Below are 57671 nucleotides of genomic sequence, written 5' to 3'. Positions count from 1 at the left end.
TGCTCGCTCGTCGTGTTCTGCGCCTCGTCGAGGATGATGAAGGCGTCGTTGAGGGTGCGGCCGCGCATGTAGGCCAGCGGGGCCACCTCGATGACCCCGGCGGCCATCAGCTTCGGGATCGCCTCGGGATCCATCATGTCGTGCAGGGCGTCGTACAGCGGGCGCAGATACGGGTCGATCTTCTCGCTCAGCGTGCCCGGCAGGAAGCCCAGGCGTTCGCCGGCCTCGACGGCCGGGCGGGTGAGGATGATGCGGTTGACCGACTTCGACTGCAGGGCCTGCACGGCCTTGGCCATCGCGAGATAGGTCTTGCCGGTGCCGGCCGGACCCAGCCCGAACACGATGGTGTTGTCGTCGATGGCGTCGACGTAGTGCTTCTGGTTCAGCGTCTTGGGCCGGATCGTCTTGCCGCGGCGCGAGAGGATGTCCAGCGACAGCACCTCGGCGGGCGATTCCTGGCCACCGTCGGAGAGCATCGACACGCTGTGCCGGACGAGGTCCGGGGTCAGCGGGGTGCCACGCCCGACGAGGTCGGTGAGTTCGGCGATGACGCGTTCGGAGGCGGCGACATCGGCGGGCTCGCCGGTCAACGTCACCTGGTTGCCGCGCACATGGATGTCGGCGGGAAGCAGCTGCTCGAGCGTCCGAAGGTTGACGTCACTGGCACCGAGCAGCCCGAACACCACTCCGGGAGAGACTTCGACGGTGGATGTGACCCCAGACCGGCGCGGCTGCGTTCGGCTGGATTGCCCGCTCGGGTCGGGGTTGTCGTCACTCACGTATGAAATCACTCCTGGTGGTCTGCGGTTGTGGCCTGCGCGTGTCCGCTGATTCGCAGTGAGGATTCACTGAAGGAAACGCACAGTTGTATGGCCAGTGTATCGCTATGCAACGGCCGATCAGCAGGCAATATTTCCTGACCGTCAACCGTCGAGTGTCGGTTGGCCCATCGCAGCCAACCGGCGCAGTGCTCGACCATCGGCCAACTCGGCGCGATCCTCCGGACTGAATGCGTAGTAGTCGAGGAAGTCGAGAAGTGGCGCGGCACCGACGGCGAAGAGATCGGCGGTGATCCGGACCGATCCCTGAGCCTGCATGTACCCCGGGGCGAAGGGCCCCCGGTAGAAGATCTCCACGCCGGCTCGTGCCCGATCTCTCAGGACGATGCCGATCTCCGGATTCTTGCCGTCGGCGAGCGGAACGATGTCTGCGATGTCGTCCCACTCGACCGTTTGCTTCAGCCGAAACCCGGTGACGTCCACACCGGCAGTCGAAACCTCGATGCTCGGGTATCGCAGGAGTCCCGTCGCGAACCAGGCGAGGGCGATGGCGGAGTATGCGGCGATCGCGGCTGTGATCCAGGGGAAGACCGAAGCCTGTCCCGGACTCATCGGAAAATCGAACTGCCCCAACCACATCCCGATGGCGAACAAACCGGAGGAGACCGCGATCAGCGTCAGAGACACTCGATACGCCATCCGCAGTCGACGCGAGGTCGCGAACCGAATCCCGCCCGGTACCGTCTCGGCCGCCCCCGGAGCCGCGGTGGACCGCGCCCGGTTCCTCAGCACGAGCCCAGACGCCCAGAGGACCGCTGCGCAAGCTGCGGACGCGCACACATAGAAGGCTGCATCCATGAAACGGCCGTCAGACAGCGCTCGCCCCAGCCGCCACAGCCAGAAGAGTGCGAGGGCTCCGAAGAGGGCCAACGCCACATATGTCCAGCGGGTCCGGACGCGGAGCCTCGCCCATTCGGGCACCGGTGTGGACTGGTCAGTCATGGCTGACGACCCTGCCCCTGGTCACGAGGCCGAGTCACGAAGGGCCGAGTCACGAGGGCCGAGACCCTAGATCCCCAGCACCCGGATCGTCTGCCGCGCACAGCCCGTGCGCGGGTCGACGAACGCCTGATGTCCTTCGCCCCGCACGACGATCAGTTCGGCAGACTGTCCGCGGGCGATGGCGTCGTCGACGTAGCGACGGCTGACGATGTCGGGCACCAGGTCGTCCTCGTCACCGGTGATCGCGACGACGTGCGCGTCGAAGACCGGCGCCAGCATGGGCGACGCCTCTTCGTAGCGGCGCGGCGACTCGCTGTACGGCCGGCCCATCAGATCGCGCAGAGACTCCTTGTCCGCCGCGGAGACGGTGTCGAGGACCGCCGCCTGCGCGACGACGGTGGTGATGGTGGTCGATGCGGTGCGCGCGCCGAGTTTGCCGACCGCCCACACCGCGAGCTGCCCACCGGCCGAGTGTCCGACGACGCCGACCGAGGAGAAGTCGATCGCACGGAGGTCGACGTCCTGCTCCTGCAGCGCATCGCGCACCGGACCGTCGAGGGCGCGGATCGCGTCGACGACGTCGCGGCCGGTGTTCGGCCACCCGCCGCCCGGCTCTCCGACGCGGCGGTACTCGATGTTCCACACAACGGCACCGCGTTCGGCCATCGTGCGCGCGACCGCGGTCTGGATCGTCGAGCCGTACTCCACCGACCACGAGCCGCCGTGGACGAGGACGACGACCCGGGCCGGCGTCGCGGGATCGAGGCCGTCGCGAGGCAGGTAGAGGTGGCCGAATTGTGAAGGCTCGGTGCCGTATTCGATCTTGGTGCGTCGTACGGCGCAGCGTCGGACCCCACTCATCTCGACCACCGTCCGGTCAGCACGCCGATCGCACCCAGTGCCACCGCGGCCGCGGTCGAGGTACGCAGCACCTCGGGACCGAGCACCACCGAATGCGCACCGAGCGCGGTGAGGTCGGCGACCTCGGCGTCGTCGAGTCCGCCTTCGGGGCCGACGACGAGCACGATCTCGCTCGCATCGGCGAGCGGAAGTTCGGCGAGGGGCCGCGCGGCCTCCTCGTGCAGCACCGCGACCACACCACCGGCGGCGACCGCATCGGCGCACCGCGCGCGGACGTCGATGGTGGTGGCGAGGTCGGTGACCTCGGGAATCCAGGGTCGCCGGCTTTGCTTCGCGGCCGCCGACGCGGCTGCCCGCCACTTGGCAACGCCCTTCTCCGCCTTGCCCGTCCACCGTGCGACACAGCGCATCGCCTGCCACGGCACGATCACGTCGATACCCGCCTCGGTCGCGAGATCGACGGCCAGTTCGGATCGTTCGGACTTCGGCAACGCCTGCACGAGGGTCACCTGCGGGGTGCGCCGCGCCTCGAAGGAGAACTCACGCACCGACGCGACGAGCGTGTCTTTCCCGGTGATCTCCCGGATCTCACATCCGGCCACCGATCCGGCGCCGTCGCCGACGAGGATGCGCTCCCCCACCCCGAGGCGCGCGACCGTCACCGCATGCCGGCCTTCCGGCCCGCTGAGGATGAGGTCGGCACCCGGGGCGGGGACGGAGTCCGCCCAGAAAAGCGGTGGGCTCACTTGCCTGCGAACGCGTTGCGCAGTCTCGAGAAGAGTCCGCCCGGAGCGGCCGCGGCCGAGGTGTTGACCACCTCGATCTCGTCCTGCGCCACCTTCTTGAGTTTCTTGAGGGCGTCGGTCTGGGCATGGTCGAGCTTGGTCGGGACGACCACGTCGAGGTGCACGTGCAGGTTGCCCCGGACACCCGAGCTGACGTGCGGCATGCCCTGGCCGCGAAGCTTGACCACCTGGCCGGGCTGCGTACCCGGGTCGATCTTGACGGTGACCGGGTCGCCGAGGATGGTCTCGACCTCGAACTCGGCGCCGAGCGCGGCGTCGACCATCGGGACCTTCAGGGTGCAGTGCAGGTCGTCCTTGTCGCGCAGGAAGACCTCGTGCGGACGTTCGGTGACCTCGACGTACAGGTCGCCGGCCGGACCGCCGCCGGGGCCGACCTCGCCCTGGCCGCTGAGCCGGACCCGCATGCCGCTCTCGATGCCGGCCGGGATGCGGACAGTCATGGTGCGACGCGAGCGCACTCGACCGTCGCCGCCGCACTTGTGGCAGGGATCGGGGATGACCTCGCCGACGCCGTGACAGGTCGGGCACTCGCGGACGGTCATGACCTGACCGAGGAACGAGCGCTGCACCGACTGGATCTCGCCGGCACCGTGGCAGGTGTCGCAGGCGACCGGCTTGCTGTCGCCGTTGGTTCCCGAGCCGGTGCACACGTCACACAGGATCGCGGTGTCGACGGTGATCTCCTTGTTGACGCCCTTGGCGCACTCGGCGAGATCGAGCTTGAGGTTGACGAGTGCGGGCTCACCCGGCTGGACGCGCGAGCGGGGACCACGCCCCGACCCGAAACCACCGCCACCTCCGAAGGCGCCGCCGTTGCCGAAGAAGGCCTCGAAGACGTCGCCGAAACCGCCGCCGCCACCGCCGAAGCCGCCGAAACCGCCGGCGCCCGCACCCGCGAGGGGGTCGCCACCGGCGTCGACGATGCGTCGCTTCTCCGGATCGGTCAGCACCTCGTAGGCGGTGCTGACCTCTTTGAATTCGTCTTCCTTGCCCGGGTTGACATCGGGATGCAGTTCGCGTGCCTTCTTGCGGTAGGCGCGCTTGAGTTCCTGGTCACTGGCACCCTTCGCCACACCCAGGATTGCGTAATAGTCACGTGCCACGGTTGTTGTGATCCTCAAATCTCAATCGGTACCCAAGCGGTCTCAGTTGGTGCCCACGCGGTGCACGCCATCGGTGTGGACGCACGCCCGCGCGGTGCGCAGTGGAACCACTCGATTCTGCCGTCGACCGGTCGGGGCCCTCACCCGAAGTCCGTCGCCGGGGGCGGCGGTCATCGTTCGGCGAGCACCTCACCGATGTATTTGGCAACGGCTGCGACCGAGGCGATGGTTCCCGGATAGTCCATCCGTGTGGGGCCGAGCACACCGACGCCGCCGAACACGGTTCCCGATGCACCGTACCCTGTGGACACCACCGAGGTCCCACGCAGGTTCTCGGTCTGCGTCTCCTCTCCGATCTGCACTGTGACCTGGCCCATGTCCTGTGTCGTGGCGAGGATCTTGAGCACGACGACCTGCTCCTCGAGGGCTTCGAGGACGGTGTCCATACCGCCGACAACCGGCGTGAAGTCGGCCGCCGACCGTGCCAGGTTCGAGGTGCCGCCGAGCACCAGGCGGTCGTCGCCGCGTTCGACGAGGGTCTCGACGAGAACCGTCGCGATGTTGAGGACCGCGCCCCGGATGTCGTCGGGTGCGGAGTTGGCGAGTTCGGCGACCGCCGCCGACGCCTCGGCGAGCCGTTTGCCGTGCAGCGCCGCGGAGAACATGTCGCGCAGACGAGTGATGTCCTCCTCGTCGTGATCCTCGTTCAGCGCGACCATGCGCTGTTCGACGCGACCGTTGTCGACGATCACCACCAGCAACAGCCGCGACGGCGAGAGCGACACGACCTCGAGGTGGCGGACCCGCGCGGCCGACAGCACCGGGTACTGGATGACGGCCACCTGACGGGTCAGCTGGGCCAGCAGTTTCACCGACCGTCGCAGCACGTCGTCGAGGTCGACGCCGGAGTCGAGCACAGACAGGATGGCGCGTCGCTCCGCCGAGGACAGCGGCTTGATCTCGCTGATGCGGTCCACGAACATCCGGTAGCCCTTGTCCGTGGGGACACGACCCGAGCTGGTGTGCGGCTGGGTGATGTATCCCTCGGCCTCGAGTACCGCCATGTCGTTGCGGACGGTTGCGCTCGACACCCCGAGCTGATGCCGTTCGACGAGTGCCTTCGATCCGATGGGCTCCTGCGATTCGACGTAGTCGGTCACGATCGCGCGGAGGATCTCGAATCGACGGTCATCCGTTGTGGACACGCGGTACACCTCCTGATCCGAGTCCCGGTCCATGGGGTTGGGCCATAGAGTTGGGGTACGTCCCATACTGGGTACGTTCCATACTACGAAATCGGCGCGGGGTTCCATGATCTTCAAGGGGGTGCGGGAGGGCAGGCCCTATCCCGACCACAAGCTGTCGACGCGCGGCTGGGCCAAGATCCCACCGCGACAGCTGCGACTCGACCAGCTGATCACGCTCACCAAGGTGCTGGCCTTGGACAAGCTGCTCAGCGAGGACTCGACGTTCTACGGCGACCTCTTCGCGCACGTCGTCCGCTGGGAGGGCGATCTCTACCTCGAGGACGGACTCCACCGCGCGGTGCGCTCGGCGCTGCGTAACCGCAACATCATCCACGCACGCACCCTCGACCTCGACGCCCTCGATCTCTCCGAGGGGGCCCGCCCTCTCGAGGAGCAGCTCGACGACACCGCCGAGATCCCGGCGCGTCCCCGGGTCATCGACGTCCCGCCCGAACCGGCCCGGCCGGCGCGGGGTGCGCCCGAATCCCCCGGGAGCGGTGGTGCACACCGTCGGGGACGCCAATCGACCGGCTGGACGAGCCCGCCGCGCCCCGAACGACCCTGGTAGTCCCGGGTTCAACCCCAGAGCACGCGGCGGATGACGCCGTCGGCAAGCAGCCGGCCGGCGTCGGTGAGGACGTAGGCGTCGCCCGTCGCGGCGAGCAGGCCGTCGGCACAGAGCTTTTCGGCGTTTGCGCGTTCGGCGTCGTCGAGCAGCCGTCCCGGCAGCCCGCTGCGGAGTCGCGTGGTGAGCATGACCGCCTCCATGTGGCGGTCCGCGGCGGTGAGTTGCTCCGACGACGCCGCGGGCAGCACGCCCTCACCGAGCGTCTGCGCGTAGCGCGCCGGATGCTTCACGTTCCACCAGCGCACCCCGTTGACATGCGAGTGCGCGCCCGGGCCGATCCCCCACCAGTCCGAACTGTTCCAGTAGGCGAGGTTGTGGCGACACGCACCGGCGTCGTCGAGCGCCCAGTTCGACACCTCGTACCAATTGAAACCGTTGGCGCCCAACCGATCATCGAGGATCTTGTAGCGGTCGGCGAGCACGTCGTCGTCGGGCGCGGGCATCTCGCCGCGCCGGATCCGACGCGCCAACGCGGTGCCGTCCTCGACGATCAGCGCGTAGGCCGACACGTGGTCGACGTCCGCGGACAGCACCGCGTCGAGGGTGGCGTGCAGGTCGGCGTCGGTCTCCCCGGGGGTCCCGTAGATCAGGTCGAGGTTGACGTGGTCGAAGCCGGCCGCCCGCGCCTCACGCGCCGCGGCGACCGCGCGCCCCGGGGTGTGCACCCGGTCGAGCACCTTGAGCACGTGCTGGGCGGCGGACTGCATGCCGAGCGAGATGCGGGTGAACCCGGCCGATCGCAGCTGTTCGAAGAATGCCGGCGACGTCGACTCCGGGTTCGATTCGGTGGTGACCTCCGCGCCGGGGGCGAGGTCGAAATTGGCGCGCACCGAGTCGAGCAGGCGGGTGAGTCCGTCGGCGCCGAGCAGCGATGGAGTTCCGCCGCCGACGAAGATCGTCGACACCTTCCGTGTCGGCGCCAGCAGCCGCGCCGCCGACTCCAGTTCCGCGGCCACCGCCTCCTGCCAGGACTCCGGCGACGACGTCGAGCCGAGCTCCCCCGCGGTGTAGGTGTTGAAGTCGCAGTAGCCGCAACGCGTCGCGCAGAACGGGACATGCAGGTAGAGACCGAACGGCACGTGCGGGTCGACGTCTCGGCACGCCCCGTCGATGAGCTGCGTGGTGAGCTCGGGGGTGGGTGCTTCGATGTCGACCTTCACCGTTCCATCATGACGACCTCGACGTCAGCACCGAAATCGCCGCATCGACCAGGTCGGACGACACCGCGGCCCGGGCCCGGGAATAAGCACGCGCCTGGTGTCCTTGACCGACTCGAGGTGAGACCTGCGGCCCCGCCGGCCCAGGCGTGTTTCCATCATCGTGATGGAAAATAACCCCAAGTAGACGAGGCGATGATGGTCGTGGCACTATGGACCTCGTGATTTTCCCAGGGGTGTGGCTCGCAGCGCGTCGCCACATTGATCTCAAGCGCGTCAACAGCGCTTTCTGTCGCGTCTAGCGACGTTTCGGCCCCGATTGGTCCCTGCTTCCAGGGATGCCGGCACGTTTCAGCCCACTTTTTCGTGCAATGAACGCCGGCCCTGTGCGCCGGCACAGGAGATTTCATGACGTCCACAACCGACGCCCCTGCTGCTGTCTCCAGCACGGGCTCCCAGCCTGATGTCGTCACGCCCGCTGCTGCTGCAGGCGAGGCCGGCACCGAGAAGCGCGCTCGTCCCGCACGCAAGGCCCGCCCGGCCAAGCGCCGCGCCGAAGGTCAGTGGAAGCTCGGCTACCGCGAGCCGCTGAACCCCAACGAGCAGGTCAAGAAGGACGACAACCCTCTCAACGTCCGCGCCCGCATCGAGAACATCTACTCCAAGCAGGGATTCGACTCGATCGACAAGCAGGACCTGCGCGGCCGGATGCGCTGGTGGGGCCTCTACACCCAGCGTGCGGAGGGTTACGACGGCACCTGGACCGGCGACGAGAACATCGACATCCTCGAAGACAAGCACTTCATGATGCGCGTGCGCTGCGACGCCGGCGCGCTCAATGTCGCGCAGCTGCGCACCCTCGGCGAGCTGTCCACCGAGTTCGCCCGTGACACCGCCGACCTCTCCGACCGCGAGAACGTCCAGTACCACTGGATCCGGATCGAAGACGTCCCGACGATCTGGGACCGTCTCGAGGCCGTCGGTCTCAAGACCACCGAGGCCTGCGGCGACTGCCCCCGCGTCGTGCTGGGTTCGCCGCTCGCCGGTGAGTCCTTCGACGAGGTCCTCGACCCGACCCCGGCCATCGACGAGATCGTCCGCCGCTACATCGGCGATCCGAAGTACTCGAACCTGCCACGCAAGTTCAAGACCGCGATCTCCGGCCAGCAGGACGTGGTCCACGAGATCAACGACGTCGCCTTCGTCGGCGTCGTCCACCCCGAACACGGTCCCGGCCTCGACCTCTGGGTCGGCGGCGGCCTGTCCACCAACCCGATGCTCGCCCAGCGCGTCGGTGCATGGGTCCCGCTCGACGAGGTGCCCGACGTGTGGGAGGCCGTGGTCTCGATCTTCCGCGACTACGGATACCGCCGCCTCCGCGCCAAGGCGCGGCTGAAGTTCCTCATCAAGGACTGGGGGATCGAGAAGTTCCGTCAGGTGCTCGAGGACGAGTACCTCGGCCGCAAGCTGATTGACGGCCCGGCGCCGGAGCAGCCTGAACGCCCGATCGACCACATCGGCGTGCAGAAGCTACGCAACGGCCTCAACGCGATCGGCTTCTCCCCCATCGCCGGTCGCGTGTCGGGCACGATCCTCACCAAGACCGCCGAGGCCGTCGCCGCCGTCGGTTCCGACCGCGTGCGCTTCACCCCGTACCAGAAGCTGATCGTCCTCGACGTCCCCGACGACAAGGTCGAGTGGCTCATCGACGAGCTCAAGCCGCTCGGCCTGCACGGCCGGCCGACGCAGTGGCGCCGGAACCTACTGGCGTGCAGCGGTATCGAGTTCTGCAAGCTCTCGTTCACCGAGACCCGCAAGCGTTCACAGGTTCTCGCGCCGGAGCTCGACGAGCGCCTTGCCGACATCAACTCCGAGCTCGACGTGCCGATCACGGTGAACATCAACGGTTGCCCCAACTCCTGCGGACGGTCGCAGATCGCCGACATCGGTTTCAAGGGACAGCTCGTCGAGGACGCCGACGGCAACCAGACCGACGGCTTCCAGGTCCACCTGGGCGGCAGCCTCGGCCTGGACTCCGGTTTCGGTCGCAAGCTGCGCCAGCACAAGGTGCTCGGCACCGAGCTCGGCGACTACATCGAACGTGTGGTCCGCAACTTCGTGGATCAGCGCGAAGAGGGTGAACGGTTCGCGCAGTGGGCCGTTCGCGCCGACGAGGAGGCACTCCGATGACCATCAGCACCACGGCGCCGGCCACCGGCCGCCGCCACAGCGAGGACGAACTCCGCGCGATCGCGGCGAAGGGCGCGGCCGACCTCGGTCCCGAGGCCACCCCGGAGGAACTGATCCGCTGGACCGCGGAGACCTTCGGCACGAACTTCGTCGTCGCGTCGAACATGCAGGACGCCGCCCTCGTCGACCTCGCGGTGAAGAACATCGACCGCGAGCTCCTCGGCGGCGAACCGGTCAAGGTCCTGTTCCTCGACACCGGTTACCACTTCGCCGAGACCATCGGCACGCGCGACGCCGTTGAGCAGGTGTACGGCGTGGAGATGGTCAACCTCAACCCCGAGCACAGCGTCGCCGAGCAGGACGAACTCCTGGGCCGCAACCTGTTCGCGCGCGATCCCGGCGAGTGCTGCCGGCTGCGCAAGGTCGTCCCGCTCAAGGCGGGTCTGGCCGGTTACGACGCCTGGATCACCGGCATCCGCCGGGTGGAGGCGCCCACTCGCGCCAACGCTCCGCTCATCTCGTTCGACGAGGGCTTCGGGCTGGTCAAGATCAATCCCATCGCCCCGTGGACCGACGAGCAGATGCAGGACTACATCGACTCCAACGGCGTGCTGGTCAACCCGTTGGTCGACGAGGGCTATCCCTCCATCGGTTGTGCACCGTGCACCGCCAAACCCGAACCCGGATCCGATCCGCGCAGCGGCCGCTGGGCCGGTCGCGCCAAGACAGAATGTGGGCTCCACGCATGACCGTCACCGAACCCGTCCGCGACATGTCCGTCTCCGCCGACGCCGACGACTTCACCACGCTCGACGCGCTTGAGTCCGAGGCCATCCACGTCTTCCGTGAGGTGGCAGGCGAATTCGAGCGCCCGGTCATCCTCTTCTCCGGCGGCAAGGACTCCACCGTCTTGCTGCACGTCGCACTGAAGGCCTTCTGGCCTGCGCCGCTGCCGTTCTCGCTGCTGCACGTCGACACCGGACACAACCTGCCCGAGGTGCTCGAGTTCCGCGACAACGTCGTCGAGCGTCACAACCTCCGTCTGCACGTCGCCAAGGTCGAGGACTACCTCGCCGACGGCCGGCTGACCGAGCGCCCCGACGGCGTCCGCAACCCGCTGCAGACCATCCCGCTGCTCGACGCGATCACCGAGAACCGCTTCGACGCGGTCTTCGGCGGTGGCCGCCGTGACGAGGAGCGCTCGCGCGCCAAGGAGCGGATCTTCTCGCTGCGCAACGCCTTCGGCCAGTGGGACCCGAAGCGTCAGCGCCCCGAGCTGTGGAACCTCTACAACGGCCGCCATGCACCGGGCGAGCACGTCCGCGTGTTCCCGCTGTCGAACTGGACCGAACTCGACATCTGGCGCTACATCGCCCGCGAGCAGGTCCTGCTCCCCTCGATCTACTACGCCCACGAACGTGACGTCTTCCTGCGGGACGGCATGTGGATGACCCCCGGCGTCTGGGGCGGACCCCGCGAAGGCGAAGAGCTGCAGCGTCTCTCGGTGCGTTACCGCACCGTCGGCGACGGCTCGTCGACCGGCGCGGTGCTCTCCGACGCCGCCGACAACGACGCGGTCCTGGCCGAGGTCGCCGCATCGCGACTGACCGAACGCGGCGCCACCCGTGGCGACGACCGGGTCTCCGAGGCCGCCATGGAAGACCGCAAGCGCGAAGGATATTTCTGATGAGGCACGCACCCGACCTTCTCCGCATCGCCACTGCAGGCAGTGTGGACGACGGCAAGTCGACGCTCGTCGGCCGACTGCTGTACGACACGAAATCCGTTCTGGCCGACCAGATCGACGCCGTCACCAAGGCCTCGGTCGACCGCGGTCTCGAGGGCCCCGACCTGTCGCTGCTCGTCGACGGCCTGCGCGCCGAACGCGAGCAGGGCATCACCATCGACGTGGCCTACCGCTACTTCGCAACTCCCGCACGCTCTTTCGTGCTCGCCGACACCCCCGGCCACGTGCAGTACACGCGTAACACCGTGTCCGGCGCCTCCACCGCCCAGCTGGTGATCCTGCTCGTCGACGCCCGCAACGGCGTTGTCTCGCAGACCCGTCGCCACGCCGCGGTGATGGCTCTCCTGGGTGTGCCTCAGCTGGTGCTGGCAGTCAACAAGATCGACCTCGTCGACGATCAGGCCTCGGTGTTCGCCGAGATCTCCGCCGAGTTCGCCGAGCTGACGCGTTCGCTGGGCTGGTCTGACGAGCAGGTCACCGCCATCCCGGTGTCCGCGCTGCACGGCGACAACATCGCGAACCGCTCGGAGAACACCCCGTTCTATGACGGCCCCACCCTCATCGAGCACCTCGAGACGGTCCCGAACCTCACCGAGCGTGCCCCGGTGGGCCTGCGCTTCCCGGTGCAGTACGTGATCCGTCCCCGCACCCCCGAGTACCCCGACTACCGCGGGTACGCCGGTCAGATCGCGGCCGGCCGCGTGTCGGTGGGTGACGAGGTCGTCGTCCTGCCGTCGGGTCAGCGGACCACCGTCAGCCAGATCGACACGGCCGACGGCCCGCTGGAGTCCGCCCACACCGGACGCAGCGTCACGATCCTCCTCGCCGACAACGTGGACATCTCGCGCGGTGACCTGATCGCCGCCGCGGTCGACGCACCGGAGCCGGTACAACAGTTCACCGCAACCGTCTGCTGGCTCGCCGAGAAGCAACTGCGTCCCGGCGCACGTCTGCTGCTCAAGCACGGCACCAAGACCACCCAGGCCATCGTCGGTGGGCTCGACGCCCTCTTCGACGAGCAGAACCTGGCGCTCGTGGAGGCCCCGGAGTCGGTGGAGCTCAACCAGATCGTGCGGATCTCGGTGCAGACCGCCGAACCCATCCCGGCCGACGACTACCAGGTGAACCGCGAGTCTGGCAGCTTCCTGCTGATCGACCCGCAGGGTGGCAACACCCTCGCCGCCGGTCTGGTGGGCGACGCGCTCGCGCCGCTGCACCTCAAAGAGTTGGTGTGAGTCCTTCTCTCGTCCTCGTCGCACACGGCAGTCGCGATCCGCGCTTCGGCGCGACCGCGCGCCGTGTGCGCGACGCCGTCGCCGACGCGCTGCCGGGGGTCGAGGTGGTCCTGTCCTACCTCGATCTCGACGAGCCGCTCGTCGGGGATGTCCTCACGTCTGTCGCGAACGAGCCCGGTGACGACCCCGTCGTGGTGCCGCTGCTGCTGTCGGCGGGATATCACCACAAGGTCGACCTACCGGCGATCATCGCCGAACACCGGCCGTTCGCGCATCAGACCGACGTCATCGGCACCCGGTCGTTCACGACGGCCCTCGCCGATCGTCTGCTCGAAGCCGGCCTCGACGAGCGTGACGGGGTGATCCTGTCGGCGGTCGGTTCCTCCGACGAGTCCGCCGACCGTCACGTCCGCCGCCGGGCCATCGAACTGTCGACGTACCTACATCGGCCGGTCGAGGTGGTCTTCGCCACCAAGCTCGGTCCGAACAACCGCGCGGTCGCCTCGGCGGTCCGTCGTCTCCGGGTCGCCGGTGCGCAACGCATAGCGCTCAGCCCGTACTTCCTGTCGGCCGGTCTGCTGATCGAACGGGTCGAGTCGGCTCTGGACGCGCTGGCCGACGAGACACTCGTGGCCGGACCACTCGGCGCGCACCCCGACGTCGTCGAGGGCATCTGCGGCCTCTATCGCACGGCCACTGAGCGTCGCACGGTGCACGCCGGGCGCTGAGACCCGTCGGGCCGACGCCTTCTCACATCGTGATGAGCCAAGCGATCACGACGAGGATCAACAACGCCAACAGGGCGAGGGTCACCGGCGAGCGCATCAGTTTCACAGTCCGGTCCCATCGTCGTCGGCAAAGCGTCGGCGGTCGAACAGCGTTGCCGCGAGGTCGACCAAGAGATTGAGAACATAGGCGATCAGGATCGCGACAGGAATCACCACGGCGACGGTGACCAAGAGCTGCGGAACGAAGGACAGGCCGGTCAGCCACTCCTCCACACCGTCCCACCAGGCGAAGAACGCCGTCACCTCATCACCTCGTCCGTCCGATTCGGATCAACTGTCGGCCCGGCCCCGTTCAGGCCGACTGGCATCGGACAGCGTCCGTCGCAATGATAGTTCCCATGTCTGTTGCAGATGACTCCACCGTAACGTCCCTGCCGACCGCGACTTCCCCGCAGGGCGAGGCGGCCGGCACCGACGCCGCACGAGTCAGCGCTCCGGGTCCGGCGCCGATGGCTCCGACCAATCCGGCGCACCGGAGTGCGTTTCCCCCCATCGGCGACTACGCGTTCCTGTCCGACACCGAGACCAACTGCCTGATCGCCCGTAACGGTTCGGTCGAGTGGATGTGCGTACCGCGACCCGATTCGCCGAGTGTCTTCGGGGCGGTGCTCGATCGGAGCGCAGGCCACTTCCGCCTCGCGCCGTACGGCGTGAACGTGCCCGTGGATCGCCGGTACCTGCCGGGCAGTCTGATGGTCGAGACGACCTGGCAGACCGAGACGGGCTGGATCATCGTGCGCGACGCGCTGGTGATGGGCCCGTGGCACGACAACGATCGGCGTTCCCGCACCCATCGCCGCACGCCCACCGACTGGGATGCCGAGCACATCCTGCTGCGCACGGTGCGCTGTGTTTCCGGCACCGTCGAACTGCACATGAGCTGTGAGCCGGCGTTCGACTACCACCGCGGGACCACCAAGTGGGAGTACTCCGGCCCCGCCTACGGTGAGGCCATCGCCACCGCCCGCGACACCGACGCCGACACGCCCACCCTCAAGCTCACCACCGACCTCCGCCTCGGTCTCGAAGGGCGGGAGGCACGTGCCCGCACACGACTCGTCGAGGGCGACAACCGGTTCGTCGCCCTGAGCTGGTCCCGGTTTCCTGCTCCGCAGAACTGGGACGAGGCGGCCCAGAAGATGTGGTCCACGGCCGAATCGTGGCGGCAGTGGATCAACATCGGCACCTTTCCCGACCACCCGTGGCGCTCTCATCTGCAGCGCTCCGCGCTGACCCTCAAGGGACTCACCTACTCCCCGACCGGCGCCCTGCTGGCCGCCGCGACCACCTCGCTGCCGGAAACACCTCAGGGCGAACGCAACTGGGACTACCGCTACGCATGGGTGCGCGACTCGACGTTCGCCCTGTGGGGCCTGTACACGCTGGGCCTCGACCGGGAGGCCGACGACTTCTTCTCCTTCATCGCCGATGTCTCCGGCATCACCAACGGCGAACGTCACCCGTTACAGGTGATGTACGGCGTGGGCGGCGAGCGGACGCTCGAGGAAGAGGAGCTCACGCACCTTTCCGGTTACGACGGCGCGCGCCCGGTCCGGATCGGCAATGGCGCGTACAACCAAGCGCAGCACGACATCTGGGGCACGATGTTGGACTCGGTGTACCTCAACATCAAGTCCCACGAGTCTGTCCCCGAGACACTGTGGCCGGTCCTCAAGGCGCAGGTCGAGGAGGCGATCAAGCACTGGCGCGATCCTGATCGCGGCATCTGGGAGGTGCGTGGCGAACCGCAGCACTTCACCTCGTCGAAGGTGATGTGCTGGGTCGCCCTGGATCGCGGCTCCCGCCTTGCGACGATGCACGGCGAAGAGACCCACGCGCGGGAGTGGGCGGCGATCGCCGACGAGATCAAAGCCGACATCCTCGCCCACGGCGTCAACGAGCGAGGGGTCTTCACCCAGCGCTACGGCGACGACGCCCTCGACGCCTCACTGCTCCTCGTGCCGTTGCTGCGGTTCCTGCCGCCCGACGACCACCGTGTCCGCGCAACGGTTCTCGCGATCGCCGACGAACTCACCGACAACGGTCTCGTGCTGCGCTATAAGGTCGACGAGACCGACGACGGCCTCACCGGCGAGGAGGGCACCTTCACGATCTGTTCGTTCTGGCTCGTGTCGGCGCTGGTCGAGATCGGTGAGCTGGAGCGGGCCAAGGCTCTGTGCGAGCGGCTGCTCAACTACTCGAGTCCGCTCAAGCTGTACGCCGAGGAGATCGACGCGAAGACCGGTCAGCATCTTGGAAACTTCCCGCAGGCGTTCACCCACCTCGCGCTGATCAACGCGGTCATGCACGTCATCCGCGCCGAGGAGGCCGAGCACCAGCACACGTTCCAGCCGGCCAATCACTGACGCCCGGCAACTGAAATCCGCCCCCGATAAGGACCCTCCAGGCGGCGGCCGATGACACTATGTCGTCGGCGCCGCTGCAGAGGGCGCTTTCCGGGGGCGGATCGCAGGGGAGCTTTCCAGGGGCGGTTTTCGGTGGCGGTTCCCGGCCGGGCCTCAGGCGTCGGTCAGCGCCGCGACCTTGGTCGCCCGCGCGTACACGGTCTCCCCGGCCTGCAGGTTGAGGGCGTTCTGGTCGCCGCGGGTGATCTGGGCGGCGAACTCGTCACCGGTCGTCGCGGCGACGAGTTCGACGCGGGTCTCAAAGCCGAGGTTCACCACGCGCAGCACGGTCGCCTTGATCACGCCTGTGTCGAGCGAGGCGTCCGCGGCCGGCGAGGCCATCTCCGGGGTGCGTCCGAGCCGGATGTCGTGCGGGCGAACGAGTTCGCCGTTCAGACGCACCGTCGAACCGAGGAACGACGCCACGAACTCATTGGCCGGGCGGTCGTAGAGGTCGTCGGGCGTGCCGACCTGTTCGATCCGTCCCTTGTTGAGGATGGCGATCCGGTCGCTGACGTCGAGTGCCTCCTGCTGGTCGTGGGTGACCAGCACGGTGGTGACGTGCACCTCCTCGTGGAGACGACGCAGCCAGCGGCGCAGGTCATCTCGCACCTTCGCGTCCAGGGCGCCGAACGGTTCGTCGAGGAGCAGCACCTTGGGGTCGACGGCGAGTGCGCGGGCGAGCGCCATACGCTGCCGCTGGCCACCCGACAGCTGCGCCGGGAACCGGTGCTGGAACACGGCCAGTCCGACCACCTCGAGGAGTTCGTCGACCTTGGCGTCGACCTCCTTCTTGGGCCGCTTGCGGATCTTGAGGCCGAAGGCGATGTTGTCGCGCACGGTGAGGTGCTTGAATGCGGCGTAGTGCTGGAACACGAAACCGATGTCGCGCTTCTGCGGTGACTTCTGCGAGACGTCGTTGTCGTTGATGCGGACGGTGCCGGAGTCCAGTGTGTCGAGGCCGGCGATCGCGCGCAGCAGCGTCGACTTGCCGGAGCCCGACGGTCCCAGCAACGAGGTGAGCTGACCGTCCGGGATGTCGATCGAGACGTCGTCGAGGGCGGCGAAGTCGCCGTAGCGCTTGTTCGCGCCGATCACCTGAATGGACATGTCACACGCCTTCCTTGTGCTGGGCGTTGGGATGGACGATCTGTTTGGCGTCGACGGACTCGGGACCATGCGGCGGGGTCAGATCGAGTTCGACGTCGGTGGACGTGGATTCACTGGCGTCCACGAGTCGGGACTTGGCGCGGCGCTCGATGAGCGACATCAGCACGAGCACCAGGATGGCGACGAACATCAGCAGGGTCGCGGCCGCGTAGGCGCCGAATTCGTTGTAGTCGTCGGTGTAGCGGGAGTGGACCAGCAGCGTCAGCGTTTGGGAGACACCGGGATAGTTCGACGACACCATGGTCACCGCACCGTATTCACCCAGCGCTCGCGCGACGGTCAGGACGATGCCGTAGGTGAGGCCCCAGCGGATCGCCGGGAGGGTCACCCGCCAGAAGACCTGCCAGTTGTTGGCGCCGAGCGTCGCGGCGGCCTCTTCCTGTTCGGTTCCGATCTCCCGGAGCACCGGTTCGACCTCGCGGGCGACGAACGGGAGCGTGACGAACAGCGTGGCGAGCACCAGCCCGGGGAAGCCGAAGATGATCCGGAAGCCGAGGCTCTCGATGCCGCCGAACCAGCCGCCGTAGCCCCACAGCAGGATCAGCGCGACACCGGCGACCACGGGCGACACCGCGAACGGCAGGTCGACGACCGACTGGAGCAAACCCTTGCCGGGGAAGCGCCCGCGCGCCAGGGCCAGCGCGATGATCACGCCGAAGATGACGTTGAGCGGCACCACGATGGCGACGATCAGCAGGCTGAGTTGCAGCGCCGAGATGGCTGCCGGCGTGGTGATCCACTCCCAGAACTGGCCGAGACCGTGCTCGAAGGAGCGGTAGAAGATGGTGCCGACCGGGACCACCAGGAGGATGAGCAGGTAGACGAGCGCGACGGTGCGCAGACCGTACTTCGTCAGAGGTGCGACCTTCATCGGTCTGCGTCCTCTCTCTTGGACTGCCGGCGGCCCGCGACGCGCAGGACGAGCAGCGTGACGAAGGCGATCAGCAGCAACACCACGGAGATCGCTGCCGCGTCGACGGGTGCATCGATCTCGATCTGCTGCTGGATGTACTGCGAGGCGACCTGGGTGTCGCCCGGGATGTTGCCGCCGATGAGCACCACGGAACCGAACTCGCCGATGGCACGGGTGAACGCCAGGCCGGCGCCGGTCAAGATCGCCGGGAGAAGGGCAGGCAGGACGATCTTGCGGAAGATCGTGGCGTTGTTCGCGCCGAGTACCGCTGCGGCTTCCTCGACGTCGACATCGAGTTCGATGAGGACCGGCTGCACCTGCCGCACCACGAACGGCAGGGTGACGAAGGTCAGTGCGATCACCAATGCGGGCTTGGTGGCGTTGAGCTGGACGTCGATGGGACTGTTCGGCCCGTACAGCGACAACAGCACGAGGCTGGCGACGATCGTCGGCAGCGCGAACGGCAGGTCGATGATGGCGTTCACGACCCCCTTGCCGGGGAACTCGTCTCGGACCAGGACCCAGGCGATCAGGGTGCCGAACACGACGTTGATCAACGCCGCGATCACGGACACGAGCACCGTGATCCAGATGGTGTCCACCGCGGCGGGCGCCGAGATCGCCTCCCAGAAACCGCTCCAACCGTCCTCGAAGGACTGCACCGTGATGGCGGACAGCGGCAGCAGCACGATGACGCTGAGCCAGAGCCAGGCGACGCCGATGGTCATCGGGCTCACGCCGGCGAAGGTCCGCGAGCGTCCGAGGAACCCGCGTGGCGGCCGGGAGTCGGGAACCGGGGCCCCGGCCTCCGTGGTCGTCGAGTCGACCGAGGTCACTGCTTACCCCCTGAGTCGTAGATCTTGGTGATGGCGCCCTTCTTGCCGAACAGCGCCTCGTCGACAGCCTTCCAGCCGGTCAGGTCCTTGCCGTCGTTGTCCTCGGCGGTGCCCTCCCCGAGCACCTTGCCGAGTTCGGCGATGGTCCACAGCTTCGCGATATCTCCGGGGAAGAGGTCCCGCGTCGCCTCTATGACCGCGGGGTCCACCGGCCGGAAGCCCTGCTCGGCCCAGATCAGCTGCGCCTCCGGGGTGAAGAGGAAGTCCACGAAGGTGCGTGCGCCGGCGATGTCGTCGGAGGTGTTGACGACCGCGACGGGGTTCTCGATCTTGAACGTCTGCGGCGGGATCACATATTCGACCTGACTGTTCGGACCGGCGCCGGCGTTGGCCTTGTCGAGCATGATCGCCTCGTTCTCATAGCTGATCAAGACATCGCCCTGCCCCTGTTCGAACGCCGTGGTGGCCTCGCGACCCGACTTGGGCACCACCTTGATGTGGTCCCGCACCAGTTCGGACACGTAATCCAGGCCGGCCTGTGAATCCCGGCCACCGTTGCTGATCGCGGCATAGGGCGCCAGCAGATTCCACTTCGCCGAGCCGGAGCTGCCTGGGTTCGGGGTGACCACCTGTACGCCGGGCTTGAGCAGATCGTCCCAGTCGCGGATGCCCTTCGGGTTGCCCTTGCGGACCACCAGCGCGACGACCGACCCGAACGGGGTGCTGTTGTTGGGTGCCTGCTTCTTCCAGTCCTCGTCGACCAGGTCGGCCTTCACCAGGCGGGTGATGTCGGGCTCGACGGAGAAGTTCACGACATCGGCCGGGACACGTCGGGCCACTTTGCGTGATTGGTCACCGGAGGCGCCGTACGACGCAGAGAAGCCGATGTCGTGGCCCTCGGGGGTGTCGCGGAACGCCGGGATGATCTCGTCGAAACCGATCTTGGGGACGGCGTAGGCGACCAGATCGAGGTGCCGGTCTCCGCTGGAGATGTCCACTCCACCGGGCTCGTCGGTGGATCCGCCACCGCAGCCCGCGACGAACACCATCGCCAACACGAGAAGGCTCACCAGCACCCGGGTGCCGCGCGGCGGTTTGCGGCCAGCGCTCACTCTTCCTCCAAGACTCGGCGGGCCGGTCGAATGAGGGCGGTGACCGGCGGAGACCGGACTACGCTAGCAACCTGCCGGGCCGTCGCCGGAGTTCAAATCAGTGAGATCAAAATTCTCCGCAGGCCATGGTCGGGGCGCCCGTTCCTATTCCAGTCGCCAGTCCTCGTAGGCGCGCGGATCGTTGACCGGTTCGACGTGTGTCGTGATGTTCAGGTCCGGGACCGCAGCGTGCAGTTCGTCCTCGACGACCTCGGTGAGATCGTGGGCGCGCTGCACCGACCAGTCACCGGGCACGAGCATGTGAAGCTGCAGGAACCGTTCGTGACCGGCCTCGCGGGTACGGATGTCGTGGAAGACGATGCCGTCGGCGCGGTGTCGGTCGAGTACGTCGTCGATGGCGGAGCGCTGCTCGGCGGGGAGCGCGGAGTCCATCAGACCCGCACCCGAGCGCCACACCAGCCGGGAGCCGACGACCATGATGTTGATCGCGACCGCGATGGCGATCAGCGGGTCGAGCGGTAGCCAACCGGTCAACGCGACCAGGAACACACCCACGAGGACGCCGACCGTGGTCGCCACGTCGGTCATCAGATGTTTGCCGTCGGCTTCCAGGGTCAATGACCGGTGTTTGCGGCCGGCGTGGATGAGGATCAACCCCACCGCCGCGTTGAGGACCGTGGCACCCACCGAGATGCCGAGACCGAGTCCGACATCTTCGAGCTCGCGCGGGTTGATGAGCCGGTCGATCGCGGTCACGACGATGATCACCGCCGCCACGACGATCAGGACGCCTTCGAAGACCGCCGAGAAGTACTCCGCCTTGGTGTGCCCGAAGTTGTGTCCCCGGTCCGGCGGCTTCGCGGCGACGCGTAGTGCGACGAACGCGCCCACGGCGGCGACGACGTTGACGATCGATTCGAGCGCGTCGGACAGCAGGCCCACCGACCCGGTGATCCACCAGGCCAGCAGCTTGAGCCCGAACACGACCAGCGCGGTCACGATGCTGAGCACCGCGAACCGCGCCAGGTTACGGCGTTGTCCGCTTGTCATGATCGGGACCGGCTCAGGCCGCGAGCCCCCGACGACGCAGAAGCGGCTCGATCTGCGGCTTACGGCCGATCAGGGCCTCGTGCGACACCAGCGGATCGATGCTGTCACCGCGCGACAGCGTCGCCTCGGCGAATCGTCGTCCGTTGTCGCGCTCGAGGCCGCCCGAGGCGAGGAACCACTGTTCGGTCTCGGCGTCGAGGACCTCCGACCAGATGTAGCTGTAGTAGCCGGCCGAGTAGCCCCCACCGAAGATGTGGTTGAAGTAGGCGCTGCGGTAGCGCGGCGGGATCAGGTCGGTCTGCAGGCCGACCTCCGTGAGCGCCTTCGCCTCGAACGCCTCCACGTCGGTCACGGCCGCGGCCTCCTCGACCGTCAGCCGGTGCCAGGCGAGATCGAGAGACGACGCCGCGAGGTACTCGATGGTCCCGTGCGCGGTCTCGGCACCCGCGGATTCCCGTGCGGCGGCAGCCAGTTCGGCCGGGATCGGCTCACCGGTCGCGTGGTGCAGCGCATAGTTGGCGAGCACAACCGGGTGCAGCGCCCACATCTCGTTGACCTGCGACGGGAACTCGACGAAGTCGCGCGGCACGGACGTGCCCGACTGGGACGGGTACTCGACCGACGACAGCAGACCGTGCAGCGCGTGCCCGAACTCGTGGAACAGGGTCGTCAGCTGATCGATGGTGAGCAGACATGGCTGCCCCTCATCGGGTTTCGTCAGGTTCAGGACGTTGACGATGATCGGCTGGGTCTGCAGCACCGACGACTGGTCGACGATGTTGTTCATCCAGGCACCGCCGCGCTTCGACGGCCGCGCGTAGTAGTCGCCGAGGAACAGTCCGATGCCGGTGCCGGAGTCGTCCCGCACCTCCCACACACGCACGTCGGGGTGATAGACCGGCAGCCCGGTGCGTTCGACGAAGGTCAGGCCGTACAACTTGTTGGCCGCGTAGAAGACTCCACGGGTCAGGACGGTGTCGAGCTCGCAGTAGTCGGCGAAACCGTCGAGCGGCACCGAGGACGTGGCCTGCTTCTCGTGTTCGAGCCAGAAGGTCAGGTCGGCCGGGCCGATCTCGACGTCGCCGGCGAACTCGGTGAGCCGGGTCAGTTCCCGACCCCCGGCACGCATCGCCGACTCGTTGAGTTCGCGCAGCAGGTCGTCGACCGCGGACGGGTCGGGTGCGGTCTGCTCGGCGATCACGAACTCGGCGTGGTCGCGGTACCCGAGCAGCTCGGCACGGCGAGCACGCAGCCGCACGATCTCGAGGACGAGTTCACGGGTGTCGTGGTCGTTGCCGCGCGAGCAGCGGTTCACCGACGCGTCGAACACCCGTTGCCGCACGGCGGGATTCGTCAGCTCGGTCAGCACCGACTGGCTGGTCGGCAGTTCCAGGGTGATCAGGTAGCCGCTCTCGTGGCCCGCGTCGGCCGCCGCGCGTCGAGCGGCCGCGAGCTGGCCGGCGGACAGACCGTCGAGGTCGGCCGCATCGTCGACGAGGACCGCCGAATCGTTGGTGTCGTCGAGGATCTTCTGCGAGAAGGTCGTCGTCAGATAGGCGAGCCGGGAGGCGATCTGGCGCATCTCCTCCTGCTCCGCCTCGGGCAGACCGGCACCGGCGCGCACGGACTCGCGGTACCGCTTGTCGAGAAGACGACGCTGCGGCTCGGTCAGGTCGAGTTCGTCGGCGCGGGAGGCGAGATCCGAGATCCGGCCGAAGAGAACCGGATTCATCGCGATGGTGTTGCCGTGGTCGGTCAGCAGCGTCGAGAGTTCCTGGGAGATCTCGTTGCGCTTCGGGTTGGTGTCGGGGCCGACGAGGTTGAAGAAGATCCCCGACGCGCGGGCCAGGTCACGACCCGAGAGTTCCAGGGCCTCGATGGTGTTGGCGAAGGTCGGTGCGGCGGGGTCCGCGGCGATGGCCTCGACCTCGGCGAGGTGCGACGCCATCGCCTCGCGGAAGGCGGGCAGGAAGTCATCGTCGGAGATCGACGCGAAGTCCGGTAGATCGTAGGGCAGATCGCTCTGTGCCAGTACCGGATTGGTTGCGCTGTCCTGCCCCGTCATCTACTTCCCTTTCGGCTTGTCACCTGCTGCATCGGTGGAGAGCGCTGCGACGAACGCCTCCTGCGGGACCTCGACACGGCCGATGGTCTTCATCCGCTTCTTGCCTTCCTTCTGCTTCTCGAGCAGCTTGCGCTTACGGCTGATGTCGCCGCCGTAGCACTTGGCGAGCACGTCCTTGCGGATCGCCCGGATGTTCTCGCGCGCAATGATCTTCGAGCCGATGGCCGCCTGGATCGGGACCTCGAACTGCTGGCGCGGGATGAGCTCGCGGAGCTTGAGTGCCATCTTGTTGCCGTAGGCGTAGGCGGCGTCGCGGTGGACGATCGCACTGAACGCGTCGACGGCCTCGCCCTGCAGCAGGATGTCGACCTTGACCAGGTCGGCCTCCTGCTCGCCGGCCTCCTCGTAGTCGAGCGAGGCATAGCCGCGGGTGCGCGACTTCAGCGAGTCGAAGAAGTCGAAGATGATCTCCGCCATCGGCAGGGTGTAGCGGAGTTCCACGCGGGTCTCCGACAGGTAGTCCATGCCGCCGAGCTCGCCGCGACGCGACTGACAGAGCTCCATGATGGCGCCGATGAACTCGCTCGGCGCGATCACGGTGGTCTTGACGATCGGCTCGTAGATGTGGCGGGTCTTGCCCTCCGGCCAATCCGACGGGTTGGTGACGATGTGTTCGGAGCCGTCTTCCATCACGACGCGGTAGACCACGTTGGGTGCGGTCGAGATGAGGTCCAGGTTGAACTCGCGCTCGAGACGCTCGCGGGTGATCTCCATGTGGAGCAGACCCAGGAAGCCACACCGGAATCCGAAGCCCAGTGCCACCGACGTCTCCGGTTCATAGGTGAGCGCGGCGTCGTTGAGCTGCAGCTTCTCCAGCGCCTCACGTAGGACCGGGTAATCCGATCCATCCATCGGGTACAGGCCCGAGTAGACCATCGGTCGCGGTTCGCGGTAGCCGGTGAGCGCCTCGCTCGCGCCGTTGCGGGCGCTGGTGACGGTGTCACCGACCTTCGACTGGCGCACATCCTTCACACCGGTGATGAGGTAGCCGACCTCGCCGACGCCGAGGCCCTGGGTGGCCTTGGGTTCCGGCGACACGATGCCCACCTCGAGCAGCTCGTGGGTCGCGCCGGTCGACATCATCTGGATCTTCTCGCGCGGCACGATCTTGCCGTCGACGACACGGACGTAGGTGACCACGCCGCGGTAGGTGTCGTAGACCGAGTCGAAGATCATCGCGCGTGCCGGGGCGTCGGCGTTCCCGACGGGGGCGGGCACCTTGCGGATGACCTCGTCGAGCAGTTCGCTGACGCCGACGCCGGTCTTGCCGGACACCCGCAGGACGTCCTCGGGCTCACAACCCACGATGTGGGCGAGCTCGGCGGCATACCGTTCGGGGTCGGCGGCGGGCAGGTCGATCTTGTTCAGGACCGGGATGATGGTGAGGTCGTTCTCCATCGCCAGGTACAGGTTGGCGAGCGTCTGGGCCTCGATGCCCTGGGCGGCGTCGACGAGGAGGACCGCGCCTTCACACGCCTCGAGCGCACGCGACACCTCATAGGTGAAGTCGACGTGACCGGGGGTGTCGATGAGGTGCACGACGTAGTCGTCACCGTCGAGCTGCCACGGCAGTCGCACGTTCTGCGCCTTGATGGTGATGCCGCGCTCACGCTCGATGTCCATGCGATCGAGGTACTGCGCCCGCATCTGGCGCTCTTCCACGACACCGGTGAGCTGCAGCATCCGGTCGGCCAGCGTCGACTTTCCGTGGTCGATGTGGGCGATGATGCAGAAGTTCCGGATGCGCGCCGGGTCGGTGAAGGTCTGGTCGGCGAAGGTGGGAATTGGAACTACTCCTCGAGGATGGACACGTACGTTGACCACCATGTTCTCATGAGCGCCGCGAATGGTGCCCAAGCGGATGGCGGGGCGCTACCGTGGCAGCCGTGACAGCCGAGTCCGCCGAGTCGGAAAAGCCAGCGACCACCATCACCACCGTCGAGACCGAGGACGTCGCCGCCGACGTGCACCGGCCGGACGGCGCGCCCCGCGCCACGATCGTCCTGGCCCACGGCGCGGGCGGCAACCGCGACGCGGTCATCCTGCGCGCGCTCGCCGACGAACTGAGTTCACGCGGCTACGTCGTCGCCCGAATCGACCTCCCCTACCGTCGGCGTCGGCCCAAGGGACCGCCCAGTCCGTCGACGTCGCCGGCCGATCGGGACGGCATCCGCGCCGCCTGCGCGAGGTTCCGCGACGAGTCCGACGGCCCGCTGTTCGTCGGCGGCCACTCCTACGGCGGGCGTCAGGCGTCGATGGCGGTCGCCGAGGACGGCACCGACCTCGCCGACGGCCTCCTGCTCAGCTCCTATCCCCTGCACCCGCCGGGCAAACCCGACCGGCTGCGCACCGAACATCTGCCGTCGATCACCGTGCCCACCCTCGTCGTCCACGGCAGCACCGACCCGTTCGGCACCACCGAGGAGATGGCCGATGCGATCGGCCTGATCAACGCGCCGACGCGGATCGTCGAACTCGAGAAGGTAGGTCACGACCTCAACCCGAAGAAGAAGCCGACCGCGCAGCTGACCGCCGACGCGGTCGACGAGTTTCTGATGGAAGAATTCCGACGGTGACGAGTCGCAGCATCCGTTCCCGCCTCCGCCCCACCGCCGAGGTCGCCCGCACGATCAGCTACAACCCCGAACTCGACGGAGACGCCGATCCGGGCGAGATCGTGTGGACGTGGGTCGCCTACGAGGACGACCCCAGCCAGGGCAAGGACCGACCGGTGCTCGTCGTCGGCCGCGACGCCAACGCGCAGACGGCCGACGACGTGCTCGGACTCATGCTGTCCAGCAAGGACTATCACCAGGACGACGACGACTGGTTCGCCGTCGGCACCGGGAGCTGGGACTCCCAGAACCGGCCGAGCTTCGTCCGCCTCGACCGCGTCCTCGTCGTCGACGCCGACGGCATCCGACGCGAGGGCGCCATCCTCGACCGTCGCCGCTTCGACGCGGTCGCCGACGAACTCAGGTCACGCTTCGGCTGGCGCTAGGAGTCCTACGCCAACCGGGTGATCTCCACGATGACATCGAGATCCGTTGCGCCGCCGCCGGTGTAGACCCCCTTGAGCGGCGACACGTCCGCGTAGTCGCGGCCGACGCCGACCGACACGTGCTGTTCGGTGATCGGGGTGTCGTTGGTCGGGTCGTAACCCCACCAGCCGCCGGTCCAGGCCTCGATCCACGCATGGCTCTGGCCCTGGACCGTCTTGTCGATCGCAGCATTCGGCTTCGGGTGCAGGTACCCCGACACGTAGCGGGCCGGAATCCCCAGGCCGCGCAACATAACCAGGGTGAGGTGCGCGTAATCCTGGCAGACGCCCTTGCGTTCGTTCCAGGCGTCGACGGCGGTGGTGTGCACGCCCGTGGTGCCGGGCACGTACTCCATCTCCTGGTGGACGTATCGGGACAGCGCCTCGACCGTCTCCTCCGGCGTGAGTCCCTTGGCAACCCTCTTCGCCGCCGCGATCAGCTGACGGCTCTTCGGCACATAGGTGGTGTTGGAGAGCATCTCGTCGTAGCGGTCCATGACGGCCTCGCTGCGGATGTCCTCCCAGGACGCCTGGTCCTCCTCGGCCGGGCGCTGACCGGCCTCGGTCTCGACGACCGACATGCCCGACACCTCGAGCTCCTCGTGTGGTGCATGGAGATCGAAGGCGGTGACCGCCGTACCCCAGTAGTCGGTGTACCGATACGACCTGGTGGCCGGCACGGTCTCGACACGATTGACGATCACGTTCTGCCGGGCGTCGCTGCGGGGCGTGATCCGGGCCTCGTTGTACGACGACGTGACGGGACTGTGGTAGGCGAAACCGGTGGAATGGACGACGCGCAGACGCCAGCTCACAGTTCACTCTCCTCGATCACTTGGTTGTCGCTGACGCGCGTGTCGGCCCACGAGACATACGGCGACACATGGAAGTACTGCTTGGTGACCGCCTCGTTGACGGCACGGCAGGTGTCCTGTAGATCGACGAGACGTTCTTGCAGCCCGTCGAGCAACTCGCCGGGTTCGAGGAACTCCAGCGAACTCCGCGCCCGACCGAGCAGCAGCTGGGCCTCGGCCTGCGCGCCGACGCGGCTGGGGCCCTTCTCGAGCTGCCCGAGGTTGCGTTCGGCGACGCTGAGCGCGTGGAAGATCGACCGCGGGAACAGTCGGTCGAGCAGCATGAACTCGACGATGTTCTCCGCGTCGAGGACACCGCGGTAGGTGCGCAGGAAGGTGTCGTGGCCGCCGGCGGAGACCAGCACGTTGACCCACGCGGGCGACGACGTGCGATCCCCTGCTCGTGACAACAGCATTCGGATCGTCATGTCGACCCGTTCCACGGAACGGCCGAGCAGCAGATAGCGGTACCCGTCGTCGTGGCTGAGTGTGGCGTCGGCGAGACCGGCGAACATGGCCGCCCGGTTCTTCACGTACGAGAGGAACTCGTGCGGGCCGAGGCGGCGCGCACGGCGTTCGGCGGCGTCGAGTCCGTTGTAGGTGGTGTTGAGACACTCCCACAACTCACTCGACGTGACTTCCCTTGCGCCGCGAGCATTCTCGCGCGCCGCGCGGATGAGGTCGACGACCGACCCGACTGCGTTGGCGTCGTAGGCAACGCGCTCTGTCAGCGACCAGACGTCGAGTTCCTCGTCGGTCTCCGGCGCCTCGAGCCCCAGCACCTGGATGATCAGTCGCGCCTGCTGGTCGACGTCGACGGTGGTGTCCTCGAGCAACTGGTGGATCGCGACGTCGAGGATGCGCGCCATGTCGTCGGCGCGTTCCACGTACCTGCCGATCCAGTACAACGACTCGGCGTTGCGCGCCAACATCATCGGGGATCACCACCCTGCTGCTGAGTCATGCCGCCGAGACTCTGGCACTGTTCGCCCGGTGACTGCGACTGGGACGACACGCCCTGTTGCTGCTGTTGGGTCTGGGTGTGCACCGGGTCGGGGGCGTTGTCGGCGGGCCGGGCCGCGGCGACACCACTGGTGGTGACCACCTTCGCGCCGGACAGTTCGCGTTCGGCCTCCGACGTCCGGCTGGCGAGCACCCAGGTGTCCTTGGAGCCGCCGCCCTGGCTGGAGTTCACCACCAGCGAGCCTTCCGGCAGGGCTACGCGGGTGAGACCGCCGGGCAGGACCCAGACCGACTCGCCGTCGTTGACGGCGAACGGACGCAGGTCGACGTGACGCGGGCGGATCTCGTTGCCGATCTTCGTCGGCACCGTCGACAACTGGACGACAGGCTGTGCGATCCAGCCGCGCGGGTCGTTGCGCACCTTGCGGGCCAGGGTGTCCAGCTCCGCCTTGGTGGCCTCGGGCCCGAAGACGATGCCGTATCCGCCCGATCCCTCAACAGGTTTCACGACGAGTTCGTCGATACGGTCGAGCACCTCTTCACATTCCTCGGGAAGCCAGCAGCGCAGGGTGTCGACGTTCTGCAGGCTCGGCTTCTCCCCGAGGTAGTACTCGATGATCTCCGGGACGTAGGTGTAGATCAGCTTGTCGTCGCCGACACCGTTGCCGACCGCGCTCGAGATGACCACGTTGCCGGCCCGGGCCGCGTTGAGGAGTCCGGCGACACCCAGCATCGAATCGGGACGGAACTGCATGGGGTCGAGGAAGTCGTCGTCGATGCGGCGGTAGATGACGTCGACGCGCTGCTCGCCCTCCGTGGTGCGCATGTAGACGACGTTGTCGCGGCAGAACAGATCTCGACCCTCGACGAGCTCGACGCCCATCAGGCGTGCGAGCAGCGAGTGTTCGAAGTACGCGGAGTTCGCCACACCCGGGGTGAGCACGACGATGTTCGGGTCGGCCTCGTTGAACGCCGCCGACGCCCGCAACGCGCGCAGCAGGTGGCTCGGATAGTCGGCGACCGCGCGGACGCGGTGCTTGGAGAAGAGGTCGGGGAACACGCGGGCCATCGCACGGCGGTTCTCGAGCACGTACGAGACACCCGACGGGGACCGCAGGTTGTCCTCGAGAACTCGGAAGTCGCCGTTCTCGTCGCGGATCAGGTCGATGCCGGCGACGTGGATGCGAACACCATTGGGCGGCCGGATGTTTGCCGCCTGCCGATGAAAGTGCTCACACGAGTGGACGAGCCGTTTCGGCAGCACGCCGTCGCGCAGGATCTCCTGCTCGCCGTAGATGTCGTCGAGGAACAACTCGAGCGCCTGCACTCGCTGGGTGATACCCGCTTCGAGTTTGCTCCATTCACCGGCCGAGATCACGCGCGGCACAATGTCCAACGGGAAGGGGCGCTCCTTGCCGGAGAGTGAGAAGGTCACACCCTGATCGAGGTAGGCGCGGCCCAGCGCTTCGACGCGGGCCTCGACCAGGTCGGACGACTCCTCGTCGGCCATCGCCTTGTAGATGCCGCGATACGGCGTGCGCACATCACCCGCGGCATCGAACATCTCGTCATATGCCTTGCCGTACGGGCCTTTTGAGTACCCGCTGAAGTTCCCGGTGAAGTTCTGCTCGCCGCTCGACTTGCCGGATCTGCCTCCCGACCCCGAACTCTTCGACGAGCCGGAGCGGCCCGAAGCCGCCTTCCCGGACGAGCTCGACGTCGTTGTCTTCGCGGATGCGGACTTACGCGCCGCCTTCTTGGCAGGCGCACTTGTCGATGCGGGGGTCATAATTTGCCATGGTGCCGCAAAATCGTGCAATCGGCACGACGGTTGCTCACCTGTGTCGTGGACGGCCCACGGCGACGCCTCACCGTGACCGCTGCATCGCCAGCGCGCGACGCTTGACTCTGCGCAGGACATTGGCCGCGCGGGTCTTCACCGGCGGTCCCGTCTTGGGCAGCGGCGCCGCGAGGACCATCGCGGCGATCGTGTCGAGTGCCACGTCGAGCACCTCGCGGTCCGACGGCATCGGCGCGTCATCGGTGGCGCCCTCCGGCGACACGTTGAGGTCGGCGAGGTCACCCGCGACGTCGTATCCCGCGCTGCGGACTGCCTCCACCATCGTGGCCGCCTGGGCCGCCGCCCACTGCCGGTGTTTGACCGTCAGCCCCTGGGGTGCGCCCGAGCGCGCCTCGAACAGGATCTCGCCGATCACCTGTCCCTTGATGATGCGTTCGTACCGGCGCCACTCGATGGTCTCCGGCTGCAGGCGTTGATTCAGACCGCGCAGGAACTCGGCCTGCGACGCCGACAACGAACTGTTGAGACTCGGGACCGGGACGTTCAGCGGACCGGAGTCGACCTCCATGACCCGGAGGAAGCGGTCCCAGAGGGTGTCGCCCGGCTCCGGACGACCGCGCGGCACGGTCACCACGTGCACGCGTTCGGGTCCGACGAACCTCGCCCACTTCGCGAGGATGCCGACGTGGTCCTGGAACTCCCAGAACGGTTCGTCCTCGACAAGCGGACCGGCATCCTCCACGGATGCCTCACCCACCGTGTTCGACTCCGCCGCGAACGCGACCGCGTCGACGAACTCGTCGAAGGAGGCACGGCGCTGGTTCTTGACGTTCTCCTGCCAGACCGACGGGAGCTGGCGGGCGAGGTCGCGGACCGTCGCGATGACGTGGACCTCGTCGGCGAACGACAGGTCGGCCAGGAGGCGCTCGATCTGCTCACTCGTCGCGGTGCTGTAGAGCTCATGCGACAACAGCGAGGTCTGCGGCCAGGCCCGCATCTGACCGAGCAGCTTGGGCCACACCCCGCCGAAGGCCGGATCGGCCCAGTCGAGGTAGCGCTCCGGCTGGAGGTGGACCGCGGCGTGGAAGTGATCGGAGATCACATTGCCCGGGTAGAGCAACCCCGATGTCTGTAACGCCAGGTCACGGTTGCGCCAGAGTCGATCCTGCAGGTGCGTGGTGCCGGTCTTGGGAAGGCCGATGTGTACGTAAACGACGGACATGATGACTCGAGCCTAGACTTACACCCACGATGATTCTTATCGGCGCGCATCGGCCCGACGACGGATTTTGGGCTGGCTGATCCCGGCTGGTAATGTTGTCCGCTGTTGCGGTGACGCCGTGAAGATCCTTCACGAGCCGACACCGCGCGGTGCGAGTTCGGGCCACCCGGTCCGCCGCCCGACCAGAACAGACAGACATATCCACCAGCAACGACAGAGGTAACACGCGTGGCGAACATCAAGTCTCAGATCAAGCGCAACCGCACCAACGAGAAGAACCGGCAGCGCAACGTGTCGGTGAAGTCGGCACTGCGTACCTCGATCCGTAGCTTCCGCGAGGCAGTCGAGGCCGGCGACAAGGACAAGGCAGCCGAGCTCGGTCAGGCCGCGAGCCGCAAGCTCGACAAGGCCGCCAGCAAGGGCGTCATCCACGCCAACCAGGCCGCCAACAAGAAGTCGGCCATCGCTCTCGCGGTCAACAAGCTCTGAGCTGACCCACCCCGACCCCCGGGTCGCCTCGGCGCGTAGCGCGCCGTCATATGTTCATACTCACGATCACCCCGGCAGCATCCACGCGGTTGCCGGGGTGATCGTCGTTCTTCAGGATTGATGGTTTGGGCCGCTCCCCACGCGGGCTGAGCTACCCCACGCGCGCCCTCGCCACCTGCTGGCTGAGTGGCGACGAGCGCAGCGACGCTCACCGAACGCCGGTTGAGTGGCAACGAGCGCAGCCACGCTCACCGAACGCCGGTTGAGTGGCGACGAGCGCAGCGACGCTCACCGAACGCCGGTTGAGTGGCGACGAGCGCAGCGACGCTCACCGAACGCCGGTTGAGTGGCGACGAGCGCAACGACGCTCACCGAACGCCGGTTGAGTGGCGACGAGCGCAGCGAGGAGCTGTATCGAAACCAGCCCTGCCCGACGCGATTCAGCAAAGGTATCGCTCAGCGGAACCTGTTGCTGATTCAGCTGCGTCGTCGACCGTCCGGTCGGAGATCCGCGACCGCAGCGACGGCGTAGGTCAGGGCGTAATCAGCGTCAGCGGCCTGTCCCTTGACGTCGCCGTTGAGTTTCGCGACCACGCCGACCGCGCGGGCGATCGACTCCGAGTCCCAGGCTTTGGCCTTCGCCTGCACGCTCTTGACCCGGTTCGGCGGCATGCCGAGTTCGGAGGCGGCGGCGAAATGATCGATCGAACCCATCGGCCGGATCCGGGCGATGGCGTGGACGGCTTCGGCTAGGGCGTCGGCCAGCAGCACGCGCGGCACACCGTGGTGCAGCGCCCAGGCGAGCGACTCGAGCGCTCCGGCCCTGTCCCCCAGGACCGCCTTGTCGGCGACCTCGAAGCCGGTCACCTCGGACCGGCCCTGGTAGTACAGCTGCACACTGTCGCGGTTGACCTTGCCGCCGGTGTCGGCGACGAGCTGAGCACATGCGGCGGCCAGCTCACGCAGTTCCGATCCCACACTTTCGACGACCTGCTCGACGACGTCGGCGCTGACCTTCACGCCGAGCGACCGGAATTCGTTGCGGACGAAGGTCATCCGGTCCGACGCCCACTTCGGCGCGGTGGTCGCGTGCTCGACGGCGCCGGCCTTTTTCAAGGCCGGAACCATCGACTTGGCGCGACCACCACCGGAGTGGATCACCATCAACGTGATGCCCTCGGGCAGAGATGAGGCCGTCGCTGCGATGAGCGCCGCCGGCTCCTTACCGGCTTCGGCAGCAGACTCGACGACGACGATGCGTTCCTCGGCGAACAGTGACGGGCTCAGCAACTCGGCGAGCTCGTGTTCGCTGACGTCACCCGCACGCACCCGGGTCACCGGGACCGGTGTGCCCGCCTCCTTCGACGTCGCCTCGGCGACCGCGGAGATCACCCGGCCGGTCAGGAAGTCGTCGTCTCCGAGGAGCAGGTGCAGGCGATCGGTCACGTGCTCATCGTGCCAGATCGGGCCGACACGGGTTCGCGGGTGTGGCCGGTCCGCCCCGCGCTGAAATCCGCCCCCGAAAAGCGCCCTGTGCAGCGGCTCCGACGACGTATTGTCGGCCGCGGCCCGCTGGAGGGTCGTTTCCAGGGGCGGATTCCGGGGGCGGATTTCAGGCCGCGGCTCACCCCGGTCCCGCCAACCCGTTCTCCAGCGCATACAGGCTCGCGCCCACCCGGTTCGACGCCCCGATCTTCGTGTACGTCCGCTCGACGTGATTGCGCACGGTCTTCTCGCTGAGCATCAGCTTCGACGCGATCTCCCGGTTGGACAGCCCACGCGCGACAAGTCCGAGGATCTCCCGCTCCCTCGGTGCGAGCGCGTCGGTGCGTCGTGCCCGGGTCCGCGCGTGACCCGCGGCGGCGAGGACGGCCTCGACGCAGTCGGCGTCGAGCTCACCGCGATGGGCGCGGCGCTCGAGCCGTGCAGCCGCCTCGTCCGTCGACATCGCCTCCCGATACGGCCGTGGCTCGACCGCCGACCGATATGCGACCGCGGCAGCGAGAATGCGCTCCGACTGCCCGAGCGCCGGTCCGTTGAGTCCCAGCGGATAGCCGGTGCCGTCGAGGTGCTCGTGGTGGGTCCGGGCGATGCGTGCCACGTCCCGGAGGCCCGGGATGCGCGTGAGGACGCGGTCGGTGAGATAGGGGTGCATGCGAACCCGCTCCCACTCGGCCGCGGTGAGGTCGCCGGACTTCGACCAGATCTGGTTCGACACCCCGATCCGCCCGACATCATGGAGACAACCCGCCCGGCGAATGTCATCGATCTCCGACCGCTCGCGACCGAGGTGTCCGGCAGCCGATTCCGCCAATGCCGACACCCCGCGTGAATGACCCAGCGCGAAGGGACATTTCAAATCGACGAAATCTCCGATGGCGAGCAGCAGGTGGTCCAGTCCCGGATCGTCGAGACGCAGCTCGGCATCCGGCGCGATGGCCAACGCCAGTTCCCACGGATCGTCGGCATCGGCCGGGAACAGTACGGCAGGGTCGTCGACGAAGGCATCGACGACGTCGGGATCGAAATGCCCGCCCCGCCGGCTCCGCGCCATCGCGACCGCTCCGTCGACGCCGTACGTTCGCTGGTGGACCTCGGCCATGTCGGCCAGCTGCGCCACCCGCATCTCGATCGGGATCTCCGCACCCGCCACCCCGCCGGGCAACCCTCCCCCGTCGAAACGCTCGAACGTGTAGGTGATCGCTCGCTCCACATCGGGCCCCAGTCCGATGTGGTCGGCCAGTGCAGCCGCCGACAGGCAGTGCGAGTGCACGAGTGCCGCGAAGTTGCCGCGCGAATCCCGGAAGAGTTCGGCCATGATCTTCATCCGATGCGGAAGTGATTCTCCGCGACCGAGATTGCCGACGAGGAAACGCAGGTACGGAAGTCCCGACCAGTCGACGAGGTAGGCGTCCCGGCGCACCGCGATGTCGTCGCCGAACCAGCGCGCATACTCGGCGGAATCGGCATGACAGCCGATCCACATCACCAGCGTCGCGTAGTACACCGTGTCCTGCTGCGAGCGGTCGAGCCCGAGCCGGCGTGCCAATCGTGTGGCGATGACCGCCGACCGCAGCATGTGCTCGGCGGGCTGACCGAGTCCGAGGTCGATGGCGACCGACAGGCCGGCCAGCACCTCGACACGACGCGGCAGCACCGTCTGCGGGCTCATGGCGTTCATTGTCGCGCTCATCGCCCCGGGTGTCAGGCGACCCGTGCCTGCGCGGGTCGGGACGCGCGCCGCGCACGAAGACCGGGCACCAGCATCGGCACGCGATGGCGATAGTCGACGTAGTCGTTCCCGAACGCCCGGATCAGGTCCCGTTCCTCGAGGTGGATACCGACGAAGATGTAAGCCGTTGTCGCGCAGGCAAACACCAGATGTCCGACGGTCATCGTCGGGGCCACCCAGAAGGCGATGACGAACCCGAGATAGATCGGGTGGCGAACGATCCCGTACCAGAGGGGCGTGACGAACCGGTAGGGCGGGAGCGGTCGCCGACGTGCGTTGGCGACCACCTGACGTAGACCGAACAGATCGAAGTGGTTGATGAGGAACGTCGATGAGAGTACGAGAATCCAGCCGAACAACGACGCCGCGACGAGAACCCACCGCAGTGCGGGCGTGGACGCGTCCCAGACGGTGGCGGTGATCGGATGCCACCACCAGAGCAGAACTGCCAGGCACGCGGTCGCAGCCAGGACGTAGGTGCTGCGCTCGATCGGCTGCGGCACGAGCCGCGTCCACCGTCGTTTGAACCCGTCGCGCGCCATGACGCTGTGCTGGGCCGCGAACAGCGCCAGCAGCCCGAGGTCGATCACCACCGCGACCACGATTCCCCCTGACGGTCCGCCGCGGTCGATGGTCCGCGGCACGATCTCGACGCCTCCGATCACGATCGAGGCATTCTCGACAAAGGCGATGGCCCACAGGAACACCACCAGGAAGGCGACGTAGGCCGTCACCCCGTAGAGGAGGTAGGCAGTGCGGGTGAGAAGGGTTGTCGGCGGGGCCGTTTCGGTGGTGGTCATGTCGGTGCTCCGGTGTCGGTGAGATGCTGCTGGGATTTGTCGGTGGGTACAGGGGCGTCGAAGGCCGATCGTCCGACGAAGAACAGTCCGCGTTGCGGGAGCGGGATGTCGCCGATGCTGATCTGTTCGTCGAGTGGTGCGGGAGCGCCGAAGGTCTCACCGTCAAGCGATGCCCGGCTGTCGCCGACGCGCCAGACGTACAGCGGTGTTCCGCGGAACTGGGGGCCATTCGGGGTCCGTGCGCACATGCGGATTCGGCCGGCGCGCAACATCACCGTTGCCATGGGGCCGATGGCATGCAGAATGGTCCGGCTGCGCCACGCTGCGGTGGGCGTCGCACCACTCAGCGCGGTCATCAGCCGGGTCGCCGGTGACGAGGCCAGCTCGACCGTCCAGCGGAGCGTCTCGCCCATCGTGACCTCGAACGTCCGATCGTCGGCCCATCCGACATTGATCGACGGAACGTGTCGTGTGGTCGCGCCCGCACCGAAGTAGCGCGGGCAACTCCGGTCGGGAGCAGTTGTGGTGTAGAGCGCCCAGTGTCCACTCGGATCTCGATGCCAGACGGACCGATATGCGGGTCCGATGGAACTGGCGACCATGTCACGCAGGGCCAGATAGTGGCCCGACGCGAACGGCAGGCCCATGACGCCATAACCGGCGAATCGCTCGTCATCGCCGTCGGCGAGCCGCGGGTGAGCGCGGACATCGGCGACGACTTCTCGGGGTGTCTGTGTGTTCATGACCCCAGCGTCGTCCGCGACCCGCCTCACCCGCGTGGGGCATCTGCCTCAACTTCCCTCCCGAACCCGTCCCGTGCCCCCCCGCGCTGTGATCCGCCCACGGAAAACACCCTGTGCAGCAACGCCGGCGACATATCGCCGACGCCGCGTTCTGGCGGGCGCATCCCAGGGCGGTTTTCACGCCCACGGCATCTCGACACTCGCCCACGACGGTCCGCCGAGGACGTGCGCGCACCGCACCATCCACCACAGCTCCGGCCCCAGTGCGCGGACCAGCAGTTCGGCGATCCCCGCGCCGGCCCCGTCCGGCGGACCCAACGCACCCACGAGGGCGGCGACGGTACCGACGACGCTGATGATCGCGACGACGGGCGCGACGAGCAGATTCGCCACGATCCCGACCACCGACAGCCGACCCGTGACCAGCACGACGATCGGCGCGGTGACCACCTGCGCGGCAACCGCCATCGCGATCACCTCCGCCAGCCCCGGCGGACATCGCCACGCCCGCAAGCGGTCCCGCAGACGGGGCGCCCACAGCACGATGGCGCACGTGGCCGCCACCGACAACGCGAAGCCCGGTTGCAGAGCGAGTTCGGGCCACCACAGCAGGCCACCGATCACCGCGGCCCCGAGAGCCGGCATCGACTGCGAGCGCCGCGACGCGAACAGCGCCAGCACCCCGACCGCACCCATCAGCGCCGCCCGCAGCACGCTCGGCGTGGGTCGGACGAGCATCACGAACCCGACGATCACCACGAGCCCGATGACCGCCGCGGCGCGCGGTGGTACGCCGATGCTTCTGACGATGAGAAGTGCTGCCCCGCAGACGATTGCGAAGTTCGCTCCCGACACTGCTGTCAAGTGGCTGAGTCCGGCGGCGCGGAAGTCGTCGCGCAGGTCCTCGTTGACGCCGCTCTCGTCGCCGATCACCAGCCCCGGCAGCAGGCCTGCTGCTTCCGGTTCGAGGCCGCGGGTGGCCACCAGTTGTAGGCGCTGCCGGATCGACCCGGCGACCCGCTGATACGTGGGCGGTTCACCGACCAGCTTCGGAGTCGAAGCCGTCATCGATGCCACGAGCAGGGTTCGGTCCGGCGGTGCCCGCACCTTCACGACCGCGACAACCCGCTGGCCGGGCAACAACCCCGACCATGCCTGTGCCGCACCGCGCAGTTCTGCGGCTGCGCTCGTAACCCGCTGACTGCCGATCTGTTCGACGTCGACTCGCGCACGGATCCGTCCCTGACCCACGGGTCCGATCGGGGTCGGATCGCTGCGGAGGGTCATGACCGCCGTCGCCTTTCCCGACACATGCGCCAACGGGTGATCGGCGCGTACCTCTTGCCGGAGGGCGAGCGATGTCGCACAGGCAGCGGCCAGGCCGGCTCCCACGACGACGAGCCCCACCGCTTCCCAGCCGAACCGGCGGGAGCCACATGCACCGGCGACGGCGGCCACCGACGCGACGATCGCGATGCCGATGCTCACACCGACCGGGGCCACCAGACCGCACGCCGTCACCGACCACACCATCACCGCCGGCACGAGCAGCCGGAGGTCCATCGTCAAACCGTCACGAGGTCACGCAGTTTCGCCAGTCGCGCCGGCCCGATCCCGTCCACTTCGGCGAGCTGGTCCACCGACGTGAAGCGCCCGTTGCGCTCTCGCCAGTCGAGGATCGCCTTCGCCGTCACCGGACCGATGCCGGGCAGTGCATCCAACTCCGTCTCGGTCGCCGTGTTCAGATCGACCCGGCCGCCGGGTTCGGCCGCCGACGACTCCGGTGGCGCACCACCCGGGCTCGCAGAGGGACCGCGCGCCGGCGCAGCACCTTCCGCGCCGACCACGGCACTGCGCATCGACATCTGCCCCTCACCACCGGCATAACCGACGAGCACCTGATCCCCGTCTCGCAGCACCTGGGCGAGATTCAGGGACAACAGGTCCGCACCCTTGCGCGCCCCGCCGGCCTGATCGATCGCCTCCGCCACCCTGGCACCGGGAGCCAGACGCACCAGCCCCGGTTTGTTCACCAGCCCGACGACACTCACCACCAGTTGCGCCGGCGTCGTACTCGGTGGTGCAACCGGGGACGCGGAAACGTCGTTCGTCGACGACGACGGTCCGGCCGCGCCGAAGTCCACCACCGGCGCGGAATCCGTTCCGCGGAACAGTCCGAATCCGGCCACGACGCAGGCGATCACCCCGACCGCGATCAGTGCGATCGCCGCGGGCGGTGCCACCGCGAAGCGTCGACGCGGAACGGGATCATCGTCCTCGTCCCAGTCTCCGCCCAACCGATCGTCGTCGGAATCGAGGACGTCGTCGAACCGCCCGCCCCGACCGCGGCGCGGTGGCGACGGTGGTGGCGCATCCAGCCACGTCGGCATCCCGCCGATCCCCCAGCCCGGATGTTCGGGTTCCTCGACGGCGACAGCTGCCGCCACCGGGTCGCCGACACCGGGCGGTGGGTCGGATTCGGCGGCGGCCGGCGACAGATCCCGCCGCGTCGGCGACTCGACCGGTCCCAGACGGTCCAACGGATTCCGCCGTCCTGATGCGCTCATGGCGCCACACGCTAGGGCTGTTCAGCGCCGAATCGACGTGGCACAGCGCGCAGCCGAGAGATCTGTGGACAGCAGCCGGGCTGTCGACAGGGCGACGTCAGTCTTCCCCGAGCCCCTCGATCGGTTCGAGATGTGCCGCGATGACGATGCCCACCGATCCCGGGCCCACGTGCGAGCCGAGGATGGGTCCGAGGTCGACGGTCAGCTCGGAGGTCACCATCCGCAGCCGGTTGCGGAGTGTGGCGAGCAGATCCGCCGCGACGTCAGGGGTCTCGCAGTGCTGGACGCCGACCGTGACCGCGCGTCCGCCGGCCGATTCGACCGCCGCGTCGACCATCTTGTCGAGGGCCTTGGAGAAGGTACGGTGACGTTCCTTGAGCTGGAGCGTGCCGTCGACCATGTGCAGGATCGGCTTGATCGACAATGCCGAACCGAAGAGCTTGCCGGCGGCGGAGATCCGGCCGCTCTGGCGCAGGTTGTCGAGCTGTTGGACGCACAGCAGCGAGTCGACGGTCGCGGCCTGCCGGATCGCGGACTCGTACACGCGATCCCGGTCGGCACCGTCCGCGGCCGCCTGTGCCGCTGCGATGGCCGTGAAACCCACTGCGAGACCGACAGACCGGGAGTCGACGATGCGGACCTGCCCGGAGAACTTCTCCGCCGCCAGCCGCGCCGAACTCCACGTGCCGGACAGTTTGCGCGACATGTGCACGGCCACCACGCCGGCACCTTCGCTCGCTTCGAGTGCCGACTCGTAGTACTCGGTCAGCTCGCTCGGATTGGCACCCGAGGTGGTCACTCCCGGCGTCGAGACGACATCCTCCGGGATGTGGTCGACGCCCTCTCGGTAGTCCTTGTCCTCGATCGTGAGATGCAGCGGGACCTGTCGGATCCCGTATCGCTCGGTGACCGCTTCCGGTAACCGAGACGACGAATCTGTGACGACGACGACAGGCACCCGTCTACGTTAGCCGGTTCACCGGCCGACCCTCACACGGGAGTCACGAGCTTCGGCGCCTACGAGTTCGCCCGGCTCTTCTCGACCACGGGCGTCACCAGATCGGCGATCTGACGATGGCAGGAGAAGCCCCAGTGGATGCCGTCCGGGTTCATCTCCGCCGCCGGATCCGCAAAGGCGTCCCGGGTCACCGGATAGAAGTCGACGCAGGGCAATCCGTGCTGTTCGGCCCACCGCGCGATCGCCGCCGTCGTCGGGATCCGGCCCGTGTGGACGTAGCCGTAGTACGGGCTGCGATGCGTCGGCGGCAGGCACACGACGATCGGCAGATCCGGACGGAGCTGTGTGAGGGCCTCACGGATCTTGTCGAGGTATTCGACGGTCACCTTCGGCGGCAGCGCCAGCGGCCATCCAAGACGTGAGCCACGGGGTTGCACCCACGAATATGCGTCACGGACCAACTGCCGCAGCCGATTCGGCCGCACGTAGCGGATCTGCTCGCGCAGCGCGGTCGGCAACGGCGAGGGCAACGTATCCATGCCGCCGAACGCCAGGACGACGACGTCGGTGTGCGGCACGGTCGCCCAGATGTTCGGGTCCTGGGTCAACGCCCACCAGACGTCACGGCTCGTCCAGCCGATCCGGCCGAACAGCTTCACCGGCAGACCCACCTCGGCTCCGACCAGCGACGGCCAGATCCGCGGATCGTTCGCAGGGAGCCCGCCGACCGGGCCGTAGTAGGCCAGCGAGTCGGACAGGACCATCATGCAGCGCTCCCCCGAAGGGGCGCCGATGTTCACCTCGGTCACTGAACGGCGGGGTCCGAGTCCTCGGCCGACGCGTTCCACACGTCCAACCGCCACCGCGGAAGATCGCCGGGCGCACCGTGACCCGACAGCTGCACCCAGCTGGTGTTCGCGAGGCCGCCGAAGACCGGCCAGTTGTCCACCGGCAGACCGAGGAGCGCCGCGGTCATCGCCGCGATCACCCCACCGTGCGCCACCAGCACCACCGGCGCCTCGGGATTGTCGCCCACACCCCAGTCCGGCAACTGCTCGATCAGCTCGTCGACCAGCGGGGTGGAGCGCCTCGCCACGTCGACGCGGCTCTCGCCGCCCGGCGGCGTCCACGTCGCGTCGTCGCGCCACACCGCACGCGCTCCCGGCATGACCTCGTCGACATCGAGATGCGTCAGGCCCTGCCACTCGCCGAGATGCGTCTCACGCAGGCGCACATCGGTTGTCACCGCCAGTCCGGTCCGCTGGGCGAGGGCCTCCGCGGTGTCCCGCGCGCGCTTCAGGTCCGACGACCAGATCACCAGCGGCTGCCGCTTGGCCAGTTCGATGGCGGCCGAATTCGCCTGTCGCACACCGAGCTCGGACAGGTCGGTGTCGAGCTGGCCCTGCATACGGCTACCCGCGTTGTACTCGGTCTGCCCGTGGCGCAACAGGATGAGCCGCCGGACGACCGGGGTCAGACGTTCGACCGCGGTGTCGTGGGTGTCGGGACCCCCGCTCACGAAAGTCCTTCGACCTCGACGACCGGGCAGTCCTTCCACAGACTCTCCAGCGCATAGAAACGACGCTCGTCGGTGTGCTGGATGTGCACGACGATGTCGGCATAATCGAGCAGCGCCCAACGTCCCTCACGGGTGCCCTCGCGACGCAGCGGCTTGTGGCCGGCCTCGCGCAGCTTCTCCTCGACCTCGTCGACGATCGAATTGACCTGCCGCTCGTTGTCCGCCGACGCGATGACGAAGGCGTCGGTGATCACCAACTGTTCCGACACATCGATCACGGTCACCTCATGGGCGAGCTTCTCCGCGGCCGCCAGAGCAGCCACCTTGGCCATCTCCAACGCTTCAGCTGACGCAGTCACACAAGTCCTCTCGAAATTCACTTACGGGTCGACGCCCGGTCCGCCCCGGGTGCAGGCTCCTCGTAGCCCACCCGCTCCGCTCCCGGTGCAGTGTCATTGCCGCCCGCTCGCGGAGCTCCCGGCGCGGATACACCGGGGGACGACGCCCGAGGCGCACGATACAGCTTCCTCTTGGCGATGTACTGCACGACGCCGTCGGGCACCAGGTACCAGACCGGCCGACCCTGCGCCGCACGCGTGCGGCATTCGGTCGACGAGATCGCCAGCGCCGGGATCTCCAGCAGGTGCAGCGTGTCGTCCGGCATCTGCTCCAGGTGGTGGGCCAGGTGCGTGGCGTCGAGTTCGTAACCGGGTCGGCTCACGCCCACGAAGCGGGCGAGGTCGAACAGTTCTTCCCAATCCTGCCAGGACAGGATCGATTCCAGCGCATCGGCGCCGGTGATGAAGTACAGCTGCGCGTCGGGCAGTTGCTTCCGCAGGTCGCGCAACGTGTCGACAGTGTAGGTGTCGCCGTCGCGGTCGATGTCGACACGACTGACACTGAACTGCGGATTCGACGCCGTGGCGATGACCGTCATCAGGTAGCGGTCTTCAGGTGGGCTGACCATCGTATGCTCGCCCAGCTTCTGCCACGGGCGCCCCGTCGGGACGAAGATCACCTCGTCGAGTTCGAAGCGATGAGCGACCTCGCTCGCCGCGACGAGGTGTCCGTTGTGGATCGGGTCGAACGTGCCACCCATCACGCCGATGCGGCGCGCACGGTGGCGGTCGGTTGACATGGACGGTGAGTCTACGCGGTGAGGCCGCGCTCAGATCGGCAGCAGGTCGGCGATGACCGTGCCGAGCTGCGTCGCGTTGCGACATTCGAACATGTCGATGACCTCCGCGTAGTCGGTGGCGGCCGAGTCACCGGTCCCCCAGTGCTCCTTCGCCTCGGGGTTCAGCCAGTACGCGTGGCGGGCACGGTCGACGAGTTCGGCGAGCGCATCGACGTGCGCGTCGTGGTAGTTGTTGCGGCCGTCGCCGAGGACCAGCAGTGCTCCCCGGTGGGTCAGCGTCTCCGCGTAGTCGCCGACGAAACCGGCGAGCATGTTCCCGTAATCGGAATGCCCGTCGCGCGTGGAGATCCGCGCGGTCGAGATCATGTGGTGCATCGCCGCGCCGAAATCCTCTTCGCCGTGGTCGAAGAACTCGGTCACCTCGTCCACGGTGTCGACGAACGCGAACACCCGCACCTTCGAGAACTGTTGGCGCAGTGCGTACACCAGCCGCAGCGTGAACTGGCTGAAGCCGGCTACCGACCCCGAGACGTCGCAGATGATGATCAGCTCCGGGCGTCCGGGACGCGGCTTGCGGTGACTGAGTTCGATCGGGACACCGCCGGTGGACATCGACGCACGCAGTGTTTTGCGAACGTCCACCGCACCGCGATGGGCCCGACGCCGCCGCGTCTCGAGTTTCGCCGCGAGCAGCCGGGCCAACGGCTCGATGGTCTTGCGGATCTCCACCTGTTCCTTGGCGCCGGCGGAGAGGAAGTTGACGTTCTCGGGCAGCGGCGGTACGGCGTAGGCCCCGACCTTGTCGCGGCCGTTGCGATCGGCCATCCGACGCTGCGTCTCGCGTTCGATCGCGGCGCGCAGATCGGCAGCCTTCTGCCGGGCGGCCTGCCGGTACAGCGGCTCGGTGCCCGGTCGGCCACCTTCGCCGTCGCCGTCCCCGGCCATCGCCGCGGCGATCTTGGCGATCAGCGTCTGCGGGCTGACCGCGGAGATCGCCTGATACGCCGAGAAGGCCTCACCCTTCGTGGAGCCATAACGCCCCAGCTCGTCGACGATCATCGCGATCGCCTGCTCGAGCCGGCCGTCACTGGCCGCCGCGTCGTCGGCCAGCATCTCCGCGAGCGCATCGCGCACCGCCTCGACGTCGAGGGCGCCCTCCTCATCACGCGGTAGATCCTCGGTGACGGTGCGCATTCCGGCACCCACCGGGAACCACAGATCGAAGACGCGATCGAACACCCCGCGATGGGAGTTGTCGACGAGCAGCGTGGTCGCCAGACCCTCGCGGAGACGGGAGCGCTCCAGCAGGTCGAGGACCTCCATCGCGCTCGCCGCGTCGATCAGGGCCGACGGCCCGACGACGATCCCGCGACGACGCAACTCGTCGACGAAGTCGGTGAGGTGCGCGACGAGCGGAGTCGTCATCAGCCCAGCTTGAGTTCTTTGAGAGCCGTCTTCAGATCGGGCCGATGCTTGAGCACCACACCGAGCGTGCGCGCGATGAGACCGTCGTCGAGGCCGCCTCGCTTGGTGTCGGCCTGCTCGCCCGCCCCGAGTGCGAGCAAGGTGTTGGCCCAGTCGATCGTCTCGGCCACCGACGGCTTCTTACGGATGTCGAGCGTCCGCAACACCCCGACGATGCGCACGAGCTCCGCGCTCAGCGACGACGACAGGTTCGGCACCCGCGACGCGAGGATCTCCTTCTCCCGCTCGGCGTCGGGGAAGTCGATGTAGAGGTACAGACAGCGGCGTTTGAGCGCCTCGGACAGTTCACGTGTGGCGTTCGAGGTGAGCAGCACGATCGGACGACGCTGCGCGGCAACGGTTCCCATCTCGGGGATGGTGATCGCGAAGTCGCTGAGCACCTCGAGGAGCAGACCTTCCATGTCGACGTCGGCCTTGTCGACCTCGTCGATCAGCAGCACGGTCGAACCCTCGCGCGAGATCGCCTTCAGCAGCGGACGCGGCAGCAGGAACTCGTCGGAGAAGATGTCGGTCTTCGCCTCTTCCCAGGCGCGGTTGCCGGTGGCCTGGATGTGCAGGATCTGCTTGGCGTGGTTCCACTCGTAGAGTGCCCGCGCCTCGTCGATGCCCTCGTAGCACTGCAGGCGGACGAGTTCGGCGTCCGTGGCCGCGGCGATCGACTTGGCCAGCTCGGTCTTGCCGACACCCGCAGGCCCCTCGACCAGAAGCGGCTTGCCCAGTCGGTCGGCGAGGAAGGTCGACGTCGCGGTGGCGTCGTCGGCGAGATAGCCGGTCTCACGCAGCTTCGCGACGACGTCGTCGACAGAGGTGAACGACGGGACGACCTGCGGTCCGGAGCCGGTGTACTCGGCAGGGGTCGTCATCAGGCCGGCCGAACGTGGCCGTTGCCCCAGACCAGCCACTTGGTGGAGGTCAGTTCGGGCAGGCCCATCGGGCCGCGGGCGTGCAGCTTCTGGGTGGAGATGCCGATCTCGGCGCCGAACCCGAACTGCTCGCCATCGGTGAAGGCGGTCGAGGCGTTGACCATGACGGCGGCGGCGTCGACGCGGCGGGTGAACTCGTCGGCCGCGGCAAGGTCGGTGGTGATGATCGCCTCGGTGTGCCCCGTGCCGTAGGTGTCGATGTGCGAGACCGCGGCGTCGAGGTCGTCGACGATCTTCACCGCGATGTCCATCGACAGGTACTCCTTGTGCCAGTCGTCCTCGGTGGCCGGTTCCATGCCGGGTTCGTCGCCATGGATGACCACGCCCTGCGACTGCAGCACCTGGGTGATCCGCGGCAGCGCGTCGGCGGCGACGGCCTTGTCGACGAGGACGGTCTCGGCGGTGTTGCAGACACTCGGCCGGCGCGTCTTGGAGTTGAGGATGACGCGGACGGCGACGTCGAGGTCGGCGAGCGCGTGGACGTAGACGTGGCAGTTGCCGACGCCGGTCTCGATGGTCGGGACGGTCGCATTGGAGACGACGGCCTCGATGAGTCCGGCACCGCCGCGCGGGATCACGACGTCGACGAGTCCGCGGGCGCGGATGAGCGCGGTGACACTCGAGCGGTCCTCGCTGGGCAGCAACGACACCGCGTCCGCGCTGACCCCCTTGGAGGACAGGGTCTCCCGCAGGATGCGGACGAGTTCGGCGTTCGACGACCGCGCCGACGACGAGCCGCGGAGCAGCACCGCGTTCCCCGACTTGAAGGCGATACCGAAGGCGTCGACCGTGACGTTGGGACGTGCCTCGTAGACGATGCCGACGACACCGAGGGGGACCCGGAGCTGTCGGAGCTGGAGCCCGTTGGGCAGGGTCTTGCCGGCGACGATCTCACCGATCGGATCCGGCAGGACCGCGACCTGACGCAGACCGTTGGCGATGCCGACCACGCGTGACTCATCGAGACGCAGGCGGTCGAGCAGGCTCGCCTCGGTACCGGCCTCCTCGGCGCGTTGGATGTCTTCGGCATTGGCCGCGAGGATCGTCTCCGAGGCGGCCTCGATGGCGTCGGCTGCCGCGAGCAGAACCTCGTTCTTGTCCGCCGTCGTCAGGCTGCCGAGGGAGCGGGAAGCCGACTTCGCAGCTCTGGCGAGTCCGAGGACGACCTTCTGGGTGTCGGACTCGCCTGTTGCGACGGAGGGCTCTGCGGTGGGTGCGCTCATCAACTTCCTCGACTTCGCGGGTGGTCCCCGCGACAAGGTCGTCGCGGGATATATGCCGTTGTCAAGAGTAGCGCCGTGGTCGATCCGTCCCCAAAGGGATATGTGGGGCTGCTCACGCAGCGGTTCATTCGGTGCACCCATCTTTGCTATCTTGAATTCGCTGCACTCCAGTGAGTGGGTCAGCTGTCGCATCTGCCGCGGGGAGAAGATTCGATGACCGTTCTTTCGCATGCCTACGAGCGCCTCCGGCGCGTGGGCACTTCGTCAGCCGTACGCGCGAGCGCTGTGGTGATCGGCTGCGTGATGTTGTTCGCAGCCGCCTCCTACGTTCCCGAGGTCGGCCTGGACTCGACCACGTCGGCGTCGATCGGAGCATTCGCGGGATCACTGATCGCGGCCATGTTCGGCGCGATCGTCTTCTGGGTCGGCGCACGGGGAATCGTCGCGAAGCTCATCGGCACTCACTGATATCTTCCCGCGCCCGTCCCCGACATCCGCTCGGACAGCAGACCGGCCCGGCCGCACTTAGGGTGACGAACGATTGTGAAGCCGGGTTGCGAGGAGTGTCGGACGTGCCGTGGGTTGTGCTGGTGATCGCCGGGTTGATCGAGATCGTCTACATGGCCGCGCTGGAGAAGTCCGACACCTTCACCCGGTTGTGGCCCACAGCCATTTTCGTCGCCGGCGTCATCGCCAGCATGGCCGGTGTGGCGTACGCGATCCGATCCATCCCGCTGGGCACCACTTACGCGGTGTGGGTCGGCATCGGCGCGGTCGGCACGTCGATCTACGGCATGCTGTTCCTCCGCGAACCCGCCGGACTCGCTCGTCTCGGGTGCATCTTCCTCATCCTGATCGGCGTCGTCGGATTGAACCTGCTGCACAACGCAGCCGATGGTGAAGCCGCCTGAATCTCGTCAACCGTCGCAACGGAGGGCATCGGCGAGCACTTCGCGTGACTCCGCATCGATCGTCAAACCGTATTTCGCACTGACCATCACGAACTGGATCGCGTACTGGCACCAGAACCCCCGCGCCGGTGGCATCCAGCGTGCCGGTTCCGAGTCGCTCTTCTCCTGATTCGACTGCCCGTCGACGGCGACCAGATTGGCCGGATCGTTCGCGAAGTCGAGTCGTCGGCCGAACTCCCACGACCACGCGCCCATGTCCCAGGCGTAGGCCAGCGGCACGATGTGATCGATCTGCACGCTCGACGCCCCGCGGTCCCGCCGGAACACCACGAACTCTCCGCTGTACGGACTCCGGAACTCCCCCGCGAGAACCGCTCTCGGACAACTCGAGACCGGTCCGGCCCGGATGTCGTGCAGATCGCGGGCCAGGATGTCGTTGCGGGTGTCGCATCCGTTGCCGCCGCCGGCGACGGCCACCGCATCCGTCCACGCCGAGCCGAACGCGCTCCGGTCGTAGTCGTCGCGGTCGGGCCGCTGTGCGTGAACAGGTATGGACCCCAGGCTTGCCAACGCCTCTCGCGCCATTGCCCGCACCCGCGGGTCGGTGTCGGGTCGCGGGCCGAGCGCACCGGACCCCACCGCGACCACGATTGCGGTGACCACCGCGAAGACCAGCAGCCCCCACTGCCGCGCCGACCACGCCCCGGATGCCGCTCCGTTCCAACCGATCCACCGAAGACGCATACGCAACCGCCGCAGCGTCGGCGATCGGAATGTCGCGTCGGAGAGGACCATGGAACTTTGACGCACCGCTGGACGGTGCGGTTCCATTTACTCGGAATTGATTCCTGCGCAGCAATTCACGTCGCCAGCCCTTCGAGGCTCGTCGCTATCGCTCCTCGCACCTCAGGGAGCAGAGGGCGGGAACACCGGCCCAGATCAGGACTTGTCGAGATACGCGATCTTCTGCGGGACCAGAATCCCGTCGACGAGATCGGCCAGCGGGCTGTGGTGCAGCAGCGTGATGTCCTCGCTCACCACCTCCTCGGCGAGTCCGCGCGCATCCTCGATGACCTCGACATCCTCGAGCAGCGAGAGGAACCGCAGCGAGGTGTTGACACCGGACTGCAGCGAACCGAGCAGGTCACCCTCGCGGCGCTGTTCGAGGTCGACGCGGGCGAGTTCGAAGCCGTCGTTCGATCCGGCGACCGCGCGCAGACGCTGCATCGACTGGGAGATCTCGTTGCTGTTGGTCATCAGCAGACACAGGCCTGCATGCTGACCACGGCCGACGCGACCGCGCAGCTGATGAAGCTGACTGACTCCGAACCGCTCGGCGTCGACGATGACCATCGTGGTGGCGTTGGGGACGTCCACGCCGACCTCGATGACGGTGGTGGACACCAGGACATCGACCTCGCCGCGGCCGAACGCGTCCATGATCTCGGCCTTCTCCTCCGGCGCCAGACGGCCGTGCAGCATCTCGACCCGGCGATGCGCGAACGGACCCGCCACGAGGGCCTCGTACTGCTCGACCACCGACGTCGTCTTCGGCCCCTTCTCGCCATCGGGACCGGGTTCGGGTTCCGGGGAGTCGTCGTCGCCGATGCGCGAACAAACCACGTAGACCTGGCGGCCGGCGTCGATCTCCTCGTTGGCACGCGACCACACCCGGTCGACCCAGTTCTGCCGGCCCATCGGCACCACCGACGTCGAGATGGGTTGACGGCCGCGGGGCAGCTCACGCAGGACCGACGTCTCGAGGTCGCCGAAGGCGGTCATCGCGACGGTGCGCGGGATCGGGGTCGCGGTCATCACCAGGAAGTGCGGGATGCGACCGTCACGGCCCTTGTTGCGCAACACATCACGCTGCTCGACACCGAAACGGTGCTGTTCGTCGATCACGACGAGGCCGAGGTCGAAGAACTCGACCTTCTCCTCCAGGAGGGCGTGGGTGCCGATGACGATGCCCGCGGAACCGGTCACCACGTCGAGCAGCGTCTCGCGCCGACCCTTGGTCTTCATCGATCCCGTCAGCAGGGCGATCCGGGTCGCCCCCTCGGCCGCGGTCAACTCGCCACCCTCGGCGAGATCACCGAGCATCTTCTTCATCGTCCGGTGATGCTGTGCGGCAAGCACCTCGGTGGGCGCGAGAATCGCACACTGATATCCGTTGTCGACGACCCGCAGCATCGCGAGCAGGGAGACGAGGGTCTTACCGGAACCCACCTCACCCTGCAGCAGCCGGGACATCGGTTGGGCGAGCGCGAGATCCTCGGCCAGTTCCTCCCCCACCGCGACCTGACCCTCGGTGAGCGTGAACGGAAGGCGCTCGCGCAGCTCGTCTTCGAGGCCACCGGGCACGTGCGGGCACGGCGGCGCCGACTCGCTGCGACCCGCGAGGCGCCGCTGGGCAAGCACCGTCTGGATCGCCAGCGCCTCGTCGAATTTCAGCCGATGCGAGGCGACCTTCACGTCGTCCTCGGAGTCGGGCAGATGAATCTTGCGGATCGCCTCGTCGGTCGAGACGAGTCCGCGCTCTCGACGCTGCGCATCGGTCAACGCGTCGGGGATCGGCGCGCAGTGGTCCAGAACTCGCCGCACCGCGCCCAGGATGTCCCAGGTCTGAACCTCTTTGGTGGCCGGGTACATCGGCAGGATCTCGCGGTCGAACATCGCGACGACCGGATGTACCCCCTCTTCTTTGGCGATCTCCTCCTCGACCGCGTACATCTCGGTCAACATCTTGGAGCCGACGACATGGTCCTCGATCTCGGGGTCACCGTCGGGCAGGATCATCCACTCCGGATGCGACAACTGGATCTGCTCGCGGAAGTACTTGACCGTGCCGGCCATCATCACCCGGGCACCGGGGCGCAGCTGATGCCGGATGAACTTCGGGTTGAAGAAGCTCGCCTCGTAGACCTCGTTCTCGTCGGTGACCTTGACCTTGAGGAACTGGCCGCGACGACTCTTCATCTGGATCAGGTCGGCCTTGGTTATCCGGCCGACGATGGTGAGCCACTCCCCCGGTTCGGGTCGCTGATGGTCGGCCACGAGACCCCGTCGGATGTACCGGCGCGGGGTGTAGCGCAACAGTTCGCCAACCGTGGTCACACCCAGTCCCGCGAGCTTCTCGGCAGGCTTGGCACCGAGGACGTCGGACAGCGAATCCGCGAGGGCCAGCTCGTTCACTCCACACCCACCTGCAGCAGATCGCTGTGCTGCCCGGTCCGGTAGACCGCGAGCTCGATGCCCGGGTAGTTGCGGCGCATCTGTTCGCCGACGGCCTCGAGCGCGTCCTCGTCGACGTCGGTTCCCGCGAGCACGGTCACCAGTTCACCACCGGTCGCCAGCATCAGGTCGATCAGTGCGGTACCCGCGGAGGTCTGATCGGGCGCCACCACCAGGACGTCGTCGCCGATGAGTCCCAGGACATCCCCGACCTCCGACATCCCGGCCAGCGTCATCATCTTGGTGGTCGCGAGCTGCAGCGATCCCCACCGCGCACCGGCGGCGGCCTCGGCCATCGCATAGGCGTCGACATCCGGGATCTCGCTCGGGTCGTGCACGGCGAGCGCGGCCAGGCACTGGGTCATCGACGACGTCGGGAGCATCAGCACCGACCGCTGCGTCGAACGCACGTCGGTGGTGACGGTGACGAGATCCTGAGAACTGAGAGCGCCGTTGGCCATCACGACCACGTGCGCACTGTCGGTGTCGCGGATCGCCTGCCCCAACGCATGTGCGGTCAGTCCGTCGTCGGCGCGGAGTACGGTGGCCCCGGCCTCGGCGAAGAGGTCGGCAGCCCCCTCGCCGGATGCGACCGCGACCACCGCCCGCTTGTGCCGGGGCGGAGGCTCGTTCGAATCAGCTTGTGCGCGAATGGCATCCAGCGCGAAGCAGCTGATGCGTATGTCCGACAGGCGCCCCAGTCCCGCACCGGCCTCCACGGCGGCACCGGGTTCGCAGGTGTGGACGTGAACGGAGAATCGCTCGCCCTCGCCGCTCGAACTGTCGCCGACGATGACCACGGCGTCGCCGAGTTCGTTCAGCCGCTCGCGGAGTCGGGCGATCTGCTCACCGGCCGCGCCGTCGAGCAGGTACATGACCTCGAAGTCCTGATCGCTGCTCTCCACGCACGAGTCGTCGACCCCGTGTCCGAGGGTCGCGCTGTCGGTGAGGATGCCGCGGTAGCGGCGTCGGCGGTTGGCCACTCCGGTGATCACCCGGACCATCGCGTCGACGATGACGAGGAAACCGCGCCCGCCCGCGTCGACGACGCCCGCGGAGGCGAGCACCGACAACTGTTCCGGTGTGCGTTCGAGCGCCTCGGCGCAGTCGTCGGCGACGGCCCGGACGATGTCGGCGGCGGTCTCCTTCTCATGTGCGGCGGCCGACTCGGCGGCCACCCGCACGAGGGTCAGCACCGTGCCCTCGCGGGGCTCACTGACCGCGCGGGTCGCTGCGAGCGATCCCAGGCGCAGGCCGAGCGACGCCAGGTCACCGAACGTCAGGGAGTCGGTGTCGCCGAGGATCTCCGCGCCGTCGGCCAGACCGACGAGAACCTGGGACAGGATGATGCCGGAGTTTCCGCGGGCCTGGGCCACCGCACCATCGGCCATCGCGCGGGCGACCTGCGGCAACGTCGCGTCATCCGGTGCCGCGTCGGCGGCCTCTGCGGCAGCACGCATGGTGAAGAGCATGTTGCTGCCGGTATCCGAATCGGGGATCGGGAAGACGTTGAGGTCGTTGATCTCGCCGCGGAACTCCTCGAGCTGGTCGACACAGACACGGGCCCAGTCGCGCAGCAGCTGCGGGTTGATGGTGCGGGCGATCACGCGGTGACTCTTTCTCGCTCTGACGTGGGCATACGACGGGGCTGGGTCGCGGGCCGACGGGACCGGCTGGAAGGATGTGTGTCAGGTTACTCGGCGCCCCCGACGACCCGGGGACGTCCGCACCGCGGGATGGCGCCTTCCGACCCGGATTTGGTCACGCCCACCCGAGCTGGTTATCCTTGCAGGGTTGCCTTTCGGTCCACGCGCACACCTTCCGGTGGTGCCGATCCGGAAGGCTGACCAAAGACCATATTCATCTATCAAGGGAGTTCGACGATGGCTGCCGTCTGCGACATTTGCGGCAAGGGCCCGGGCTTCGGCAAGTCGGTGTCTCACTCGCACCGCCGTACCAACCGCCGCTGGAACCCGAACATCCAGTCTGTTCGCGTCGAGGTCGCCCCGGGCAACCGCAAGCGTAAGAACGTCTGCACCTCCTGCCTGAAGGCCGGCAAGACCGCAGCTGTCTGATCTTCCGTCACCCGCATGCGGGTGATCCGGGGTTCCGAGAGCACAAGACCCGATGCCACCGAGCGCAAGCTCCCCGGCGTCGGGTCTTTGGTGTGCGCGGGATAATGTTTCGCGCATGACCTCCACGCAATCCCCTGCCACCGACACCACCCAGCCCGACGCCCCGGCTCTCGTCAATGAGGCCGACGGCGTCCTGACAATCGCGATTTCGGCTGCGGGCGCGGGCAACTCCCTCGACGACGACGGGATCGCCGCCGGCACCCAGGCGCTGCGCGAGGTGGCGCGCGGCCGTCGTGACGTGGGAGCGGTGCTGCTCGTCGGTGCGGGCAAGAACTTCTGTGCAGGCGGCAACGTCCGCGCTTTCGCCGCAGCCGACGATCGCCCCACCTACCTGCGCCAGATCGCCGACAACTTCCATGCCTTCGTCACGGCTCTGTACGAGGCCGAGATCCCGGTCGTCGCCGCCGCGAAGGGGTGGTCGGCTGGCGCCGGAATGTCGCTGGTCCTGCACGCCGACGTCGCGATCGGCGGCACCTCCTCCAAGCTGCGTCCCGCATACCGCGGCATCGGCCTTACCCCCGACGGCGGGCTCACCTGGACCCTGCCCCGCGCCGTCGGCGCCGCCCGCGCCCGCCAGATCATCCTCACCGACCGCGTCCTCTCGGCCGACGACGCACTGAACTGGGGCATCTTCTCCGAGATCGTCGCCGACGAGGACGTCGAGGCCGTGGCACGCGCCAACGCCGAGAAGATCGCCGCCGGACCCCGCTCCGCCGACTCGGGCACCAAGCACCTGCTCTCGGTCTCGTCGGAGAACTCGCTCATCGAGCAGCTCGCCCTCGAGGGCCGTTCCATCTCCGAGCGGTCGGGGCTGCCCGAAGGCATCGAAGGCGTCGACGCGTTCGTCGGCAAACGCGCGCCGGAGTTCGCCAAGACTCGCTGAGTCTCAAGCTCGCCGGCGTGCGAGAGACGCACGTCCTCGCTCCCTGAGGTGCGAGCGAAGCACCTCACACCTCAGGGAGCGAGGGGCCGCTATCGCACCTCAGGGAGCGAGGGTCAGGGCAATCGCCAGTCCACCGGGTCGGCGCCGAGATCGGCGAGTTCCTCGTTGGCCCGGCTGAACGGGCGCGATCCGAAGAATCCGCGCGATGCGGACAGCGGGGACGGGTGTGCGGAGACGATGGTCGGGACGTCGGGCAACCATTCCTGCAGCGAGGCGGCGTCCTTGCCCCAAAGGATCGCGACGAGCGGTTCGTCGCGGGCGACGAGCGCCTTGATCGCGCATTCGGTGACCGTTTCCCAGCCCTTCTTGCGATGAGACGCGGGCTCCCCGGGCGCGACCGTCAGGACGCGGTTCAGCAACAGCACGCCGTTGTCGGCCCACGGGGTGAGGTCGCCGTTGCTCGGCATCGGATACCCGAGGTCGGAGCAGTACTCGGTGTAGATGTTGGCCAGTGATCGCGGGATCGGACGTACGTCGGGGGCCACGGAGAAGCTCAGTCCGACAGCATGTCCCGGGGTCGGGTACGGGTCCTGCCCGACGATGAGCACGCGCACGTCGTCGATCGGCCGGGTGAAGGCCCGCAGGATGTGTTGCCCGGCGGGCAGATAGCGGCGTCCCTCGGCGATCTCGTTGCGCAGGAACTGGCCCATCTCGGTGATGATCGGCTCGACCGGGGCGAGGGCCTCGGCCCAGCCGGGGTCGATGATCTCGGCGAGCGGTTTGGTCGGTGCGGTCACTCCGGTCTCCCCATCGGTCCCATCGGTGTGGTCATTCGGTCAGTCGAGTCGCCGCAGCGATTTGCGGTAGTACTGGGCGTTCTGGAAGTACATTTCGCTGTTGAGGTCGGTGTGGCCTTCGGGGACCTCGTAGTTCTCCCGCAGGCGCGCGGGCACGCCGAGAGCCATGCGGCGCGGCGGCACGTCGAACTTGAACGGGACGACGGCGCCGGCTCCGACGATCGCGCCGTTGCCGATCGTCGAACCGTTGAGGACCACCGAGCCGGAGGCGATGAGGCAGTCGTCGCCGATGGTCGCGCCCTCGATGTGCGCGTTGTGTCCGACGACGCAGCGCGCACCGATCACGGTCGGTTCGAAGACGGTGCAGTGGATGACCGTGCCGTCCTGGATGTTGCTGCGCTCGCCGACGGTGATGGTGCCGTAGTCGCCGCGCAGGACGGCCCCAGGCCACACCGAGACGCCGTCGCCGAGAGTGACGGCTCCGATCACCACCGCATCGGGATGGACATAGGTGTCGTTGCCCAGAACGGGCTCGCGGTCGTCGAGTGCGTAGATCGCCATACCGAGACTCTAGCCACGTACCGACAGCAGTCCGTGCCCACCCGCGCCGGTCACACGCTCCAGGCCAGCCGGAACCGTTCGGTGAGTGCTTCGGGAGTGTGATCCGGTATGTGGATGACCTCGTACCGACGGACCGCCACGAGCGCATCGACCGCCGGGTCGCCCAGAATCCCGCGCAGCAGCGGCGACACGTCCATCCGGTCGACGACCTCCCCCTGGTCGGTGGAGAGCAGTGTTCGTTCCCCGGCTGTACGGGTGCGCGGGTCGACACCGACCTCCGGCGGCAGGGTGGCCTCCCGCTCGATGCCGGCCGCCGCCGCGCCGAGGATGGCGGCGGTGGCGAAGTAGACGTTCGCAGACGGGTCGGTGATCTTTACCTCGATGTTGGCACCTCGGCCCCGGGTATTCGAGGTATCCTTTTGCGCCCCACCAACACTCACGTCGTGCGCCGAGTCCGCGCGGACCAGCCGCACCGCCGCTTCGCGGTTCTCCACACCCCAGCAGACGTGCGCGCCCGCCCACTGACCGGGCAGCATGCGCAGCCCGGACACCACCGAGCCGCACAGCACACCCTGCAGTTCGAGGAGCGCATCGACGATGCCGGCGAGTGCGTGCGCGCCGTCGGGCGTCATCCCGGCCGCGTCGGGCCCGCCCGAGAACAGTGGCTGATCTCCGCGGTACAACGAGACATGTTGATGGGCCCCGCATCCTGCTTCGTCGGCGAAGGGCTTCGGCGAGAAGCTCGCGCGCAGACCGTGCTTGCGGGCGATGCGACAGATGATGAGCCGCGAGAGCACGAGCCGATCAGCGGCGGTGACGGGGTCCGCCGGGCCGAGAGAGACCTCGAACTGCCATCGCGCGTGCTCAGGATGCAACTGTTCGACGCTGATGCCCACGGCACGGCATGACACGAGAACGTCCCGCACGAACTCCTCGTACTCCAGCAGCCCGACCGCGCCGTACGGGGTCCACGGAGCAGACGGCAGCGGCGATCCGTCCGCGGCGACGAGAACGAACTCGAGTTCGTGACCCACCATGGCGTGCAGACCGGCGTCGGCCAGTTCGGCGACGACACGTCGCAAGGTGCCACGGGCACACTGCGGCACCGGATCCCCGGTGAGGCCGAAGAACTCTCCGGGCGCCCAACTCAGCGTCGGGTCCAGATCCACCCGCGCATCGAGATCGATCCGGATGCGCTGGTCCCCCACCACCCCGACGTCGTCGCTGAACGCGATCCCGGTCTGGTCGATGGCGAAGGCGTGCCACGACGGGCTGGCACCGAGACCGACCGATGCGAACACCGGCACGCGTTCCGGGGTGACCGTCTTCGCCAGCGTCAGTCCGGCCGGGTTGACGACGGTCGCGAGGAGGATCGACGACGATGTCTCGCCAGCGGAATCGGATCGCGAGTCCATGTCCACAGTGTCGTGGAGCGCGGCGGTTCCGGTGGCGGAACCGCGCGGATTCGGCACATCATCCGCGCGGAGCGGCGAACGACTGCCACCCGTGCAAGTCTGGTCCGTCGGGCCCACCGACGCGCCGACCGTCGACCCACACCTCCGGGGTCGATGATGTGGCCGTGCGGACCGTTCCGATCACGGTCCACCCGTCGGGCACGGATGCGGCGTCGAAGGCCCCAAGCAGGTGATGATCCTCGCCGCCGGTCAGAACCCATTCGTCCACATCGGCTCCGAGTTCTGTTGCCAGCCGGGCCAGATCGGGTCGTCGCGGTACGGCGTCCACCTCGACGACCATGGCCACGTCCGCGGCCCGCGACATGGTGATGAGCTCTTCGACGAGACCGTCGGAGATGTCGGTCATCGCATGCGCTCCGGAAGCGGCCGCGACGGGACCCTGACTCAGATCGGGCATCGGAACACGGTGTAGAGCAACGACTTCCGGCCAGTGCGAATCGTCGACGCCGGGCGTGGACAACACCGCGAGACCGGCAGCGCTCGCGCCCAGCGAACCACTCACGGCGAGCACGTCCCCGGGACGGGCACCACCCAGGGACACCGGCCGTCGACCCTCGAGGGCCCCGACCGCGGTGACGCTCACGACCACCTGCTCCGCCGCCACCAGGTCGCCACCGAGAACACGTGCGCCCAGCGCGTGTGCGGCGCCGACGACACCGTCGTTGAGGTCGAGTATGACGCCCACGGGCGTCGCAGCCGGGCAGGCGATGGACACGACCAGCCCCGTCGTCCGGCCGCCCATCGCGGCGACGTCGGCCGAACTCTGGACCACCGCCCGTGCACCGATCTGCTGCGGCGTCGACCAGTCGAACCGGAAATGCCGTCCCTCGACCACGGTGTCGGTGCTGATGACCGCCGAGCCGCCGATGTCGAGGACCGCTGCGTCGTCGCCCGAGCCGATCACGATGTCGTCGGCCGGTCCGGCTGCGGTCGCCGCCGCAGTGAGTGCCGCGATCACGGCCCGCTCGCCGATCTCCCCTACGGAGTCGGACCTGTCTATACCGACCGAGTCGGACCTGTCTATGCCGACGGAGTCGGATCTGTCTGTGCCGACGTCGTCGGAGGTCACTTGTCGGGTCTCACTCTCGTCCGGTCCGCTTTGAGTCGCGCGCGAGCGGGTTTGTCGGTGACAATGTGTGCCACAGTGTATTGGGCTCACGGCGAACGCTGTTCGCCGCGCAGGGCCATGGCCGCCGGATTCGGCAGCCGTGTCGGCGATGGGGCACAAACGGAGAGGATGTCCGTGGTTCAGGCATACATACTGATCCAGACCGAGGTCGGGAGAGCCGCCCTGGCAGCGGCGACGATCGCCGAGATCTCGGGGGTCGCCTCGTCCGAAGAGGTCAGCGGACCCTACGACGTGATCGTCCGAGTGGATGCCGCCGATGCCACGCAGCTCACCGAGAACGTGGTCCCTCAGATCCAGAAGGTCGACGGGATCACCCGCACCCTGACCTGCCCGGTGGTCTCCAACACCCGCTAGGTCCGGTTCTGCAGGTCCCGGCGTCGGCCCGGACCTCCATGGCTCCTAATGTGGTGGCGTGACGTCAGCAGGTTCGGATGA

General features: G+C 67.7%; 56 protein-coding genes (2 of these 56 cut by a window edge). 16 read left to right on the top strand and 40 right to left on the bottom strand.

The window, feature by feature from the left end:
• From GONAM_RS05460 to hrcA, 6 genes are all read right to left on the bottom strand, one after another.
• Window positions 1-779, bottom strand: the 5' portion of a protein-coding gene (locus GONAM_RS05460; protein ID WP_040535464.1) for a PhoH family protein. Its footprint begins 310 nt before the window's first position; the window shows 779 of its 1089 coding nt (coding positions 1-779); its start codon is at window positions 777-779; its stop codon lies beyond the left edge, outside the window.
• Window positions 780-923: 144 nt separating this feature from the next.
• Entirely contained in the window at window positions 924-1781 is an 858-nt protein-coding gene (locus GONAM_RS22895) for a hypothetical protein (RefSeq protein ID WP_006865778.1), read from the bottom strand.
• A 66-nt stretch (window positions 1782-1847) separates the two neighbouring features.
• Window positions 1848-2642: an alpha/beta hydrolase family protein gene (locus GONAM_RS05450; RefSeq protein WP_006865777.1), complete on the bottom strand. Its 795-nt coding sequence runs from the start codon at window positions 2640-2642 to the stop codon at window positions 1848-1850.
• Window positions 2639-3388, bottom strand: coding sequence for a 16S rRNA (uracil(1498)-N(3))-methyltransferase (locus tag GONAM_RS05445; protein WP_006865776.1), 750 nt, complete (start codon window positions 3386-3388; stop codon window positions 2639-2641). The genes GONAM_RS05450 and GONAM_RS05445 overlap by 4 nt, the downstream gene beginning before the upstream one ends.
• Window positions 3385-4551 carry a molecular chaperone DnaJ gene (gene dnaJ / locus GONAM_RS05440; protein ID WP_006865775.1) on the bottom strand — a complete coding sequence of 389 codons (1167 nt, stop codon included), beginning with the start codon at window positions 4549-4551 and terminating at the stop codon, window positions 3385-3387. The genes GONAM_RS05445 and dnaJ overlap by 4 nt, the downstream gene beginning before the upstream one ends.
• Window positions 4552-4721: 170 nt before the next feature.
• Entirely contained in the window at window positions 4722-5756 is a 1035-nt protein-coding gene (hrcA, locus tag GONAM_RS05435) for a heat-inducible transcriptional repressor HrcA (RefSeq protein ID WP_040535500.1), read from the bottom strand.
• 106 nt (window positions 5757-5862) lie between these two features.
• On the opposite strand from hrcA, the gene GONAM_RS05430 reads away from it, so the two are divergent.
• On the top strand, window positions 5863-6366 hold the full coding sequence (locus GONAM_RS05430; RefSeq protein WP_006865773.1) for a type II toxin-antitoxin system VapB family antitoxin: 504 nt from the start codon (window positions 5863-5865) through the stop codon (window positions 6364-6366).
• An 8-nt stretch (window positions 6367-6374) separates the two neighbouring features.
• Here GONAM_RS05430 and hemW read toward each other — a convergent pair whose 3' ends face one another.
• Window positions 6375-7586: a radical SAM family heme chaperone HemW gene (gene hemW / locus GONAM_RS05425; protein WP_006865772.1), complete on the bottom strand. Its 1212-nt coding sequence runs from the start codon at window positions 7584-7586 to the stop codon at window positions 6375-6377.
• 405 nt (window positions 7587-7991) lie between these two features.
• Between hemW and GONAM_RS05420 the strand changes: the two genes are divergently transcribed.
• From GONAM_RS05420 to GONAM_RS05400, 5 genes are read left to right on the top strand one after another with little or no spacing between them, the layout of a single operon-like run.
• The gene (locus tag GONAM_RS05420; RefSeq protein ID WP_006865771.1) at window positions 7992-9773 is read left to right on the top strand and encodes a nitrite/sulfite reductase; all 1782 of its coding nucleotides are present in this window, start codon (window positions 7992-7994) and stop codon (window positions 9771-9773) included.
• Entirely contained in the window at window positions 9770-10522 is a 753-nt protein-coding gene (locus GONAM_RS05415) for a phosphoadenylyl-sulfate reductase (RefSeq protein WP_006865770.1), read from the top strand. Before GONAM_RS05420 ends, GONAM_RS05415 begins: the two co-directional genes overlap by 4 nt.
• The gene (gene cysD, locus GONAM_RS05410; protein ID WP_006865769.1) at window positions 10504-11460 is read left to right on the top strand and encodes a sulfate adenylyltransferase subunit CysD; all 957 of its coding nucleotides are present in this window, start codon (window positions 10504-10506) and stop codon (window positions 11458-11460) included. The genes GONAM_RS05415 and cysD overlap by 19 nt, the downstream gene beginning before the upstream one ends.
• Complete coding sequence (locus GONAM_RS05405) at window positions 11460-12755, top strand: sulfate adenylyltransferase subunit 1 (protein ID WP_006865768.1); 1296 nt, start codon at window positions 11460-11462, stop codon at window positions 12753-12755. The genes cysD and GONAM_RS05405 overlap by 1 nt, the downstream gene beginning before the upstream one ends.
• On the top strand, window positions 12752-13483 hold the full coding sequence (locus GONAM_RS05400) for a sirohydrochlorin chelatase (protein WP_006865767.1): 732 nt from the start codon (window positions 12752-12754) through the stop codon (window positions 13481-13483). Before GONAM_RS05405 ends, GONAM_RS05400 begins: the two co-directional genes overlap by 4 nt.
• Window positions 13484-13585: 102 nt before the next feature.
• On the opposite strand, the gene GONAM_RS05395 is transcribed toward GONAM_RS05400, so the two are convergent.
• Window positions 13586-13786: a hypothetical protein gene (locus GONAM_RS05395; RefSeq protein ID WP_006865766.1), complete on the bottom strand. Its 201-nt coding sequence runs from the start codon at window positions 13784-13786 to the stop codon at window positions 13586-13588.
• Window positions 13787-13881: 95 nt separating this feature from the next.
• Here GONAM_RS05395 and GONAM_RS05390 point away from each other — a divergent pair, with 95 nt between their 5' ends.
• On the top strand, window positions 13882-15909 hold the full coding sequence (locus GONAM_RS05390; RefSeq protein ID WP_006865765.1) for a glycoside hydrolase family 15 protein: 2028 nt from the start codon (window positions 13882-13884) through the stop codon (window positions 15907-15909).
• 153 nt (window positions 15910-16062) lie between these two features.
• Here GONAM_RS05390 and GONAM_RS05385 read toward each other — a convergent pair whose 3' ends face one another.
• The 7 genes from GONAM_RS05385 to lepA form a co-directional block, all read right to left on the bottom strand.
• The gene (locus GONAM_RS05385) at window positions 16063-17058 is read right to left on the bottom strand and encodes a sulfate/molybdate ABC transporter ATP-binding protein (RefSeq protein WP_006865764.1); all 996 of its coding nucleotides are present in this window, start codon (window positions 17056-17058) and stop codon (window positions 16063-16065) included.
• A gap of 1 nt (window position 17059) precedes the next feature.
• Window positions 17060-17989, bottom strand: coding sequence for a sulfate ABC transporter permease subunit CysW (gene cysW / locus GONAM_RS05380; RefSeq protein ID WP_006865763.1), 930 nt, complete (start codon window positions 17987-17989; stop codon window positions 17060-17062).
• Entirely contained in the window at window positions 17986-18867 is an 882-nt protein-coding gene (gene cysT / locus GONAM_RS05375) for a sulfate ABC transporter permease subunit CysT (protein WP_006865762.1), read from the bottom strand. The genes cysW and cysT overlap by 4 nt, the downstream gene beginning before the upstream one ends.
• Window positions 18864-19979: a sulfate ABC transporter substrate-binding protein gene (locus GONAM_RS05370; RefSeq protein WP_006865761.1), complete on the bottom strand. Its 1116-nt coding sequence runs from the start codon at window positions 19977-19979 to the stop codon at window positions 18864-18866. Before GONAM_RS05370 ends, cysT begins: the two co-directional genes overlap by 4 nt.
• Before the next feature lie 144 nt (window positions 19980-20123).
• On the bottom strand, window positions 20124-21029 hold the full coding sequence (locus tag GONAM_RS05365) for a cation diffusion facilitator family transporter (protein ID WP_006865760.1): 906 nt from the start codon (window positions 21027-21029) through the stop codon (window positions 20124-20126).
• 13 nt (window positions 21030-21042) lie between these two features.
• Window positions 21043-23094: a M3 family metallopeptidase gene (locus tag GONAM_RS05360; RefSeq protein ID WP_006865759.1), complete on the bottom strand. Its 2052-nt coding sequence runs from the start codon at window positions 23092-23094 to the stop codon at window positions 21043-21045.
• A complete protein-coding gene (lepA, locus tag GONAM_RS05355) occupies window positions 23095-24981 on the bottom strand; it encodes a translation elongation factor 4 (RefSeq protein ID WP_006865758.1) in 1887 nt (628 codons plus the stop codon).
• A 50-nt stretch (window positions 24982-25031) separates the two neighbouring features.
• On the opposite strand from lepA, the gene GONAM_RS05350 reads away from it, so the two are divergent.
• Window positions 25032-25730, top strand: coding sequence for an alpha/beta hydrolase family protein (locus GONAM_RS05350; protein ID WP_006865757.1), 699 nt, complete (start codon window positions 25032-25034; stop codon window positions 25728-25730).
• Window positions 25727-26155, top strand: coding sequence for a type II toxin-antitoxin system PemK/MazF family toxin (locus tag GONAM_RS05345; protein ID WP_006865756.1), 429 nt, complete (start codon window positions 25727-25729; stop codon window positions 26153-26155). The genes GONAM_RS05350 and GONAM_RS05345 overlap by 4 nt, the downstream gene beginning before the upstream one ends.
• Window positions 26156-26160: 5 nt before the next feature.
• Here the strand turns inward: GONAM_RS05345 and GONAM_RS05340 are convergent, their stop codons facing one another.
• The 4 genes from GONAM_RS05340 to GONAM_RS05325 form a co-directional block, all read right to left on the bottom strand.
• Window positions 26161-27009: a transglutaminase family protein gene (locus tag GONAM_RS05340; protein WP_006865755.1), complete on the bottom strand. Its 849-nt coding sequence runs from the start codon at window positions 27007-27009 to the stop codon at window positions 26161-26163.
• Window positions 27006-27983: an alpha-E domain-containing protein gene (locus GONAM_RS05335; protein ID WP_006865754.1), complete on the bottom strand. Its 978-nt coding sequence runs from the start codon at window positions 27981-27983 to the stop codon at window positions 27006-27008. Before GONAM_RS05335 ends, GONAM_RS05340 begins: the two co-directional genes overlap by 4 nt.
• Window positions 27980-29800 (bottom strand): circularly permuted type 2 ATP-grasp protein, encoded by a 1821-nt coding sequence (locus GONAM_RS05330; protein WP_006865753.1) that lies wholly within the window; start codon window positions 29798-29800, stop codon window positions 27980-27982. Before GONAM_RS05330 ends, GONAM_RS05335 begins: the two co-directional genes overlap by 4 nt.
• Before the next feature lie 79 nt (window positions 29801-29879).
• Complete coding sequence (locus tag GONAM_RS05325; RefSeq protein ID WP_006865752.1) at window positions 29880-31034, bottom strand: hypothetical protein; 1155 nt, start codon at window positions 31032-31034, stop codon at window positions 29880-29882.
• A gap of 228 nt (window positions 31035-31262) precedes the next feature.
• Between GONAM_RS05325 and rpsT the strand changes: the two genes are divergently transcribed.
• Window positions 31263-31523: a 30S ribosomal protein S20 gene (rpsT, locus tag GONAM_RS05320; protein ID WP_006865751.1), complete on the top strand. Its 261-nt coding sequence runs from the start codon at window positions 31263-31265 to the stop codon at window positions 31521-31523.
• Between the two features lie 477 nt (window positions 31524-32000).
• Here rpsT and holA read toward each other — a convergent pair whose 3' ends face one another.
• The 14 genes from holA to GONAM_RS05250 all read right to left on the bottom strand — a co-directional run bounded on the left by holA (window position 32001) and on the right by GONAM_RS05250 (window position 46111).
• A complete protein-coding gene (holA, locus tag GONAM_RS05315; protein WP_006865750.1) occupies window positions 32001-32969 on the bottom strand; it encodes a DNA polymerase III subunit delta in 969 nt (322 codons plus the stop codon).
• A 178-nt stretch (window positions 32970-33147) separates the two neighbouring features.
• Window positions 33148-34704, bottom strand: a complete 1557-nt coding sequence (locus GONAM_RS05310) for an HD domain-containing phosphohydrolase (RefSeq protein ID WP_006865749.1) — start codon at window positions 34702-34704, stop codon at window positions 33148-33150.
• Between the two features lie 23 nt (window positions 34705-34727).
• Window positions 34728-35555, bottom strand: a complete 828-nt coding sequence (mddA, locus tag GONAM_RS05305) for a methanethiol S-methyltransferase (RefSeq protein WP_006865748.1) — start codon at window positions 35553-35555, stop codon at window positions 34728-34730.
• A complete protein-coding gene (locus tag GONAM_RS05300) occupies window positions 35552-36298 on the bottom strand; it encodes a hypothetical protein (RefSeq protein ID WP_006865747.1) in 747 nt (248 codons plus the stop codon). The genes mddA and GONAM_RS05300 overlap by 4 nt, the downstream gene beginning before the upstream one ends.
• 177 nt (window positions 36299-36475) lie before the next feature.
• The gene (locus GONAM_RS05295; RefSeq protein ID WP_006865746.1) at window positions 36476-37861 is read right to left on the bottom strand and encodes a ComEC/Rec2 family competence protein; all 1386 of its coding nucleotides are present in this window, start codon (window positions 37859-37861) and stop codon (window positions 36476-36478) included.
• Between the two features lie 2 nt (window positions 37862-37863).
• Window positions 37864-38865, bottom strand: coding sequence for a ComEA family DNA-binding protein (locus tag GONAM_RS05290; RefSeq protein WP_040535454.1), 1002 nt, complete (start codon window positions 38863-38865; stop codon window positions 37864-37866).
• A 97-nt stretch (window positions 38866-38962) separates the two neighbouring features.
• Complete coding sequence (locus tag GONAM_RS05285; protein WP_006865744.1) at window positions 38963-39823, bottom strand: DegV family protein; 861 nt, start codon at window positions 39821-39823, stop codon at window positions 38963-38965.
• 59 nt (window positions 39824-39882) lie between these two features.
• On the bottom strand, window positions 39883-40590 hold the full coding sequence (gene octT, locus GONAM_RS05280; protein WP_245548574.1) for a diglucosylglycerate octanoyltransferase: 708 nt from the start codon (window positions 40588-40590) through the stop codon (window positions 39883-39885).
• A 38-nt stretch (window positions 40591-40628) separates the two neighbouring features.
• The gene (locus GONAM_RS05275; RefSeq protein WP_006865742.1) at window positions 40629-41342 is read right to left on the bottom strand and encodes a histidine phosphatase family protein; all 714 of its coding nucleotides are present in this window, start codon (window positions 41340-41342) and stop codon (window positions 40629-40631) included.
• On the bottom strand, window positions 41339-41701 hold the full coding sequence (gene rsfS / locus GONAM_RS05270) for a ribosome silencing factor (protein ID WP_010841291.1): 363 nt from the start codon (window positions 41699-41701) through the stop codon (window positions 41339-41341). Before rsfS ends, GONAM_RS05275 begins: the two co-directional genes overlap by 4 nt.
• Before the next feature lie 17 nt (window positions 41702-41718).
• Window positions 41719-42480: a nicotinate-nucleotide adenylyltransferase gene (nadD, locus tag GONAM_RS05265; RefSeq protein ID WP_006865740.1), complete on the bottom strand. Its 762-nt coding sequence runs from the start codon at window positions 42478-42480 to the stop codon at window positions 41719-41721.
• Between the two features lie 30 nt (window positions 42481-42510).
• The gene (locus tag GONAM_RS05260) at window positions 42511-43905 is read right to left on the bottom strand and encodes a vWA domain-containing protein (protein ID WP_006865739.1); all 1395 of its coding nucleotides are present in this window, start codon (window positions 43903-43905) and stop codon (window positions 42511-42513) included.
• The gene (locus tag GONAM_RS05255) at window positions 43905-44828 is read right to left on the bottom strand and encodes an AAA family ATPase (RefSeq protein WP_006865738.1); all 924 of its coding nucleotides are present in this window, start codon (window positions 44826-44828) and stop codon (window positions 43905-43907) included. Before GONAM_RS05255 ends, GONAM_RS05260 begins: the two co-directional genes overlap by 1 nt.
• On the bottom strand, window positions 44828-46111 hold the full coding sequence (locus tag GONAM_RS05250; protein WP_006865737.1) for a glutamate-5-semialdehyde dehydrogenase: 1284 nt from the start codon (window positions 46109-46111) through the stop codon (window positions 44828-44830). Before GONAM_RS05250 ends, GONAM_RS05255 begins: the two co-directional genes overlap by 1 nt.
• A gap of 213 nt (window positions 46112-46324) precedes the next feature.
• Between GONAM_RS05250 and GONAM_RS05245 the strand changes: the two genes are divergently transcribed.
• Together GONAM_RS05245 and GONAM_RS05240 are read left to right on the top strand one after the other, a co-directional pair.
• A complete protein-coding gene (locus tag GONAM_RS05245; protein WP_006865736.1) occupies window positions 46325-46579 on the top strand; it encodes a hypothetical protein in 255 nt (84 codons plus the stop codon).
• A 104-nt stretch (window positions 46580-46683) separates the two neighbouring features.
• Window positions 46684-47022 carry a DMT family transporter gene (locus GONAM_RS05240; protein WP_006865735.1) on the top strand — a complete coding sequence of 113 codons (339 nt, stop codon included), beginning with the start codon at window positions 46684-46686 and terminating at the stop codon, window positions 47020-47022.
• A 6-nt stretch (window positions 47023-47028) separates the two neighbouring features.
• Here the strand turns inward: GONAM_RS05240 and GONAM_RS05235 are convergent, their stop codons facing one another.
• The 3 genes from GONAM_RS05235 to GONAM_RS05225 form a co-directional block, all read right to left on the bottom strand.
• Window positions 47029-47817, bottom strand: coding sequence for an HNH endonuclease family protein (locus tag GONAM_RS05235; RefSeq protein WP_006865734.1), 789 nt, complete (start codon window positions 47815-47817; stop codon window positions 47029-47031).
• 144 nt (window positions 47818-47961) lie between these two features.
• Window positions 47962-50217 (bottom strand): ATP-dependent DNA helicase RecG, encoded by a 2256-nt coding sequence (gene recG / locus GONAM_RS05230; RefSeq protein WP_006865733.1) that lies wholly within the window; start codon window positions 50215-50217, stop codon window positions 47962-47964.
• The gene (locus tag GONAM_RS05225; protein WP_006865732.1) at window positions 50214-51863 is read right to left on the bottom strand and encodes a DAK2 domain-containing protein; all 1650 of its coding nucleotides are present in this window, start codon (window positions 51861-51863) and stop codon (window positions 50214-50216) included. The genes recG and GONAM_RS05225 overlap by 4 nt, the downstream gene beginning before the upstream one ends.
• A gap of 276 nt (window positions 51864-52139) precedes the next feature.
• On the opposite strand from GONAM_RS05225, the gene rpmB reads away from it, so the two are divergent.
• Both rpmB and GONAM_RS05215 read left to right on the top strand, forming a co-directional pair.
• On the top strand, window positions 52140-52331 hold the full coding sequence (gene rpmB, locus GONAM_RS05220) for a 50S ribosomal protein L28 (RefSeq protein WP_004023092.1): 192 nt from the start codon (window positions 52140-52142) through the stop codon (window positions 52329-52331).
• Between the two features lie 115 nt (window positions 52332-52446).
• Window positions 52447-53274, top strand: a complete 828-nt coding sequence (locus GONAM_RS05215) for an enoyl-CoA hydratase/isomerase family protein (RefSeq protein ID WP_006865731.1) — start codon at window positions 52447-52449, stop codon at window positions 53272-53274.
• Between the two features lie 113 nt (window positions 53275-53387).
• Here the strand turns inward: GONAM_RS05215 and GONAM_RS05210 are convergent, their stop codons facing one another.
• The 4 genes from GONAM_RS05210 to GONAM_RS05195 are packed head-to-tail and all read right to left on the bottom strand — an operon-like array spanning window position 53388 to window position 57176.
• The gene (locus tag GONAM_RS05210; RefSeq protein WP_006865730.1) at window positions 53388-54071 is read right to left on the bottom strand and encodes a uracil-DNA glycosylase; all 684 of its coding nucleotides are present in this window, start codon (window positions 54069-54071) and stop codon (window positions 53388-53390) included.
• 39 nt (window positions 54072-54110) lie between these two features.
• Complete coding sequence (locus GONAM_RS05205) at window positions 54111-54632, bottom strand: gamma carbonic anhydrase family protein (RefSeq protein WP_006865729.1); 522 nt, start codon at window positions 54630-54632, stop codon at window positions 54111-54113.
• A 50-nt stretch (window positions 54633-54682) separates the two neighbouring features.
• Complete coding sequence (locus tag GONAM_RS05200; protein WP_040535497.1) at window positions 54683-56047, bottom strand: type I glutamate--ammonia ligase; 1365 nt, start codon at window positions 56045-56047, stop codon at window positions 54683-54685.
• 58 nt (window positions 56048-56105) lie between these two features.
• Window positions 56106-57176 carry a thiamine-phosphate kinase gene (locus GONAM_RS05195; RefSeq protein WP_006865727.1) on the bottom strand — a complete coding sequence of 357 codons (1071 nt, stop codon included), beginning with the start codon at window positions 57174-57176 and terminating at the stop codon, window positions 56106-56108.
• 168 nt (window positions 57177-57344) lie between these two features.
• Between GONAM_RS05195 and GONAM_RS05190 the strand changes: the two genes are divergently transcribed.
• Together GONAM_RS05190 and GONAM_RS05185 are read left to right on the top strand one after the other, a co-directional pair.
• Window positions 57345-57590: an Lrp/AsnC ligand binding domain-containing protein gene (locus GONAM_RS05190; protein ID WP_006865726.1), complete on the top strand. Its 246-nt coding sequence runs from the start codon at window positions 57345-57347 to the stop codon at window positions 57588-57590.
• A gap of 58 nt (window positions 57591-57648) precedes the next feature.
• Window positions 57649-57671: the 5' end (the start) of a DUF3515 domain-containing protein gene (locus tag GONAM_RS05185; protein ID WP_006865725.1), read on the top strand. It continues 628 nt past the right edge of the window; the window shows 23 of its 651 coding nt (coding positions 1-23); its start codon is at window positions 57649-57651; its stop codon lies beyond the right edge, outside the window.

The organism is Gordonia namibiensis NBRC 108229 (genome assembly GCF_000298235.1).
GTDB lineage: Bacteria > Actinomycetota > Actinomycetes > Mycobacteriales > Mycobacteriaceae > Gordonia > Gordonia namibiensis.
The sequence above is the reverse complement of the archived record's forward strand: the minus strand, read 5'-3'. Positions and strand labels throughout refer to the sequence as shown.

What these genes read in the sequence shown, in the direction of transcription:
- GONAM_RS22895 (WP_006865778.1), bottom strand. Translation starts at nt 1,781, where the DNA reads ATGACTGACCAGTCCACACCGGTGCCCGAATGGGCGAGGCTCCGCGTC.
- GONAM_RS05450 (WP_006865777.1), bottom strand. Translation starts at nt 2,642, where the DNA reads ATGAGTGGGGTCCGACGCTGCGCCGTACGACGCACCAAGATCGAATAC.
- GONAM_RS05430 (WP_006865773.1), top strand. Translation starts at nt 5,863, where the DNA reads ATGATCTTCAAGGGGGTGCGGGAGGGCAGGCCCTATCCCGACCACAAG.
- GONAM_RS05420 (WP_006865771.1), top strand. Translation starts at nt 7,992, where the DNA reads ATGACGTCCACAACCGACGCCCCTGCTGCTGTCTCCAGCACGGGCTCC.
- GONAM_RS05415 (WP_006865770.1), top strand. Translation starts at nt 9,770, where the DNA reads ATGACCATCAGCACCACGGCGCCGGCCACCGGCCGCCGCCACAGCGAG.
- cysD (WP_006865769.1), top strand. Translation starts at nt 10,504, where the DNA reads ATGTGGGCTCCACGCATGACCGTCACCGAACCCGTCCGCGACATGTCC.
- GONAM_RS05405 (WP_006865768.1), top strand. Translation starts at nt 11,460, where the DNA reads ATGAGGCACGCACCCGACCTTCTCCGCATCGCCACTGCAGGCAGTGTG.
- GONAM_RS05390 (WP_006865765.1), top strand. Translation starts at nt 13,882, where the DNA reads ATGTCTGTTGCAGATGACTCCACCGTAACGTCCCTGCCGACCGCGACT.
- GONAM_RS05385 (WP_006865764.1), bottom strand. Translation starts at nt 17,058, where the DNA reads ATGTCCATTCAGGTGATCGGCGCGAACAAGCGCTACGGCGACTTCGCC.
- cysW (WP_006865763.1), bottom strand. Translation starts at nt 17,989, where the DNA reads ATGAAGGTCGCACCTCTGACGAAGTACGGTCTGCGCACCGTCGCGCTC.
- GONAM_RS05365 (WP_006865760.1), bottom strand. Translation starts at nt 21,029, where the DNA reads ATGACAAGCGGACAACGCCGTAACCTGGCGCGGTTCGCGGTGCTCAGC.
- GONAM_RS05360 (WP_006865759.1), bottom strand. Translation starts at nt 23,094, where the DNA reads ATGACGGGGCAGGACAGCGCAACCAATCCGGTACTGGCACAGAGCGAT.
- lepA (WP_006865758.1), bottom strand. Translation starts at nt 24,981, where the DNA reads ATGGTGGTCAACGTACGTGTCCATCCTCGAGGAGTAGTTCCAATTCCC.
- GONAM_RS05335 (WP_006865754.1), bottom strand. Translation starts at nt 27,983, where the DNA reads ATGATGTTGGCGCGCAACGCCGAGTCGTTGTACTGGATCGGCAGGTAC.
- GONAM_RS05330 (WP_006865753.1), bottom strand. Translation starts at nt 29,800, where the DNA reads ATGACCCCCGCATCGACAAGTGCGCCTGCCAAGAAGGCGGCGCGTAAG.
- GONAM_RS05325 (WP_006865752.1), bottom strand. Translation starts at nt 31,034, where the DNA reads ATGTCCGTCGTTTACGTACACATCGGCCTTCCCAAGACCGGCACCACG.
- GONAM_RS05310 (WP_006865749.1), bottom strand. Translation starts at nt 34,704, where the DNA reads ATGAACGCCATGAGCCCGCAGACGGTGCTGCCGCGTCGTGTCGAGGTG.
- mddA (WP_006865748.1), bottom strand. Translation starts at nt 35,555, where the DNA reads ATGACCACCACCGAAACGGCCCCGCCGACAACCCTTCTCACCCGCACT.
- GONAM_RS05300 (WP_006865747.1), bottom strand. Translation starts at nt 36,298, where the DNA reads ATGAACACACAGACACCCCGAGAAGTCGTCGCCGATGTCCGCGCTCAC.
- GONAM_RS05295 (WP_006865746.1), bottom strand. Translation starts at nt 37,861, where the DNA reads ATGGACCTCCGGCTGCTCGTGCCGGCGGTGATGGTGTGGTCGGTGACG.
- GONAM_RS05290 (WP_040535454.1), bottom strand. Translation starts at nt 38,865, where the DNA reads ATGAGCGCATCAGGACGGCGGAATCCGTTGGACCGTCTGGGACCGGTC.
- octT (WP_245548574.1), bottom strand. Translation starts at nt 40,590, where the DNA reads ATGATGGTCCTGTCCGACTCGCTGGCCTACTACGGCCCGGTCGGCGGG.
- nadD (WP_006865740.1), bottom strand. Translation starts at nt 42,480, where the DNA reads ATGTCAACCGACCGCCACCGTGCGCGCCGCATCGGCGTGATGGGTGGC.
- GONAM_RS05260 (WP_006865739.1), bottom strand. Translation starts at nt 43,905, where the DNA reads ATGACGACTCCGCTCGTCGCGCACCTCACCGACTTCGTCGACGAGTTG.
- GONAM_RS05255 (WP_006865738.1), bottom strand. Translation starts at nt 44,828, where the DNA reads ATGACGACCCCTGCCGAGTACACCGGCTCCGGACCGCAGGTCGTCCCG.
- GONAM_RS05250 (WP_006865737.1), bottom strand. Translation starts at nt 46,111, where the DNA reads ATGAGCGCACCCACCGCAGAGCCCTCCGTCGCAACAGGCGAGTCCGAC.
- GONAM_RS05245 (WP_006865736.1), top strand. Translation starts at nt 46,325, where the DNA reads ATGACCGTTCTTTCGCATGCCTACGAGCGCCTCCGGCGCGTGGGCACT.
- GONAM_RS05235 (WP_006865734.1), bottom strand. Translation starts at nt 47,817, where the DNA reads ATGGTCCTCTCCGACGCGACATTCCGATCGCCGACGCTGCGGCGGTTG.
- rpmB (WP_004023092.1), top strand. Translation starts at nt 52,140, where the DNA reads ATGGCTGCCGTCTGCGACATTTGCGGCAAGGGCCCGGGCTTCGGCAAG.
- GONAM_RS05215 (WP_006865731.1), top strand. Translation starts at nt 52,447, where the DNA reads ATGACCTCCACGCAATCCCCTGCCACCGACACCACCCAGCCCGACGCC.
- GONAM_RS05205 (WP_006865729.1), bottom strand. Translation starts at nt 54,632, where the DNA reads ATGGCGATCTACGCACTCGACGACCGCGAGCCCGTTCTGGGCAACGAC.
- GONAM_RS05200 (WP_040535497.1), bottom strand. Translation starts at nt 56,047, where the DNA reads ATGGACTCGCGATCCGATTCCGCTGGCGAGACATCGTCGTCGATCCTC.
- GONAM_RS05190 (WP_006865726.1), top strand. Translation starts at nt 57,345, where the DNA reads ATGTCCGTGGTTCAGGCATACATACTGATCCAGACCGAGGTCGGGAGA.